Origin of the sequence: Calothrix anomala FACHB-343 (assembly GCF_014696435.1) — a bacterium.
Taxonomy (GTDB): Bacteria; Cyanobacteriota; Cyanobacteriia; order Cyanobacteriales; family Nostocaceae; genus Aulosira; species Aulosira anomala_A.
The window spans coordinates 115,343-173,013 of sequence record NZ_JACJQG010000006.1 but is presented as its reverse complement, the minus strand read 5'-3'; the positions used below and the strand labels follow the sequence as shown (position 1 = coordinate 173,013).

40 protein-coding genes are annotated in these 57,671 nt (G+C 41.2%); 19 read left to right on the top strand and 21 right to left on the bottom strand.

Features of this window, described 5'->3' with window-relative positions:
- Window positions 1-481: 481 nt before the first annotated feature.
- Window positions 482-1,216, bottom strand: a complete 735-nt coding sequence (locus tag H6G08_RS05065; protein ID WP_190539286.1) for an SDR family oxidoreductase — start codon at window positions 1,214-1,216, stop codon at window positions 482-484.
- A gap of 861 nt (window positions 1,217-2,077) precedes the next feature.
- Here H6G08_RS05065 and H6G08_RS05060 point away from each other — a divergent pair.
- Entirely contained in the window at window positions 2,078-4,468 is a 2,391-nt protein-coding gene (locus H6G08_RS05060) for a CHRD domain-containing protein (RefSeq protein WP_190539284.1), read from the top strand.
- Window positions 4,469-4,609: 141 nt separating this feature from the next.
- Here the strand turns inward: H6G08_RS05060 and H6G08_RS38060 are convergent, their stop codons facing one another.
- The 9 genes from H6G08_RS38060 to H6G08_RS05015 all read right to left on the bottom strand — a co-directional run bounded on the left by H6G08_RS38060 (window position 4,610) and on the right by H6G08_RS05015 (window position 22,917).
- Entirely contained in the window at window positions 4,610-6,250 is a 1,641-nt protein-coding gene (locus H6G08_RS38060; protein ID WP_190539283.1) for a DUF4114 domain-containing protein, read from the bottom strand.
- A 766-nt stretch (window positions 6,251-7,016) separates the two neighbouring features.
- Window positions 7,017-8,255 (bottom strand): RNA-guided endonuclease InsQ/TnpB family protein, encoded by a 1,239-nt coding sequence (locus H6G08_RS05050; RefSeq protein ID WP_190539281.1) that lies wholly within the window; start codon window positions 8,253-8,255, stop codon window positions 7,017-7,019.
- A 234-nt stretch (window positions 8,256-8,489) separates the two neighbouring features.
- Complete coding sequence (locus H6G08_RS05045; RefSeq protein WP_190539279.1) at window positions 8,490-12,062, bottom strand: CHAT domain-containing protein; 3,573 nt, start codon at window positions 12,060-12,062, stop codon at window positions 8,490-8,492.
- A 111-nt stretch (window positions 12,063-12,173) separates the two neighbouring features.
- On the bottom strand, window positions 12,174-15,737 hold the full coding sequence (locus H6G08_RS05040; protein WP_190539277.1) for a CHAT domain-containing protein: 3,564 nt from the start codon (window positions 15,735-15,737) through the stop codon (window positions 12,174-12,176).
- Window positions 15,738-15,997: 260 nt separating this feature from the next.
- Window positions 15,998-18,247, bottom strand: a complete 2,250-nt coding sequence (locus H6G08_RS05035) for a CHASE2 domain-containing protein (RefSeq protein ID WP_190539318.1) — start codon at window positions 18,245-18,247, stop codon at window positions 15,998-16,000.
- A gap of 534 nt (window positions 18,248-18,781) precedes the next feature.
- A complete protein-coding gene (locus H6G08_RS05030; protein WP_190539276.1) occupies window positions 18,782-19,582 on the bottom strand; it encodes a DUF928 domain-containing protein in 801 nt (266 codons plus the stop codon).
- Window positions 19,583-20,064: 482 nt separating this feature from the next.
- Window positions 20,065-21,276, bottom strand: a complete 1,212-nt coding sequence (locus H6G08_RS05025; protein ID WP_190539274.1) for a beta-ketoacyl-ACP synthase — start codon at window positions 21,274-21,276, stop codon at window positions 20,065-20,067.
- 41 nt (window positions 21,277-21,317) lie between these two features.
- The gene (locus tag H6G08_RS05020) at window positions 21,318-22,115 is read right to left on the bottom strand and encodes a peptidylprolyl isomerase (protein ID WP_190539272.1); all 798 of its coding nucleotides are present in this window, start codon (window positions 22,113-22,115) and stop codon (window positions 21,318-21,320) included.
- Between the two features lie 208 nt (window positions 22,116-22,323).
- Window positions 22,324-22,917 carry a photosystem I assembly protein Ycf4 gene (locus tag H6G08_RS05015; RefSeq protein WP_190539270.1) on the bottom strand — a complete coding sequence of 198 codons (594 nt, stop codon included), beginning with the start codon at window positions 22,915-22,917 and terminating at the stop codon, window positions 22,324-22,326.
- Between the two features lie 674 nt (window positions 22,918-23,591).
- Here H6G08_RS05015 and psbD point away from each other — a divergent pair.
- From psbD to H6G08_RS05000, 3 genes are all read left to right on the top strand, one after another.
- Window positions 23,592-24,647, top strand: a complete 1,056-nt coding sequence (psbD, locus tag H6G08_RS05010) for a photosystem II reaction center subunit D2 (protein ID WP_096643895.1) — start codon at window positions 23,592-23,594, stop codon at window positions 24,645-24,647.
- Window positions 24,631-26,010 carry a photosystem II reaction center protein CP43 gene (psbC, locus tag H6G08_RS05005; protein ID WP_190539268.1) on the top strand — a complete coding sequence of 460 codons (1,380 nt, stop codon included), beginning with the start codon at window positions 24,631-24,633 and terminating at the stop codon, window positions 26,008-26,010. The genes psbD and psbC overlap by 17 nt, the downstream gene beginning before the upstream one ends.
- A gap of 427 nt (window positions 26,011-26,437) precedes the next feature.
- Window positions 26,438-26,623, top strand: coding sequence for a PCP reductase family protein (locus tag H6G08_RS05000; protein ID WP_096643897.1), 186 nt, complete (start codon window positions 26,438-26,440; stop codon window positions 26,621-26,623).
- A gap of 71 nt (window positions 26,624-26,694) precedes the next feature.
- On the opposite strand, the gene H6G08_RS04995 is transcribed toward H6G08_RS05000, so the two are convergent.
- From H6G08_RS04995 to H6G08_RS04985, 3 genes are all read right to left on the bottom strand, one after another.
- Window positions 26,695-27,051, bottom strand: coding sequence for a CU044_2847 family protein (locus H6G08_RS04995; RefSeq protein ID WP_096643898.1), 357 nt, complete (start codon window positions 27,049-27,051; stop codon window positions 26,695-26,697).
- A gap of 291 nt (window positions 27,052-27,342) precedes the next feature.
- On the bottom strand, window positions 27,343-28,182 hold the full coding sequence (locus H6G08_RS04990) for an SWIM zinc finger family protein (protein ID WP_190539266.1): 840 nt from the start codon (window positions 28,180-28,182) through the stop codon (window positions 27,343-27,345).
- Window positions 28,183-28,265: 83 nt separating this feature from the next.
- On the bottom strand, window positions 28,266-30,476 hold the full coding sequence (locus H6G08_RS04985; RefSeq protein ID WP_190539265.1) for a tetratricopeptide repeat protein: 2,211 nt from the start codon (window positions 30,474-30,476) through the stop codon (window positions 28,266-28,268).
- A 101-nt stretch (window positions 30,477-30,577) separates the two neighbouring features.
- Between H6G08_RS04985 and H6G08_RS04980 the strand changes: the two genes are divergently transcribed.
- Window positions 30,578-30,862, top strand: a complete 285-nt coding sequence (locus H6G08_RS04980; RefSeq protein WP_190539263.1) for a hypothetical protein — start codon at window positions 30,578-30,580, stop codon at window positions 30,860-30,862.
- 272 nt (window positions 30,863-31,134) lie between these two features.
- Here the strand turns inward: H6G08_RS04980 and H6G08_RS04975 are convergent, their stop codons facing one another.
- The gene (locus tag H6G08_RS04975) at window positions 31,135-32,148 is read right to left on the bottom strand and encodes a caspase family protein (protein ID WP_242046066.1); all 1,014 of its coding nucleotides are present in this window, start codon (window positions 32,146-32,148) and stop codon (window positions 31,135-31,137) included.
- An 83-nt stretch (window positions 32,149-32,231) separates the two neighbouring features.
- A complete protein-coding gene (locus H6G08_RS04970; RefSeq protein WP_190539261.1) occupies window positions 32,232-35,126 on the bottom strand; it encodes a sll1366 family intein-prone helicase in 2,895 nt (964 codons plus the stop codon).
- Between the two features lie 313 nt (window positions 35,127-35,439).
- On the opposite strand from H6G08_RS04970, the gene H6G08_RS04965 reads away from it, so the two are divergent.
- From H6G08_RS04965 to H6G08_RS04950, 4 genes are all read left to right on the top strand, one after another.
- On the top strand, window positions 35,440-35,985 hold the full coding sequence (locus H6G08_RS04965; RefSeq protein ID WP_190539259.1) for a GNAT family N-acetyltransferase: 546 nt from the start codon (window positions 35,440-35,442) through the stop codon (window positions 35,983-35,985).
- A gap of 804 nt (window positions 35,986-36,789) precedes the next feature.
- Window positions 36,790-38,946: a polyribonucleotide nucleotidyltransferase gene (locus tag H6G08_RS04960; protein ID WP_190539257.1), complete on the top strand. Its 2,157-nt coding sequence runs from the start codon at window positions 36,790-36,792 to the stop codon at window positions 38,944-38,946.
- 536 nt (window positions 38,947-39,482) lie between these two features.
- Complete coding sequence (clpS, locus tag H6G08_RS04955) at window positions 39,483-39,809, top strand: ATP-dependent Clp protease adapter ClpS (protein ID WP_096647717.1); 327 nt, start codon at window positions 39,483-39,485, stop codon at window positions 39,807-39,809.
- Between the two features lie 5 nt (window positions 39,810-39,814).
- Entirely contained in the window at window positions 39,815-40,108 is a 294-nt protein-coding gene (locus tag H6G08_RS04950) for a DUF2103 domain-containing protein (protein ID WP_096643903.1), read from the top strand.
- Window positions 40,109-40,171: 63 nt separating this feature from the next.
- Here the strand turns inward: H6G08_RS04950 and H6G08_RS04945 are convergent, their stop codons facing one another.
- Window positions 40,172-40,498: a hypothetical protein gene (locus H6G08_RS04945; protein WP_190539255.1), complete on the bottom strand. Its 327-nt coding sequence runs from the start codon at window positions 40,496-40,498 to the stop codon at window positions 40,172-40,174.
- A gap of 714 nt (window positions 40,499-41,212) precedes the next feature.
- Between H6G08_RS04945 and H6G08_RS04940 the strand changes: the two genes are divergently transcribed.
- Window positions 41,213-41,875 carry a glycosyltransferase family 2 protein gene (locus H6G08_RS04940; protein ID WP_190539254.1) on the top strand — a complete coding sequence of 221 codons (663 nt, stop codon included), beginning with the start codon at window positions 41,213-41,215 and terminating at the stop codon, window positions 41,873-41,875.
- A gap of 9 nt (window positions 41,876-41,884) precedes the next feature.
- Window positions 41,885-43,207: an ABC transporter substrate-binding protein gene (locus tag H6G08_RS04935; RefSeq protein ID WP_190539252.1), complete on the top strand. Its 1,323-nt coding sequence runs from the start codon at window positions 41,885-41,887 to the stop codon at window positions 43,205-43,207.
- Window positions 43,208-43,267: 60 nt separating this feature from the next.
- Here the strand turns inward: H6G08_RS04935 and H6G08_RS04930 are convergent, their stop codons facing one another.
- Window positions 43,268-45,337 (bottom strand): S9 family peptidase, encoded by a 2,070-nt coding sequence (locus H6G08_RS04930; protein ID WP_190539250.1) that lies wholly within the window; start codon window positions 45,335-45,337, stop codon window positions 43,268-43,270.
- Window positions 45,338-45,373: 36 nt separating this feature from the next.
- Complete coding sequence (locus H6G08_RS04925) at window positions 45,374-46,129, bottom strand: hypothetical protein (protein WP_190539248.1); 756 nt, start codon at window positions 46,127-46,129, stop codon at window positions 45,374-45,376.
- 212 nt (window positions 46,130-46,341) lie between these two features.
- Between H6G08_RS04925 and hemE the strand changes: the two genes are divergently transcribed.
- The 5 genes from hemE (at window position 46,342) to H6G08_RS04900 (ending at window position 51,039) form a co-directional block, all read left to right on the top strand.
- The gene (hemE, locus tag H6G08_RS04920; protein ID WP_190539246.1) at window positions 46,342-47,394 is read left to right on the top strand and encodes a uroporphyrinogen decarboxylase; all 1,053 of its coding nucleotides are present in this window, start codon (window positions 46,342-46,344) and stop codon (window positions 47,392-47,394) included.
- Between the two features lie 215 nt (window positions 47,395-47,609).
- Window positions 47,610-48,575, top strand: coding sequence for an NAD-dependent epimerase/dehydratase family protein (locus tag H6G08_RS04915; RefSeq protein WP_190539244.1), 966 nt, complete (start codon window positions 47,610-47,612; stop codon window positions 48,573-48,575).
- Between the two features lie 81 nt (window positions 48,576-48,656).
- A complete protein-coding gene (locus H6G08_RS04910; RefSeq protein ID WP_313941224.1) occupies window positions 48,657-48,950 on the top strand; it encodes a BrnT family toxin in 294 nt (97 codons plus the stop codon).
- The gene (locus H6G08_RS04905; protein WP_190539242.1) at window positions 48,934-49,200 is read left to right on the top strand and encodes a BrnA antitoxin family protein; all 267 of its coding nucleotides are present in this window, start codon (window positions 48,934-48,936) and stop codon (window positions 49,198-49,200) included. The genes H6G08_RS04910 and H6G08_RS04905 overlap by 17 nt, the downstream gene beginning before the upstream one ends.
- Window positions 49,201-49,449: 249 nt before the next feature.
- Window positions 49,450-51,039, top strand: coding sequence for a B12-binding domain-containing radical SAM protein (locus H6G08_RS04900; protein WP_190539239.1), 1,590 nt, complete (start codon window positions 49,450-49,452; stop codon window positions 51,037-51,039).
- 355 nt (window positions 51,040-51,394) lie between these two features.
- Here the strand turns inward: H6G08_RS04900 and H6G08_RS04895 are convergent, their stop codons facing one another.
- Window positions 51,395-51,895: a sterol desaturase family protein gene (locus H6G08_RS04895; RefSeq protein WP_190539237.1), complete on the bottom strand. Its 501-nt coding sequence runs from the start codon at window positions 51,893-51,895 to the stop codon at window positions 51,395-51,397.
- A 570-nt stretch (window positions 51,896-52,465) separates the two neighbouring features.
- On the opposite strand from H6G08_RS04895, the gene H6G08_RS04890 reads away from it, so the two are divergent.
- The 3 genes from H6G08_RS04890 (at window position 52,466) to H6G08_RS04880 (ending at window position 54,972) form a co-directional block, all read left to right on the top strand.
- Complete coding sequence (locus tag H6G08_RS04890; protein WP_190539235.1) at window positions 52,466-53,170, top strand: haloacid dehalogenase type II; 705 nt, start codon at window positions 52,466-52,468, stop codon at window positions 53,168-53,170.
- 67 nt (window positions 53,171-53,237) lie between these two features.
- Window positions 53,238-54,356: a DNA-processing protein DprA gene (gene dprA, locus H6G08_RS04885; protein WP_190539233.1), complete on the top strand. Its 1,119-nt coding sequence runs from the start codon at window positions 53,238-53,240 to the stop codon at window positions 54,354-54,356.
- Window positions 54,357-54,633: 277 nt separating this feature from the next.
- Complete coding sequence (locus H6G08_RS04880; protein WP_190539231.1) at window positions 54,634-54,972, top strand: XisI protein; 339 nt, start codon at window positions 54,634-54,636, stop codon at window positions 54,970-54,972.
- Between the two features lie 337 nt (window positions 54,973-55,309).
- Here the strand turns inward: H6G08_RS04880 and psb28 are convergent, their stop codons facing one another.
- Window positions 55,310-55,678 carry a photosystem II reaction center protein Psb28 gene (gene psb28, locus H6G08_RS04875; RefSeq protein WP_096643920.1) on the bottom strand — a complete coding sequence of 123 codons (369 nt, stop codon included), beginning with the start codon at window positions 55,676-55,678 and terminating at the stop codon, window positions 55,310-55,312.
- A gap of 179 nt (window positions 55,679-55,857) precedes the next feature.
- Complete coding sequence (locus tag H6G08_RS04870) at window positions 55,858-57,498, bottom strand: serine hydrolase (RefSeq protein ID WP_190539229.1); 1,641 nt, start codon at window positions 57,496-57,498, stop codon at window positions 55,858-55,860.
- Window positions 57,499-57,671: the final 173 nt, after the last annotated feature.

Genomic DNA, 57,671 nt, shown 5'->3' with positions numbered 1-57,671 from the left:
TAAGTTTCAGGTTTTGGGAGTTGGTTAAGAGCTAATATCTAAGCAACTTACTCCAGTTGAGCAATTGATTATTGTCCATATTCTGGCTGGAGATATGCCACCACAAAACTCAAAAATCCAGACTGTATTCGTTTTTGCAATACTCCGTGGGGTAGCGAACTAATAAACAGCAGAACACAGATGGATAAATCAGGGAACTTCCAACAATAAATTATTCCGCTTCTAGCCAGGGAGATTTGATTGTCTCCTGTCAATAATCAACAGTCAATAGCGAACAATAGCAATGAAATATTTCTTACTTGGAAGCCCCTAATTAACTTGAGTTCAACCAATTCACATTGTCTAGTAGTGGTATACCTTTGAGAACTATTCAAGAAATCTCTAAGATACAGTAACTTTGTTACCTTGCCGCGTTATCAGCAGGTATGCCAAAAGCAAAGTGAAAGATGGTGGCTGTGAATTAGGTTGGAAATTGTGAAAACTACAAAATGCCCCCATTAGCTTGGATGTTTTGTCCTGTCATCCAATGAGCATTATCGCTAACTAAAAAAGCCACTACATCGGCTACATCTTCTGGTTGTCCTAGTCTTCCCAGAGGTGTTTGCTGAATCAGTTGATCTACAGCTTCTTTCGGCATAATCAACCCATCCGTATTTGTCACGCCTGGGGATACTACATTTACCGTTACCTGACGATGCCCAAGTTCCTTGGCAAGGGCAAAGGCGAATCGTTCACCTGCCGCTTTGCTGGCAGCATAAATACCACCAGTAGGTACGGGCATCATTGTACCTCCGGTAGAAAATTGTACTATGCGACCGCCATCTTTAATGCGCTTTGCGGCTTCTTGCAATATATACATTGCACCTTTAGCATTCACTAAAAATACTTTGTCAAAGTCTTCATCGGTCAATTCGATATGAGGTTTAAACACGGATGCGCCCGCAACATTGACAACAATGTCGATGGTACCGAATTTAGACTCTGTTTCGTCAAATAATCGCAGTACGTCTGCTTTATTCGCCACACTACCGGGAATTGCGATCGCTCTTCCGCCTCCATCTACAATTTCTTTGACTACAGTCTCGGCTTTTTCTGGTGAAGAGACATAGTTTACGACAACTGCGGCACCATCTGCTGCTAGACGTTTGGCAACTGCTCTGCCAATACCACGGGATGAAGCTGTTACAAGTGCAACTTTTCCAGTTAATTTTGTCATTGCCTAAATCCTTACTAGAGTCGTTTTACTTTGAAAATCAGAATATCATTTTTAGCCAATTTAAGTAGTAAATGCTGCTGTTGGGTATTCTATATTACTCAATAACTATAAAACTGCATTGTTTATTACAAGATAATTATGTTGTAATATTAATGACTTATAGTTGCTGCTTAATATAAGTGTAAATTACCAAAATGTAGATGTGTTTGCCTGAGTAGCATCTTGATTTGTACGAGCCATCTTGAGATACATCAACTTTCTTCCAAAATCTTGAAAATGGAGATATGATTTCCTCATCAGTCTCAACTTGGATATTTTAGAATCTATCCAAAGGCAATCAAGAGTAGCAGAATGTGACGTTAGATGAAGGACAAGTATTAAATACAGAGAATTGACATAATAATCAAAATACACATTTATCTTACATAGATAAATTCAAAAAACTACAAGATGTAGGGAGCGGCTAAAGCATCATCCAGTATTGCGATCGCCAAGGCTTTTCCAGTTTCTAGAGTTAATCGTGTTTCTAACTGCATACTTGCAGGTCGCTAAACTCAATCTCTATTCATTTTCCATCACTACCCGATCGAGGTGATGCTGTAGAAACTGCCCAGTAATTGAGAATTTCCCAGAATTTTCTTTTATTTTATTGTACTTACTCTTGTATTGACTACCTAGCGTTTAATTACGCCAACACTTAGTTTTTGTTTTGACATCTATTTCTAGAGATGTAAGATATGAGATAACTAATCAAATTTATATGAAGTTAAGCATATTGCCTTTTCAGCTTGCACCCCCTAATTTTTTTGCTCTTCCAGTTTTCTAAGCTATTAGCATTTTTACTATGGGATATTGAATAATATGACACATCCAATAGGGACTTTGCCTGGTAATACATCCAACCCAGGAACAGGTAGTACTGGGTCTAGCGAACCTAAAGATTACTCCGTATTTGATACAAGTGTAGGTAAGTATGTAATTTCACCTCAAGACGATCCTAACCGTCCTGCCATTTATACTTCCGGTGACTTGTATACCTTTTTGGTGACAACCAAAGAGTCTAACTTTGGGATGAATGCTTTTGATTTCTTTGTGCCTACAGGGGGCGGGCCACCACCACATATTCACAACTATGAACACGAAGCATTCTTTGTAGAAGAAGGACAAGTTAACTTTTTTGTCGGAAATGAGGCTGGAGCACTTGATATCCCATCTGGAGATCCTGGCAAAGAAGAATTTATCTTGCAGGGATTACCTCAAGGTACTTTTGTTTTTGGCCCTCGATTGAGACCTCACGGTTTTGCTAACCCCAACTCAACAGAAGCACAATCAGGGCCAAATACCGGAGCTAGGATTCTCTCCATAACCACTCCTGGAGGATTAGATCTACTCTTTGAATTTGCAGGTAAAGCAGTAACTAACAGGAATAATCCCATCCCACCACCGCCTCCAGGAATTGATCCTAAACAATTAGAATTTGGACAAAGAACCGGTGGTGGTGTTGCATTTAATGGTTATAAACCTCCTGCCGGTACTCCTAATTATGTATTGGTGTTACCAGATAATGCACCTCAGACGCTAAAAGATCAAATACAATCCCAGGTGGGTGGAGTTGAGGGTTTTACCATCTCAACTTATAGTCAGCGTCCTAAAGTTACTGGCCCGTTTGGCATCGAATATACCTCTTTGAGTAGCTTTGATGAAACAATAGATAATCTAGGTAACAAACTCTCCTACAATAGTTTTTCCCTAGCGCCACAAGTAACTAATGTTTTTACCCAAGCCTTCTTAAATGGCACTCAAGTATTATCATCTAATGAATCATCAGCCACTGGGATTGCTAATTTAAAACTCAACACTCAAGGCGAGATTGAGTATAGCTTGACCGTAAACGGCTTAGATTTTGGTTCATTCTTACCAGCAGGTACACCTCAGACTGCTGATACTAAGGATGATGTCACCGCTATTCATATCCATTCGGGTAAAAGGGGTAGTAGTGGTGAGCATGTGTTCAATATTTTGGATGCAACCGAACAGGATGAGACAGATTTAAAAATTACCTTAAATCAAGGGGGAAGCGCCACTCTTAGCGGTGTTTGGAATCAGACAGAGCAACCAATTCCATCACTTCTAAATACTTTTCTGAATAATAGTGGCTTACCTGGAGAAGAAAGCGACTTTTATGTTCAGGTTCACACTAAAGGGAATCCTAGTGGCGAAATTAGGGGTCAAATAGCTCGCAGTACTAATGACTTTCCCACTGCGATTAAAGCGGAAAACCATGAAGCTTTTTATGTCAGGGAAGGTACATTATCATTCAAAATCAATGATGAAGTTAGGTTAGCAGAGGCTAACACTTTTGTTTACGTTAGACCAGGAAGCACATACTCATTTGGCAACTTTGGCACTCAACAAGTAGAATCTCTCGCAGTCTCGGTAGACTCACCACAAGTAGTACCAGCAACAGTACCATCGCCTTTAACACCTCAAGGTGGTGTTGTGCCTAACGAAATTAAATTTCTTGGCAGCCAGAGCAATATATTTGGCGATACTAGTGGTAGTCGCCGAAGAATCTACGGTAGCAAAGAGAATGATGAAATTATCGTTAACCAAGACGATCGCGCCTTTGGTAAAGATGGCGATGACCTCCTCGATGCTTCTGGTGGAGCAGGGGGAAATCGTCTTTACGGAGGAAATGGCAATGATGAAATTATCCTCCATCATAACGATCGCGGCTTTGGTGAAGAAGGAGACGATCTGCTTGATGCTTCTGGGGGTGATGGTTACAACCGTCTTGATGGCGGACATGGTAACGATACGCTCATAGCGGGTAAATACGACGAACTGCTTGGTGGAGAAGGAAATGATACTTTAGTCATTAGTAGTGGTGGAGATAATCTTCTGTACGGTGGTTCTGGGGTAGACAGGTTCGAGATTGCCAACGGCGAATTTCCGGATGCGGTGATTGAAGGTAGACAATTAACCTTCTTAGGTCTGCCACAATTAACAGACACAAAGAATACGATTATGGACTTTGAAATCGGTGTTGACAAAATTGCCATTAAAAATATTGCCCATATCGATTCTTTTGATGATTTGAAACTACTACCAGCTTTTGGTGATATCAGAAGTACCAGTGTTGTTGCTAGAGTTAAGGCCCCCGGAGATAGTGATAACTCCGAAATTTCTCTGGTAAATCTCTCAGGTGTCTTGTTCAATGAATTGAAAGCTAGTGACTTTGTGTTTGCTTAACCCAATTAATTGAGCGATCCAATGCCATCAAAGATTAATTCCCCTTTTTAATTAGGGGAATTAATTTGTTATATTTGACTATTGTGTGAAATTATCAGCAAGTTTTCAGTACAGATTAACCAAGAAATTCGGCAACAGATTTTAAGTATTAGTGGAAAAATTAATGTTAATAATGACATCGTTATAGTCTAGATCGCCACCACCTGGTAAATCTTCAAAACCAAAGGTGTTATTTCCTAATAAACGTATGTGGTCAACACCATCCGCATTGACTCCTAAGTAGGGAAAATAAACTTGAGGATCGTTGTTGGTGTTAACGTCTGTCAGTTGCGATAGGCTACCATTAATCACAATTAAGGGAGCTAATATTGAACCTGCTGCAACAGTCGCTTTAGTTGTCTGTGTACCTTGATTGGGGGTAGCTAGTTTAATCAATTCACCTGTGATTTGGTCTTTAATGAGATTGTTAATTGCTGCTTGGAGATAATTTGCTGTAGTGGCATTAGCTGGATCGATATTACCGATCAGACCGTCTGCATTATCAACTTTATAGAAATATACTTCATTGTTGTATGCTGCTTCGCGGAATACAGAGAAATCAGCTTTGACGGTTCCTGCTACGTTGCGCAAATCAATTAATTCTGCAGGGTTACCACCTTGGAGATTGGTACCTAGTGGAACTGACTCATCGGTCAGTGAGAAACTCAGTACCATCTTATCTTGACCCCAAGCGAGATTAAATTGATTATTGCCCAGGTCATTAACTTTGAATTGATCGGAACTACCATTACCAAACTTTGAGCCTAGAGTCACTCGACTTAGAGGTATGCGCCCCTTGACAGCACCATCAGTAGTGCCATTTTCGATAAAATAGAAGACTAAGCGATCGCCTCCTACTTTCTCAATGATGCGGGAAATATCGATATTGTTAAAGCCGTTTGGGCGATTTGTAATTGATGAAAATAAACTTAAAGACTGTTTTAAGGCTACTTGAATGTAAACATCACCATCAGCAGGGGTATAGGATTTACCCGTGCTATCAATAATTGTACCTTTGTTATCTTTGACTACAAAAAAACCTACTTCGTTAACTGAATTAGCTTGGTTACTAATTAATTTTGCTTTGAGTTTAATTTTTGTATTCCTAGTAGCCGATACGGTGAAAATATTATCACTGTCAACTAATAATTTTTTAATATTTTGCGAATTTCCACCATTTAAAATATCATCAACATTTGTATTTTTAACAATAGCTAGTGCTTTACTATTTTTACTAATTAAGGTATCACTACCCTGCTGTTGTAAGGTCAGATCAGCAATTCTAGTAACGCCTTCTAATTCCACCTTTAGGCTATCTGCGGTGGGATCAAAATCCGCAATTATATTTGGTGCTTGTAAATATTCATTATTAGCGATCCAGAAAATATCATTTCCTAAACCTCCTGTTAAAGTACTATCACCAAGACCTGCATAAATGGTGTCATTACCAGCCTCAGCAAAAACTTGATCTTTGAGGTAAGGAAAAATTAGATCGTCGTCATCACCACCATAGAGGATATTCATCCCCTCTATTGACTGTATAGTGTCCTTCCCCGATCCACCTTTAGCTGTATCGTTGGTCTTGGCGAATATCTCATCATCGCCTTCATTTCCTTCTAGGATGTTATTGCCTTCTCCACTGCTACCATCAATGATATCGTTTCCTTGTAAACCATTGAGAGTATTACCACTTCCTGTTGCCAGTAATTCATCAATCCCCGAAGTACCATTAATAATTGCCATTGTTTTTCTGAATTAATTAAATGCTTTACATTAGTGTTGTAGATTATATACGATTCAAACAGCAATAACACGTAGATTTTTGTCAAAAACAACCGGATATAAGCAAGAAATATTTGTAGCATTAATTACTAAATATCTAATTACTAATATATGAGCTAATGACCAACCCTCGCTCACGCTCAGTAATTTATAAAGTAAATATTAAATTTTGACAGTAACTTTCACCGATTGTATTTATAACACCATATTAATTTTTTTAACTACATTTACGAATCTTTACTTTCCGCTTATGGCCGCTAGTTGGACGATTTAGTCAAGGATTAAAGGCTGTACCTTTGCTTACACTATTTTAAATGATTATTGATTTATTTATACCTAATTATTAAATATTCATTGTGTCCGCTCAGATCGCTTAGTTAAAGTTTACGATCTGGCAGTTGAGTTATCACATGATAGGAAAATGCTACTAAAAAATAATAAATACTGTTGGTTTTAACTTTCTCATGTATTTCCATTTTTGTCTTTATTAATACAAGTATTGTCTAGGCGATCGCCTGTCGAGCCTAGATATAAGGAAACAGCTGCTAAACCTGAATAGATGTTGAATAAAGAGGCTATTATGCATTGATTTTTACGCTCTCGTCGTGGGATGTTGTTTTTCTCATCGACAAACAATTAACCTTTTTTCTTCCCTCTGTTTTGAAGATGCATCTGGTAGCTGATGGCCTCTCCTCCCTCTAAATTTCAATAAGGTTAAGTGAACTACCTACACTCCCCTGACGGGTGAGTGTAGGCTTCCCAATTCATTGGGGATTGCCTCGACCTTTGTGGATTTTTTACGTCCCGAAGATTTTGGTCTTACATCCCCTCCAAGGGCAGAAGAGCTAGTTCCTAACTCCAAAAGTCGCAAACCTTCATTTCTAATATTTATTGCAGCATTGATGTCTCTATCATGCTGCTTTTGGCAGTGCGGACAATATACAAACCTAACACCTAATGAATCATAACCGTTTTGCAGCACTGGTATTGGGAGTAGAGTTTCACTACAAAGCTGAGATGATGGGAAGAAACGTCCTATTTCTTGGTAGGTATGACCAAATCTCTCAGCTTTGTACTTAAGCATGGTTAGAAACATTCCCCACCCTTGGTCACTGATAGCTTTTGCCAAGTTGGGATTTTTAACCATGTTCTTAACTGCCAAGTCCTCTACACAAATTACTTGATTTTCGTATGCTATTTTGCGAGATAGCTTGTGTAGAAAGTCTTCACGGACTCTAGGTATTTTGCTAGAGATTTTAGCTACTAAGCGTCTAGCCTTTTGTCGTTTATTAGATGTTTTATCCTTCTTTCTTGCTAATTTTTTCTGTTTACGCTTTCTATTCTTTTCTAGTTTTGCTAATCGCCTCTTAGGTAGATCATATTTTGAACCATCGGAAGTGATTGCAAAATTCTTTAAACCCAGGTCAACACCAATAGCCTTGTTGATTGCGGTTACTGGTTCATCCTCTTGATTAAACACAATAGAAGCATAATATTTACCGTCTGCATTTCTCGATATTGTTACAGTTGTGAATTTAGCATCAGGCAATTGTTTGTGAAACACAGCTTTCATTAATCCCAAACTTCCAGGAAACTTAATCACAGAGTCATCTGGCATCAGTTTCACATTTTGGGGATATTGAATCGATTGCTTACCATGTTTAGATTTAAAGTTAGGGTATTTAGCACGACCTTCAAAGAAGTTGACAAACGCACTTGAAAGATTGAATGTTACTCGTTGCAATACTTGAGAGTATGCAAGTCCTAACCATTCATATTCTTTCTTTAATCCTGGCAACAATTTGTCCATTGCAGCTTTGGAAAGCCCTTTCCCTGTTTCTTTATATGCTGTGGTTGTAGCATTGAGCATATAATTCCACAACCAACGGGTATTACCAAAACATTGAGCTAAATATGATTCTTGCTCGTCAGTGGGATAAATTCTAACTTTAATTGCTCTATACATGGTATCGACCTTACCGTGTTTACTTTTTCATGGTAACAGAACTAGTTAAAAATATCGCAACTTAAACAAATATTTTGTTCGTTTCCTCCATGCCCTCTTCCCTGATTTCGCTGACGCTCAATATTGGTCAGAGGGCTGTCATTAGTCATTGGTAAGGAGTTCAAGCCTATTTACGTTTCGTAATATAGTTTGGTTTATTGACACCAACTTAGGGAACAAAGAGGAAAAACAACCTCACTTCCATTCACCTTGGAGAGTAAAAGCAGCCCAAAAATAGGGTGATTGATATTTGCGATCGCGCCACATTTCTCTTTGTGCTGCTCTGAGTGCGGCAGCAGGATTCATGTTATTTTGTAACATGAATCCATAAAACTTTTTCATTAATTCGGATGTCGCCTCGTCATCAACACTCCACAAACTAACAACTACTCTGGGACTACCTGCATACATAAACCCTCTTGTCAAGCCGATTAAGCCTTCACCTTTGACTTCTTCACCCAAACCAGTTTCACAAGCACTGAGTACCACTAGTTCGGCTGGTAGCTTGAGGTTAAAAATATCATGCAGACGTAAAAAGCCATTTTGGGGTTTACCAGTTTCATCAAACAATGACAACACCACACCCGATAATTCTGGATTTTGGCTATTGAGGATGCCATGTGTAGCAAGATGTATTATTCGATACTGACTTAAATCTATATTCGTAGCTGCTGCTCGATTAGCAGCAAAATCAAAGGCTTGCTTGCGCTCTTTCGCTGGCACTAGAGAGAGAATAGTTTCAGCTTCTTGGCGCGTGAATGGTAACCGCTCAAAACTGATGTTGGCGGCTCGTGCAGAGCGGCTAAGTTGTTGTAAGTCTATGTTGAGATTACTATTTTGAGAATTGTTCCCCCCTTTTTTAACTCGCTCGTCGTTAGGCGAAAATATTGGATCGGCAATTACAGCTAATGTTTTCGGCGCAGTTTTGCGTCCATTGGTTTCTTGGCGGAGTACGGCGACTGTTGAGGCTGATGGGAGGGTAACAATTTCATGGTTGATTACTAACGGCTCATAACTATTAGTATTTTGTTGACTGGGTGTATTTAAGGCAGCAAAGGGTATATATTGCAAAGCTCCATCAGCTACAATAACTAGGCGGCGTTGTCCTAATTGCTGGGCTACTGGTGCCAGTATCATTTTTGTGAGTAGATTAGCGCTAGCACCTGGTTTGCTGCGGGAAATTGGTGAGGTTAAAACTTGGCGGAATCTTTGAACTGCTGCGGCTATTTCTGCACGTTTCGGCAGTTCGTAGCTAGTAATGCTATTTTTAGTCACAGCCCAGAGGTAACTGCGTTCTTCTCCCAAAGCATATTCTAATAGCAGAGTATTATCATCGAGGACAGAGGATTGAATTTGTGTGAGTGAGAGGGTTTGCGGCTGGGTGAGAGCAGCATAACGCGGGCTAGTAGCTCTAATTTTGGCTTGTATTTGCCGATATTGTTCGAGAATGGTGGCGGTTTCTTGTTCTAATTGTTGTACTTGCGCTTTGCTGGATTCCTCACCCAGTAATTTCAGCCGTCGTTTTTCTAAAGCATCTAGTTGTTGTTGCAGGTTGCGTTCGGTGGCGAGTAGCTGAGGATCTACACCCTGACGGATGTCTGCATGAGCCTCAGTTAGCAAATCTAAGAGACTGCGAGCGCGGGCGCGTTCGCTGGCTTGGAGGGCTAGAGCATTGTAACCTTGAGATGGTTGCTGTTTGTGCAACTGCATCAACAGGTCGATGTAGAATTCATAATATTTTTGGACTGAGGCGAAGTAAGAGGTACGTAATTCTTGACTGGTGACTCTGGTACGGATATCTTCGATGATTTTAATTGTAGACTCTATTTGCGTCCGAGCCGCCTCTAGATTCTGGCGATCGCGATCGCTCACAGCAATATTGTAAAGTGTTTCTGCTTCACCAGTGCGATCGCCTAAATTGCGCTGTAATTTGAGTTGTCGATCGTAACTAGCGATCGCTTGTTGGGGTTGGTTTAAGGATTTGTATACTCTAGCAATATTACCCCATACGTTAGCTTCGGCACTGGGAATCTTCAATTGCTGAAATCTCAACACAGCTTGATTCAACATATCTAGAGCTTTTTGCTCGTCACCTGCTGCTAAGTAGACTCTACCTAAGTAAGCTAGGGCGGAAGCTTCGTGGAGTCTGTTTTGTTGTTTGCGTGATAATGATAGTGCTTGGTTAGCAGTCTCCAGAGCTTTGGTATATTCTTTTAATGATTCATAAGTCCTAATCACACCAGTGAGCGTAGTGAATTCAGCAAATAGCGCTCCTTGTTCGCGCCACAGTTGCAGTGCTTGGTTATAGTAATCTAATGCTTGGGGATAATCTTCTAATGTTCGGTAAACATTGCCGATATCATCGAGAGTTTGCGCAACTTTAGTGCGATCGCCAACAGTGCGAAATTTTTCTAGAGCTTGCTTGGCAGTGTCAATACTTAACTGACTATCGCCTAATAAATTATAAAGCTTGGCAATGTAACTTAGGGTTTGTCCTTCACCCAAGCGATCGCCTATTTGACGCTGGATTGTGAGGGCTTGGTTATAAAAATCCAAAGCGGTTTGATATTCGCCGGAGGAAGTGTGAATATCTGCAATACTATTAATTGTCGCCGCAATTCTCGCCGGATCTTTATTTTCCTGCTGTAGCTTGAGTGCTTGGTTTAAAGCATCGAGGGCTGACTGTTTTTGTCCGAGTTCAGATTGCAAAATGCTGATTTGTCCGAGGATTTCTGCTTCTGCAAAACGATTACCTAATTTTTGCATGAGCGATCGCGCTTGGTTTAAATATTCGAGTCCCTTTTGATGTTCACCTACACCCCAGGAACTCATCCCCAGATACATTACAGTGATTGCTTGGTTACCTAAGCTAACTTCTGGTAGCTTGCGTTGTATTTCCCAAGCTTGAGTGAAATATTCTTTAGCTTTTTGATTCTCACCTAAGGAGAAATATACCGTACCAATAGCATTGAGGGTTTCGCTTTCTCCCAGCAAGGATTTTTGTTGACGCTGAATAGCTAATACTTGATTGTATACTTCTAAAGCCTTTTGCGGCTCACCATATTGAGTGTAGACTCTAGCAATAATTTCTAGGGTATAAACTTGTGCTGCTAAATTGTTACTAGCACGCTGAACTTCTAAAGCTTGATTGTAATATTCCAGCGCTTTTTTGGTTTCACCAGTATTAAAATAAACTCTCCCAATACCAATCAAAGTCACAGCCTCAAAAAAAGGTTGTTTCTCAGTGCGAAATATTGGTAAAGCTTGGTTGTAATATTCCAGTGCTGTTTTATTGTCTCGCAAATTCATGTATACATCAGCAATAGCCTGAAGCATCATGGCTTCGCGATATTTATCTTTGAGTTCTCGTCTAATCGCTAATGCTTGATTGTAATATTCCAGGGCTTTTTGAGTTTCGCTTTGTAGATAATAGGCATTCCCGATACTAGCCAGTGTGGCAGCTACTTGAGAGCGATCGCCTATTTCCCGCCAAATTTTTAACGCTTCTAAGTATTTAGCCACAGCCTGTTGTAAAGATGTAGCTGTTCTCTGTTCTAGAAGTTTATCTGCTGCTTGTATGAGTTGCGTTGCTTGATTTTTGGCACTTTCTTGTGCCGGAGTCAAATTTTGAGTTGTATTTGTTGGTTTTTGGGCAATTTCTAGATTTATTGCCTTAGCTGTCATGCCTACAGATTCAGACGCTAAAATCATGCTGACAAAGACAACAATCGTCCGATAGCTCAAATTTGATCTAAGTTGCCTGGGCATGAAGTTTGAGTTCCTTTGCATTAACTAAGCCATTCACGAGAAAATCTCTCTTCAGAGTCAACAGTCAACAGTCAACAGTCAACAGTCAACACTATTTTCACTTTTAAATTCTCACCGCCATTCACCTTGAAGAGTAAAAGCCGCCCAGAAATAAGGTGCGCGATACTTAGGATCTCGCCACATTTCTATCTGTGCAGATCGTAGCGCTGCCGCAGGTTTTAATTTATCCTCTAACATAAATTTATAAAATTTCTTCATTAATTCTGCGGTAGCTTCGTCATCGACATTCCACAAACTAACTACAACTCTGGAACTACCTGCATACATAAACCCTCTTGTCAAGCCAATTAATCCTTCTCCTTTGACTTCTTCACCTAAACCAGTTTCACAAGCGCTAAGTACCACTAGTTCTGCTGGTAGCTTCAGGTTGAAAATATCATGCAGCCGTAAAAAACCATTTTGGGGTTTACCATTTTCATCAAACAACGACAGCACTACCCCTGATAATTCTGGATTTTCACTGTTGAGAATGCCATGAGTGGCAAAATGTACTATACGATATTGACTCAATTCCCCATCGGTAGCTGTAGCTCGATTCGCCGCAAAATCAAAGGCTTGTTTGCGCTCTCGTTCTGGTACTAAAGACAAAATAGTCTCAGCTTCTTGGCGGGTAAATGGTAAGCGCCGGAATTCGATGTTTGCTGTGCGTGCTGACTTGCTCAGTTGTTGTAAGTCGAGGTTTTGATTGTTGTTTTGTTGACTTGGCGTTGTTCCCTTGACTCGTTCGTCGCTAGCTGAAAAAATCGGATCGGCAATTACAGCTAATGTTTTCGGAGCAGTTTGGCTTGTAGTAGTTTCTTGTCTAAGTACGGCGATTGTCGAGGCTGAAGGGAGGGTAACAATCTCATGGTTGACGGCTAATGGTTCATAGCTGTTTTTAGTAGAGTTAGGTGTGTGGAGAGCCGCAAACGGTACATATTGCAAAACCCCATCAGCAACGATAACTAAACGGCGCTGTCCTAATTGCTGGGCGACTGGTGCTAATATCAACTCTGATAGAGCTTTAGCTTCTTTATCTCCTTTTCTGGGAATTCTTACAGTGACAATATTGCGCAATTTTTCCACCGCAGCCGCAATTTCTGCGCGTTTGGGTAGTTCGTAACTGCTAATGCTGTTTTTCGTCACCGCCCAAAGGTAACTGCGTTCTTCACCCAAAGAATACTCTAGTAGTAAGGTATTTTCATCCAGTACAGCAGACTGAATTTGTTGCAATGAGAGGGTTTGCGGTTGTGTAAGAGCTGCATAACGAGGACTCGTAGCCCTAATTTTGGCTTGCAGCTGGCGATACTGTTCGAGAATTGATGCGGTTTCTTGTTCCAAGTTTTGCGCTTGGGTAGGAGTATATTTACCGCTTAGTAATTTTAGCCGCCGTTTTTCTAAAGCATCTAGCTGTTGTTGTAAGTTGCGTTCTGCTGCTAGTAGCTGCGGATCTACACCTTGACGAATATCTGCATTAGCTTCTGTGAGCAACTCTAAGAGGGTGCGAGCGCGAGCTCGTTCGCTAGCTTGTAATGCTAGGGCATGATAGCCTTGAGATGGTTGCTGTTTGTGCAACTGCATCAATAAGTCAATGTATAACTCATAATATCTCTGGACTGAGGCAAAGTATGAGGTGCGTAAGTCTTGGCTGGTAACTTGGGTGCGGATATTTTCCAAAATTGCGATTGCAGCTTCTATTTGACTGCGGGCGGATGCTAATCGATCGCGATCGCGTTCGGTCTGTGCAATTCTATATAATGTATGGGCTTGTCCATTGCGATCGCCTATTTCTTGTCTGATAGTCAGTTCTTGTTTATAAGCGTCTATAGCTTTTTGGTACTCTTTTAAATCCTTATAGGCATCGCCCAAACCATATAAAGCATTCGCTTGCACTTGACGCGCGCCTACTTTTTGCGATTTAGTCACAGCTTCTTGAGCTAAAGAAAGCGCTTTTTGATAATCGCCTAATCTTTGGTAAGCGGTTGCTTGATAACCAAGCATAGTCACCTCAAAAGCAAGATTATTTTTCTCTCTTGCTAAAGACAATCCTTGATTAGCTGCTGACAATGCTTGCTGATAATCCTTTAAATAATCATAGGTTTTAGTGAGGCCAATTAGCGTGAGTATTTCACCATCAATTTGCCCTTGTTGCCGCCATAAAGGTAGCGCTTGGTTATAATATTTCAGCGCATTATCATAATCTTTGGCTGTCAAGTAAGTCAAGCCAATTTCTGTCATAATTTGGGCTATATCTCTATTATTTTCTATTTTTTCAAATATTTTGAGCGCCTGGTTATAGTTATCTAAACTTAATTGATATTCACCTAATAATCTGTAAAGATAAGCTATATTACCCAGAGTTCTAGCTTCCTGGGGTATGTCTTTAATCTGACGTTGTATCTCTAAAGCTTGGTTATAAATATTCAGCGCTGTTTGATATTCACCCTGAGATTGATAAAGCTTGGCAATTGAGTTTAAGGTGCTGGCTTCTGCTGAACGATCGTTAATTTTCTGCTGTAATTTTTGTGCTGCTTTTAAATAAGCCAATGCTTCATCTAGCTGTCCTAATGATTCGTAAATATGTTTGATTTGAGAAAGTACAGTAGCTTCTAAATCTGGTCTGACTATTTTTTGCGATAGCGATCGCGCTTGATTATAGTAATTTAAAGCTTGCTGATAATTACCCTCAAAAACATAAATTACACCTAAGCTCAGGAAAATAGTTACCTGATTTACTAAATTGCTTTGAGAACCTTTTTGATTGAGTTGCAGTGCTTGGTTTAATAATTCTCTGGCTTGGAGATAATCGTCTAAGGAGACATAGATTGTACTCATTTTAGTGAGAATATCAGCTTGACCATCGAGATTATTTCTTTGACGGTGAATCTCTAAAGCTTGATTTAAGCAAGAGAGTGCTTTTTGCTTTTCACCTAGAGAATTGTAAATTCCTGCTAAAATAGAGAAGGTTGTAGTCTGAGCTTGACTATCGTTTTGACTGCGTTGAATAGTTAAAGCTTGATTGACATAATCCAACGCTTTTTTGCTTTCACCTATATTTTCATAAACCATACCCATAGTTAAGAGAGCGATCGCAACCATATCATTAGCTTTCTCGGCTTGAAATATGGATAAAGCTTGGTTGTAATATTCTAGTGCTTTTTGCTTTTGCCATAAATAAGAGTAACTGGTGGCGATTGACCACAGAGTTCTCGCTTGTGGTATGGGTTTTTTCAGTTCTTGAATAATATTTAGGGCTTGCTGATAATATGTCAGCGCTTTCTCGTGTTCGCTGCGCTCAGAATAAGCACTACCTATGAGATAAAGAGTGTTATGTTCTAATAAGCGATCGCCTAATTTACGAGCAATTTGCAATATTTCTTCATACTTTTGCATTGCCCGTTGTAGTGAATCTGGGGTTTGTTGTTTACTGAGTTGTTCTGCTTCCTCAAAGAGTTTTTGAACTCGTTGAGCAGCTTTTTGGTTTTCTGTCTGGGTATTTTGGTTTGCAGGTGTGTTTGTTTGGGCTAGTTGGAGGTTCTTACCACCTGCTGACACTACCGATTCAGACAAAAATATCAAGGTGAGTAATACAGTCAGAGTGCGGCTACTAAAACCCTGCAAAAATCGCCTTTGCATTTACAGGCACTCCATTCCATTCATAGCTAAAACACGTTTACCGGAATATAATACCAGTAAAATCACATATACTAGCTATTGTTTTAATACTTTATCAAGAAAGGCAGAGGGCAGGAGGTGAGCCACTGCGGTGGACGGGTTCCCCGGCATAAAGCAAGTGGCGAACCCGAAGGGCAGAAGGACTTTATGAAACTCCTTAAAAAAGACAGAGAGCAGAAATCAGCGAATTTTTATGCCCAATGCCCAATGCCCCATGCCCATTAATGACTAACTGCCGATTTGCGTATGGTATCAAGTATGGCTGCTACCTTGGGAGGAACAGCTGTAAACCGAATTTGAAAATGCTGTTCATGTTCAGGAGATTTTTTCAGCACCTTGGCATAAATATCGCCATCTCCCGGCGCAATTTCGGGAGCATTTACCAATTTCATTTTCAGATTCATTAAAGGTTCTAATGAATGCTGCGATCGCAATTGTCCGCCATTATCTGACAAGCAAAAAAGCTCGCCTGTAAATATGGTGCCTACAGCATGTTTACCTTCTAAAATGATAAATTCTAGGGGAATTTCCTCTGATAAATGCAAGAAATTTTCTTCAGCTTGCGGTATGTAAAGATTATATTTACCACCAATACCGCCAATATCATAGATAGTAATTGGGGCTTTAATTCCCTTTGGTTCTACTCGCAATTCGCCATCAATTCTTAAGTCAATATTAGCGTCTTTAATGGTTTCTTCAGAAATCAGAATTTGACCGCCCACGGTATAAGATTCAATCCGAGCGGTAAGATTTACATGACTACCAACAACAGAATATTTAGCACGTTTTTGCGAGCCAACATTACCAGCTACCACCTCGCCTGTATGAATCCCAATTCCCATTTCTAACAGTGGTAAATTCATTTGCTGGTTATGTTCGTTTACAGGCTTCATCGCTAATTGCATTGCAATTGCACAAGCGATCGCTCTTTGAGCATCATCTTCGCGGCTAACTGGCGCACCAAACATGACAAAGATCCCATCGCCAATAAATTCATTAATTGTGCCATTGTATTGATTAATTACATCCGCCATTGCGCCTAAATAGACATTAAGAATGGCTACTACTTGTTCTGGGGCTAATCGTTCAGATACGGCGGAAAAACCTCTTAAATCAGACATCAGCACAGTTACTTTCCGTCTTTCTCCTCCTAGCTTCAACCCTGAAGGAGTTTCGAGTAAATTTGACACTACTTCATCTGTTACATAACGCCCAAAGGTACGGCGCATTTCCGCAGCGCTACGGGCGATATACTGAGTAACTGCGATCGCCGATCCTGTTAAAGCTAACAGCGAGGGTACTACAGGAATCCACCAAGAAAAAAGAAACGCCAGGTAACTTCCACCCAGTAAACAGGCGCTGAAAATAAAGATGCTACCAGTACCATTAGCGATAAAAGGTATATGTCTTTTCTCAGTACTACTATGTCTTTGTTGCCAACACCAAGTAGCACCAAAAATTGACCACAATAAAATCCATAACCACTCTAACTCTTCAGGTAAAGTTTTAATTTCTGAGCGTCCTTGTAAAGCTGAACTTAATATTTGACTAATTAAATTAGCATGAATTACTACCCCAGCCATCCGTTCAGGAGAGGAAAATAAATTACTACTATATGGCGTCCAGAATAAATCTTTTAAACTCTCCGCAGTCGAACCAATTAAAACGATTTTACCTTGCATCAAGTTGGGGGGGATGCGGTTCTCTAAAACATCACTTATAGAGAGCTTACGGAACTGATTCATCGTTCCTCTATAGTTTAAAACAATTTGATAACTACTGGCATTAGCACCCATATAACCCCCATCATTGGGTTCAAAAATGGGAAAAGTACCTTTACCAAGTTGTAAGTAATTAGGGTTTCTTTTTGATGGCTTTTCCGTAATTCCTTCTGATTTTAAATATAATAATGCCAGTTTCAAGGCAAAACTTTCTATAATACTGTTATCTTGTAAACCTACGTATAGCAAACCTCGGCGGATTTTGCCATCACTATCTAAAGGTAAATCATTTGCGCCTACTTGTTGGAGTTTTTTCAATTCTGGAGGTGCTGCCACATCAAAGCTATCAGATGTATGCGATATCTTTTGCACTCCAATTAAGTTAGGTGTAGTCTGAAATATTTTCACTAAATCTTGATGTCCAGGATTTACAGGTAAATCTCGATAAATATCCAGACCAATAGCTCGAGGTTTTTGCTGTTTAATATTATTAATAACTTTAGCAAACACAGCATCAGATATGGGAAATTCTCTCAATTTAATAATATCTGGTTCATTAATCTCAACAATAACAATCCGTTCATCAATAGCTTCTCTAGGGCGTAAAATCACAAACTGATCTAGGGTTGCTAACTCTAATAATTGCAGCAATCCTGTAAAGCGCAGCGCAATCACAATAGCTGTGACATTAGGTACTGCTAGCAAAACTCCGCGCCATTGCCATATTAGATGTTTTAGCTTTGCCCCCATCATATTTAATCCTGATTCCTGAGTTTTAATTAGTTAAATATTGCACTGATGAAATTTTTTTCTTACTTAATTTTCTACTAGATAAATACCAATATTATTCAGTTAAGGATAAATTGTCGGTTGGTTTGGACGTAGTGAAACTCAACAAACTCGCGCAAATGTTGGGTTTGGTTCCTCAACCCAACCTACAGATGTGAATTATATATAACACTAGCAAACAATATTTTGCATCATCAAAAATCTAGAGTCACCAGTATCAGTCTTTTATGTTTATTTTCTTTGCAAAGCTTATTATATTTCAACACAGATAAGAAAGGGCACAACATATTGTGCCCTAATGATTTAGGACTTACGCAGTGTCAGATATTTTTCATACTTTTTGTCAATGGTCAATAGTCCATAGTCTAAAAACTTGAATTTTGACCATTGACTTTTGACTTTTGACTACCTTTGTGAGGGTTTTTGTGTTCGGTGCGTAAGTCCTATGATTATCTTTATACCTGACTGCCTAATTCACCAGTAATGTATTAAAAATTATTGCTTACTGCTACAACAATCAAGGATGGGTTCGGATGCAAACTGACTTAAATTAACCGATTGAAAGAATTTTCGCCAATCAGCTGTAACCTTAAAATTATTTGGTTCAGCACAACGTAAGGCAACTAAACTAGTTATTGCTTCATGCCAAATTCCTGCATCTGCATACAGAGTTGGGCGCTTGCGTAAATCCGCTTGTTCTAAAGCTTTTGATAGTTTTGCTTCTGGTTGTACTCGTTCAACCCATCCTTCTAGACTCGGATTTTTCGGGGGATTTTGGCGATCGCAAACTAAAGTCAAATACCAGTGGTAACGCTTACCTACTTTTAAAGGAGGGCTATTCTCTGGCAGGGTAAATTTCATAATCCCTGGTTGAGTTGGCACATTTAAAGTTGTTTCATAAACTACATCATCTTCTATGCTATTCTCATCGCCTTCTACCAAGATGGAAAATTGCGCTGTTTTAACTGTATCTTTAGGCACATGCCAAAAAAAGCTGGGACGTTCTGAAAAAGTTAAGCCGGTATTTTCTTTTGGTAGTAAGTTGGTCAATAACTGATTTTTTTGTACGCAATAAGAGGAGCCACGGGTAGCACCACCAGCACTGGGAGGAGCCGATCCGCGCTGTGGTGGTTTGAATGCTTGACTAATGAGCAAAGACTGTGTTGGCTGTTGAGTCAGCGATCCTGAGTTAACCTGAGCTTGTGCCTGTGTTGCTATAGTAGGAATAGTAGCAAGTTCCAAAAATACTGGTATTGAAAATGCTACTAAACTGATAGATTGCTTGATCCACTTCATTCCGGAATCTCCTCTCAATTAGTTATATAACCATATAATTGCTTTAGTTGTTGCTCAACTAAGAGTCTGGCAGCTATTAACTGAAACAATCAATAAGCTATTCTGCTTTTAAGTTGCACAATCCATTGTGAGATCTGTTGACTGTTGACCGTTGACCGTAGGGGCGAGTTGATTTAGATCTTTGTTGATCGACGCGGATATCCATGAACCCGCCCGTACAACAGTTAACAGCCCTGATAGTAGTTATGCAATTTAAACGCGCATTAGCTTAGACTATAAAAGTACTGAACTATTGGGAAGCTAAATAAAATATAGTATTACCTGAAGACAGATGTTACCTGTGATATCAGTCGAAAACATATGAGTATTGTTCCCGTTAAATACTACACCAGCGAGGAACTCAAGTCCGTTAATGTTCGATAATTGAGAGAGAGCAAAATATCTTACCTACACAAAAATTTAGCCTTGAGGCGAGCAAATATCTAATTTTTGTGTTCATCACAATTTTTACCTAAAGCAATCACAGCATTTTGTCCGCCAAAGCCAAAACTCAAACAAAGGACATACTGAATCTTTTGTTGATTTGCCACTCTTACTAAATTTAAATCAAACTCTGGTTGCTGTAATCCTACACATGGCGGCAAAATCTGCTGTTTTAAAGCTAGCAAGGAAAAAGCTACCCCTAAAGCTCCTGATGCACCAAGAGTATGTCCTGTAGCTCCTTTGGTGGAACTGACTGCAACTTTTTGCGGAAATAGATGCTTAATTACCTTGCTCTCTACAAGGTCGTTGATTTGTGTAGCTGTACCATGAGCATGAATATAATCAATATCACTGGGCGCGAGATAACTACGCTCTAAGCATTGCTTAATGGATGCGATCGCAGTTTTTCCCTCTGGATTGGGTGCATTTGGGTGATAGGCGTCGTTCAGTAAACTAAAACCCAAAACTTCACCATAAATCTTCGCTTGACGCTGCTTGGCTAATTCTGCCGATTCCAGGACAAATACAGCTGCACCTTCCCCTAAAACCAAGCCTTCGCGGTGTAAATCAAAGGGATAAGCGCCAGTTTTTGCCAAAGCACCCATTTGCTGAAATCCTGTCAAAGTTAAGGGTGTAATTGGAGCTTCAATTGCACCCGCGATCGCTCTTTGATATTGTCCAGTTTGAATTAAACTTGTAGCCTGAGCGATCGCCCAAATTCCGGTAGCACAGGCTGTCATAGGTGCTAATACAGTGCTTACCGAGCCAATTTGTCTGGCTGTGGCGATCGCATTCATGTGGGGTAATGTCTCTAACCAGTTCGCCATTTCCCCGTTGGGGAGAGGGGATGACAAGCGATCGCTACTATAAATTTTGCTTGCTAGCATTTCCCACTCAGCTTGATAGCTGCGACTTGAGCCGATAACCACCGCACAATCAGCTAAAGGCGATGATAAACCAGCATCTTTTAAGGCAGCTTTGACTACCAATTCTCTCAGTATTTCTAACGAAGTTGGTTTTTGCCCAATCAACCCTAGAGGCAGAGGTGACAATTCTGGAAATACTTGCTGCAATTTAATTCCAGACTTACCCGCTATCAAATTCTGCCAGCTAGTTGCTAAATTTTCTCCTAAAGCTGAAACTAAACCGATACCAGTGACGACAACCTGAACCAATGGAGAGTTGTGAATTTGGGATTGAGGATTGGTCATGGGTAATAAGCAAATTCTATTACCCATTACCCAATTGCTAACTATTTACCAGGGACTTTTAAGTTTTCTGCGCCTTTGGTGACTTTAGCAGAATCAATGCGATCGCCTTGCTGAATCTTGTTGACTACATCAAAGCCTTCGGTAACTTTGCCAAATACTGCATAGTTACCATCTAAAAAGCTGAGATCTGCTAGTGCAAAGTAAAACTGAGAAGATGCAGAGTCTGGTTGTTGCGATCGCGCCATTGCAATTACACCCTGTTTATGAGGTAAGACAACGGCTTGAGAACTAGCATCAAATGTTTTGTTGTAAAGCGGTTCAGCTGCGCCTTTGGGCTTAATTTCTAAGGGAATATAGCGAACTTTTTTGGTATCAGGGTCAATAAAGCTACCTGTTCCTAATCTATTAGCCGGAACTGCCGGATCTTTACTTTGAGGATCGCCCCCTTGAGCTACAAATGGTTGGGGATCGCGGACTACACGATGAAAAGCTGTGCCATCATATACACCTTTTTGTACCAAATCAACAAAGTTGCCTGCTGTAATTGGGGCATTGGTACCGTCTAACTCGATAGTAATTGGTGAGCCTTTCACCGTCATCACCACTGTAGCCTGACCTTCGAGCCGTGGTAAATCTTTCATTCCTGGAATACTCTCACTAGTAGTTTGTGATACAGACGTTGCCTCAGTGCTTGTACTGCCGCTAGTCTCGGTTGCTGTTGAGCTAGCTGTTGCTGCTGGAGAAGAGGGAGAAACAGCTTGCTGTGTTGAACATCCACCTAAAGCCAAAGCTCCAATAATTACAAGTGCAACCAAAAATTGTGGAAATTTTAACCGCATTACCAATTACTGACTCAACCTGAGTATCTTATCGTTTCCTGACGATTATAGATTTTGAATCTACTGGTTGAGGGCTTGATTAGGCAAAAAGCCAGAAAACTGTAAATAAATTATTGCTTCTTAGCTTTTGGGCAACTGACAACTGACAATTGTACAGACGCGATTAATCGCGTCTCTACCACTGACAATTATCAATTGTTAATATTTTTTACAAACCTTCTAAAGGTACGCCCAAAAACCGAGCTAACTCTGCACCTTGAATTTCTAAATCTTTTAAGGGTAAAGGTTGACCGACTCTGGTTAGGGGAATATCTCTTCTGCCTTTAACACGCAAATAGAGAGCGCGACGGGGATTGAGTCCGTCTTTCACGGTGAGTTGTACCGATTGCACATCTTGAATCCGATTTTCTAGTTCAATGCGGCGATTTTTCCCAGGAAATCCATTACGAAAAATTTTGACTGTGCCGGCTTCTTGGTTAAATTCGTTATACCCGCCGCCTATATCCCATAAAATCGTTAACCATTGGTATAGAGCTAAAAGTAAGCCAGCCGCCCCATATAACCCCATAACCAAACCTTGAGGGACAAATATCAGTTGTGTGGGGTCGGTAACTATGAGTAAATTAACTTTAAGGTAACTAGAGACCGAAGCTAATACAAAGCCTGTAGCTCCAAGGGTAACGACCGTTGCCCACCAGTAGTTGCTCAACCGACGAGAACCTAAAACTTTTTGATTTAGAACACTTGCCTTAGAGCGATCGCCATTAGATGAATCGCCTTTATTAATTGTTGATGCCGTCATAGAACTACCTTGGCCTGTGACATATACCCTTTAAAAGTCTGCCATTGGAGCAGTATCTATTGCAAGTTGATTTTGGGCATTGGGCATTGGGCATTGGGCATTGGGCATTGGGCATTGGGCATTGGGTATAGAAACAATTTTGGATTTTGGATTTTAGATTAGAATCCACGAATCGCAAATCTAGCTTGAAAAATGCAGAGCGCCGGAAGTTGGCGCTCCGACTTTTCGCAAAATTTAAAATTCCTTATCCTCCTTGTCCTCCTTGTCCCCCTTGTCCCCCTTCCCTTGTCTCCCTTGTCTGTTCACCATGCCCCATGCCCAATGCCCCATGCCCAATTTTTAATACCAATTGTTTAGATTTCTGAGAAAACTTGTGTCAGATTGTAAAATTTCTGATATTCATAATATTTAATAGCTTCGTGTGAAATCACCTGATTCACTTGCGTGGATCGGTCAAAAACCCGGAGGAATGTGATAAGTTAAGAATCATTAAGCTACCACAAACTAGATTACTAGCCAATGGTACGGGTAATGGCATAACCCTGAGAAATCCGGACTAAACAGACTGTGAATTCTCAGAATATCAGTGGTTTTTAGGCTGCTGAAAATTGTCAAAAAAAACGTTAATTCCTCAGAAACGCTGAAATTTTAGTAAAAAAGAGGATTCTAGTTCAATGACCATCGCAGTTGGACGCGCCCCCAGTAGAGGGTGGTTTGACGTTCTTGACGACTGGTTGAAGCGCGATCGCTTCGTGTTTGTAGGTTGGTCAGGAATTTTATTATTCCCCTGCGCTTTCCTAGCACTAGGCGGTTGGCTGACAGGTACAACCTTCGTCACGTCATGGTACACCCACGGTTTAGCATCTTCTTATTTAGAAGGCTGTAACTTCATCACCGTAGCCGTATCCACTCCAGCAGACAGTTTGGGACATTCCCTATTATTGCTCTGGGGCCCGGAAGCTCAAGGAAACTTTACCCGGTGGTGTCAACTTGGCGGTTTATGGCCATTCGTAGCGCTACACGGAGCCTTTGGTTTAATCGGCTTCATGTTACGCCAATTTGAAATTGCCCGTCTAGTGGGAATTCGCCCTTATAACGCTTTGGCATTCTCTGCGCCCATCGCAGTATTTGTTAGCGTCTTCTTGATGTACCCCTTGGGACAATCGAGCTGGTTCTTTGCACCCAGCTTTGGTGTAGCCGGAATTTTCCGTTTCATCCTGTTTGTTCAAGGTTTCCATAACTTCACCCTCAACCCCTTCCACATGATGGGTGTAGCAGGTGTATTGGGCGGTGCATTACTTTGTGCGATTCACGGAGCAACAGTAGAAAACACCCTATTTGAAGACGGCGAAGCAGCAAACACCTTCCGCGCCTTCAACCCCACCCAATCAGAAGAAACCTATTCAATGGTGACAGCAAACCGCTTCTGGTCACAGATTTTCGGGATTGCTTTCTCCAACAAACGCTGGTTACACTTCTTTATGTTGTTTGTACCAGTAACTGGACTGTGGATGGCAGCAGTAGGCATCGTTGGGATCGCACTGAACCTGCGGGCTTACGACTTCGTATCCCAAGAATTACGGGCTGCTGAAGACCCAGAATTTGAAACATTCTATACCAAAAACATTTTGCTGAACGAGGGTATCCGTGCTTGGATGGCACCTCAAGATCAGCCCCACGAACAATTTGTATTCCCTGAGGAGGTTCTACCTCGTGGTAACGCTCTCTAATAGATTGGGCAGTGGACGTGACATAGAATCAACAGGTTTTGCCTGGTGGTCTGGTAACGCTCGTTTAATCAACCTTTCTGGCAAACTACTGGGCGCACATGTTGCCCATGCTGGTTTGATTGTCTTCTGGGCTGGAGCAATGACTTTATTTGAAGTTGCTCACTTCATCCCGGAAAAGCCTATGTACGAACAAGGCTTAATTCTACTACCTCACCTCGCTACCTTAGGTTGGGGCGTTGGTACTGGTGGTGAAGTCATCGACACCTTCCCCTACTTTGTAGTTGGTGTACTGCACTTAATTTCCTCAGCTGTGCTGGGTCTTGGCGGTATTTATCACGCTGTTCGCGGCCCAGAAACCTTAGAAGAATACTCTTCCTTCTTTGGTTATGACTGGAAAGACAAGAACAAGATGACCAACATCATCGGCTTCCACCTGATCATCTTAGGATGCGGTGCGCTGTTGTTGGTACTGAAGGCAATGTTCTTTGGTGGTGTCTATGATACTTGGGCACCTGGTGGTGGTGACGTTCGCGTTATTACCAACCCAACATTGAACCCCGCAGTTATCTTTGGTTATCTGATCAAGTCTCCTTTTGGTGGCGACGGCTGGATTGTCAGCGTAGATAACATGGAAGATGTGATCGGCGGTCACATCTGGATTGCCTTCATCTGTATTGCTGGTGGTATTTGGCACATCTTCACCAAGCCTTTTGCTTGGTCTCGTCGTGCTTCCATCTGGTCTGGTGAAGCTTACCTGTCCTACAGCTTGGGCGCTTTGTCCTTAATGGGCTTCATCGCTTCTTGTATGGTTTGGTACAACAACACCGTGTACCCCAGTGAATTCTACGGCCCCACTGGCCCTGAAGCTTCACAAGCACAAGCTTTAACCTTCTTAATTCGTGACCAACGCTTAGGTGCTAACGTTGGTTCTGCTCAAGGCCCCACCGGTCTGGGTAAATACTTGATGCGCTCTCCTACAGGTGAAATCATCTTCGGTGGTGAAACCATGCGCTTCTGGGATTTCCGCGGCCCTTGGTTAGAGCCTCTACGCGGGCCTAACGGTCTTGACTTAGAAAAAATCAAGAACGATATTCAGCCTTGGCAAGCTCGTCGTGCTGCTGAATACATGACACATGCTCCTCTGGGTTCTTTGAACTCTGTAGGTGGTGTGGCTACCGAAATCAACTCTTTCAACTATGTATCTCCTCGTGCATGGTTGGCAACTTCTCACTTCGTACTAGGTTTCTTCTTCCTCATTGGTCACTTGTGGCACGCTGGTCGCGCTAGAGCAGCAGCAGGTGGTTTCGAGAAAGGTATTGACCGTGAGAACGAACCAGCTATGTCTATGACCGAACTCGACTAGTTCGTCAGTCTTCTTTCATCACTGACAATTGATGTCTCTAGCTCTTGTGTAAAAGCAAGAGCTTTTTTATTGCGTTGTACCTGTCAGTAGTAGAGACGCGATTAATCGCGTCTCTACAATTGTCAGTTGTCATCCCATTTCACAAAAAATATGATGTGGATGTAGGTTGGGTTGAGGAACGTAGACGCGGAGCGGCTTCCCGTAGGGTAACCCAACATCCTAAAGTCGTGTAATTGTTGGGTTTCACTCCGTTCAACCCAACCTACATTTGTAGCGATTATTTTTCAAATTGGTATTATTTTTAGAAATTGTTAATAGTTCGTGTTGCTGCAATATGACACAATCAAAATCAGCAACAGATTTCAAAAATTAAGTTAATTAATTTTTATTGCTACAAAAAACAGTAATTAATTAAGGAATATTCAAGATGAGTAACGCTAATTTTTCCGATGCTTTGGGATGGACAGCAGAAGCGAAAGAAAAACTCAAAAATATTCCCTTTTTTGTCCGCACGCAAGCAAAAGCCAGAATCGAGCAATTAGCGCGTCAAGCAAAGCAAGATGTGATTACAGCAGATTTGGTGGAAAAAGCAAGGCTGGAATTTGGACAGTAACTATTAACTGGAAATAATGTTGACGGTTGACGGTTAACGGTTGACTGAAAAAAATGATTTTACACTTAATTTTAGGGAGAATATTTATTGATGGCACTTCCTGCTTGAATTTTGAATTCTCCAGTAGAATGCTGACCCCATTCTAAAGTAATCTCTAAATTTGCTGTGGAAGTACCTTTGACTAGTACAGGCGTTAATTTACCTGATTCTAGGGCAATTTCTACACCAAATTTGACGCTAGCCCTATCTGGCTTGACTTTTTGGATTGCTTCGGCGATTTCTTTAGTTAAAGATTCAATTGCAACGGTTACCTCTCTAAAAGGTCGGGTAGGAGTACTTAATTTGCGTTCGCCAATTAGCGTGGCTTCAACTCTGACATTTGTACCATCGGACAGTTCTACGGAAATAACTTTATTTTGCGCTTCCATGTGGGTTTGAAAGAATTACTATGCATTTATACCATTCAATCACTTGTAATAAAAACAACCATTAATACAAAATTTAGTTGTCGCTTTTGAGGATAAAAATGTTTCATCCTCAATTACCCTACAGGCTACTCAGTAGGCTGGATAAATTTAGGTTGGATTAAAGGTCGTGAAACCCAACAATACCAAAGTTTTCGGGTGTTGGGTTTCGTTCCTCAACCCAACCTACGCCTCTACTCGGTAGGGTGGTATGAGCATAGCAATTAAACCCACTGGCGCTAAAGTCTAAAATTGCTATGAAGCTTCTCCTACATTCATTGCAGCTAATACAGCTTTCTGTCTGACATCTTGGTAAACAGTCTCTAAATACTTCATGACTACATCGCCGGAAGTAATATTTACTACTGTTTCTTCTTCTTTACCTAAGGGTATTGCCCCTAATACATCTAATACTGTCTCGCTGGCGCTAGGTGCAATTACTACTAAGGAAGAATCTAGTGGTTCGGTGTAATGCCAGAATGAGTCAAGTTTAATTGTGTTTTGATTTGTAGTAATTGGCTGTTGAATATCTGATTCTTGGGTTGTAGAAAGGTCAATTTTGGTGCTGCGTAATTGGCGTAAGTCGCTGATAATTTGCTCTTTGGTACGTCCGCGTAATTTGAACAGGACAAAGGGGTCTTCGCTGAATCTATCGCCTAACTGATAATATACTGCACCTACATGTTTACAGGGGTTAGCTTTATCAGGACAGGAACATTTACTGCGGACATCTGACAGGGTAAAGGGAAATAACGACAGTCCATTAGCAGTGAAGACTTCTTCGATATTTTGCGGCATTTCTCCAGCTAGTAATTTAGCAGCAAAAATCGCTTTTTTGGACATGGTTTCAATTACATAACCCCATTCTTCATCAGTGAATGGTTCTAAAGAAAGAGAAACTTTATAAGGTTCTGGTTCGCTACCTTGTACCCTGGCTAATACTTTGGCACCTTTAAATTCAATGCTGAGAACATTTCCCTGGCGCGAATAATTTCTGGCGCGTTCTAAGCGTTTTTTGAAACGATAGGAATCTAATAAATCTAGCCATCTTTGTGACCACCATTCACGGCTTGCTTGTAGGGTGTAGTTAGTCATAATTAATATTCAAGTTGACAATTTGATTTTTTGGTTAAAGGGGAAAAGGCAATAATTACGAATTACGAATTACGAATTACAAATTATTCCCCTGCTTTGTGCCGTAACCGTTCAACCAATTGGCGCGTCCTATCCAAGTCTTGATCGCGTAGACGCTCCCTAATTTCCAGAGCAGCCTGTGCCAAGGGTAGCGCCTCTGTGTAGCGCCCCTCCTCTTCCAGAACTCTCGCCAGCCCCGCTTGAGCATCAGCCACCAAGTCTTGACGTCCCACTTCCTGCGCTAAGGCTAATTCATGCTCGAACCAGGGGCGGGCTGCTGTGGGTTGGTTGCGATCAAGGGCGAGTTCTCCCAAGTTGCCGCAATAAGTTGCTTGTCCTTCTTTATCTCCTAGTTTTGCGTCTACTGCCAGTGCTTGCTTGTAGTAGGATTCTGCGCGATCGTATTGTCCCTGCGATCGCGCAACTCCTCCCAGATCGCTGAGAGCGATCGCCTCATCTTCTTCCTCCCCCAACTCTCGCGAAATTGCTAAGTCCTCCTGATACAGCCGCTCCGCCTCCGCCCAATTCTGGCGTTGCTCTGCAATTAATCCTTGAAACTGAATTGCAGCACCCTGATCCCGACGGCTACCACCCCGTTCCATAGCCTCTGCCATCTGTGCTGCCCAACTTGCTGCCCGTTCTGTCTCTGCGCGATTGTAGTAAATAAAGGCAACATTGTACGCACCCCAACCAGCATCGCTCCACTGATTCAGCGCCTTTCCTGCCTGATATCGCCACTCACTCAAGCGCACCACCTCATCCCAGTAACCGCGAAACCAGAGGAAGTTATACAAAGCACTTTGCAAATCGATGAGCATCTGGGCAGCCTGTTGATCTTTCAGCGTACCAGGGATACCTGCTATTTCCCGTAAGGTTGTTGCCACACTCTCTAGGTTTTGCCATTCGGCTTCCAACTTGTCATAGGTTTTGTAGGTATCTTTGCCGTCACCCCCATACTTTTGAGCGTAGTCCACCCAGTAGCGCAGGACTTTGCGTTGAGCAGCAGAGTCAAAGAAAATTTGACCAAGGGGCTGTGTTCCTATAGTATCTGTGCCACTGATAGCTGCGCGAATATAGGTGCGGGTAAGGGGGTGGAGTCCAAACCGTTCGCCATCCAAGTCATTCACCAAAGATAAAGTAACTAACTGTTCAACAGCAACTTGGATTTCAGTGAGGGCTAAATCTGTAGCATCTGCCAGTGCTGCTTTTGTTGCTGGTGTGCGAAATACAGCTAGGGCAGACAACACTGTGCAGTCATTTTTAGTGAGAGTTTTGGCAGCGTCGGCAAACAGAAAGCCGTAAAGATCGGCGGAATTGGCAGCATTCCGCAATCGTTCTAGGGCAAAATGGATCGAGTAGCCTTTGTGTGCCACCTGTCCGAGAGTCCAGTCCAAAGCTAGGGGGTTACCACCAGCAGCTTCATATAAAGCGGTCAATATTTCTGGTTTGGTTGCGTTTAATTCTTGGGCTAGGCGAGGATATAACCGTCCCTTCTCGCGCATTAATTCTAAAGCCTCTTCTTTCAAGAGACGATCTAAGCGGATGGTGAGGGCGCTTTCTCCTGTACGGCGACGGCTGGTGATAATAGCTTTATTGGGGGTGGGCAGTTTCCGCAGAAACTCGGCAATCATCTCGCGTTCTTCTGTATTTAGTGTTTCCAGGTTGTCCCAAATTAGCAAGACACGCCTTCCCCGCAGGCAATCTAACAGGGCGCGGCGGCGTTCGGTGCTATTAGTGATATTTACAATATCTGTTTGCCCTAAGCCTTTGGCAAATTCTCGGCAGAAGCTATCGAGGGAAGATAGGGCGAGGGTTTCTTGTCTTACTCCCTCAGTTGTCAGCCAGGTAGTCTTGGCAGAAACAAATAGATAAGCATCAAACAGCGCTTGCTTACGGGCTTTGTGGGCTACTTCCAGGGCTAAGGCTGTTTTGCCCATTCCGCCAATACCATCAATCGCTACACCCCAGCCCCGCTCCTCTGGTGAAAGTGCTTCCATGCAACGGGCAATTTCGGCTTTGCGTCCGACAAATACATCGGTGTTGCGGGGAAGGTTATCGGGTACTGTTACGGTGCGCTTTCCCTGTAACTGATTTAATCGCGCTTCTAGGCTAGCTACTTCTTTTTGTTTCTCCTCAAGTTCAATTTGCAAATCTACTGGAACTCGAATGCCATAACCAGCTTTTTCTTCTTCTATTATCTGGAGGGCGCGACGGGCACGGTTGAGAGTGCGCTCTAGTGATTCTCGATTTTCCATAGAGTTATATCAATAATATAAAAATATGCGATTAATTATGATTAAATTAGCTTTTTAGTTTATTTGAGTGGCTGGTTAGGGAAGATTTTTATCTCATTTGATTGTATAAGTTTTTCACGGCATCCCTGGAAGGGGAAAGTTCGTGTAAATTTCTCGGCGTTTGGTGTTTGGAAGGGGAAGGTTGGTGTAAATTTCTCGGCGTTTGGTGTTTGGAAGGCGAAAGTTCGTGTAAATTTCTCGGCGCTTGGTGTTTGGAAGGCGAAAGTTCGTGTAAATTTCTCGGCGCTTGGTGTTTGGAAGGCGAAAGTTCGTGTAAATTTCTCGGCGCTTGGTGTTCGGAAGGCGAAGGTTGGTGTAAATTTCTCGGAAGTCAATATAATTTTTAGGGCATGGGATTGCCTATTTGTGTCAACTTAACGTGAAACCCTTTTGGTTGATGAGATTTTATCCTCACCCCTAATCCCTCGCTTACCCAATAAACCGCCGTCACCCTGGAAGGGTGCGGCTAATTGAACAAAGCCCACCTTTGTGGGCTAGATTTTCTTAGCCCACGGAGGTAAGCTCATGTAGCGTTAGCCCCAGGCTTATAGCCTGTGGGCGTTCTGTTGGGTAAGTCAGAGAAGTTAAATTAAAACCAATGGGCATTGTTGTACTTTAATTAATCTAATCCGGTTGTTTGATGGCGGGATTCTAATTCAATTACTTGGCGGCGTTTTTCTTCCAATTCAATCTGCAAATCTACTGGAATCCTGATTCCATAGGAAGCGGCTTGTTCTTCTAAAATAGCTAATGCTCGTTTTGCTCTTGCGAGTGCAGGTGTGACGACTTCTTGATCCGTCATTATTTTAGACGAGTTTGGGGTTGAGTCTGCTAGTCCTTTTCCGCCGCGCAACATGGCGATGGGGAAATCTTCTGTTGCTGTATCAAAAAATGGCGTTTGTTCTTTTCTACACAGGGTTCTAGCGCTTTCTGGCACAGTTTTCCCTAAATGATTGATGAGGTTTGAGAGCATAACTGTGGTGTCTCCTGGCTTGTTAGCGGCTCCCTGCAATGCTTCGATGAGATGATAAGTGTAGAGGCTCATGGTTTTATCGGGGCGTATCCAAGAACTCTTATTACCTCTGGATGATGTAAATACTGCCCTTCCTTCTCCTTGCTTTAAGTCATCTATCACACCCTTGGGTAAGGCTGTGGCGATAAAATCGGCTGGTAGTTCGCCTTTGGAAGTAGCCATACCTTCTGCATGACAGCTATCAATTACTACCCACAAGCGCTTGGCTTGAATTTGTCGCAAGGCTTGTGTAAATTCTGCGGCAGATAGTGCGGTGTTAGCAATATCTGAGTATTTGAAGTCATGTTGCAGTAAGTAATAACACTGGCTTTTTTGGTCAAAGCATCCATGACCGGAGTAATAAACTACTATTGTCGCATTGCGATCGCTTGCTGCTTTTTCTTGTAACCAGGTTAATCCAGCGATGATTGCGCTACGTGTTGTCTGCTCATTCTGCAATAAGCGAATATTTGCGGAATCATAGGCACACAAGTTTGCATCGGTTAGCACGGTTTTTAGTGCTTGCACATCTTTGACTGTAACGGGTAATGACCATTTTGTTTCGGCTGTTTCACCAACTCCAATTAACAAAGCATAACCGTGGGCAAATTGGTTAGACATAATCGTAGAGTCTAGAGAATAAAGGTATATTATTTTCTATTAAATAGGACTTACGCAGTGTCAGATATTTTTCATGCTTTTTGTCAATGGTCAAAGAGAATCATAATTGGCGGCCCTTGGGGGTCTTGTTGGAAACGGTCGATCATTTCCTCACGTTGTTTTTTGCTAGTGCTACCATACAAGAAAAATATTTCTCGTCCTAGCTGTTTTTCTAGGTGCGGTTTAAGTAATTTACCCCATTCGGCAAATTGGGTGAAGATTAAAGCGCGATCGCCTTCTGCTATTGCTTCTTCTAGCATTTCGTCCAAGCGCTGAAGTTTACCAGAATTATATTTATCTAGCGAGTCTGCTTTTAAATATTGGGCTGGATGATTGCAGACTTGTTTAAGCTTAATTAATAGAGCTAAAATCATTCCCCGACGTTGCAATCCTGTAGCGGTGTCAATCTCAGATAAAGATTCTTCTACCACTTTCTGATAAAGCGTCGCTTGTTCGGGGCTAAGTCCGCAAAATACAGTCATTTCTTGCTTTTCTGGCAAGTCTTGAATAATATCTTTATCTGTTTTCAGTCGCCGCAGAATAAAGGGTTGAACTAGGGAACGCAATTGATTTAAAGAAGCGGAATCGCCATACTTTTCAATCGGCATTGCAAACCGTCTTTGAAAGAATTGCTTATTCCCCAAATAACCGGGATTGAGAAAATCTAAAATAGACCAAAGTTCTTGCAGTCTATTTTCTACTGGCGTACCTGTTAAAGCGATACGAAATGTTGCTTCTAATTGTCTAACTGCTTGGGATTGTTTAGCATCAGAGTTTTTCACATTCTGGGCTTCATCCAATACTATGGCTTGCCAATCAACCGTCTGCAATGATTTGAGGTCGCGGTGAATTAATGAGTAACTGGTGACGACTATATTGTATTTTTTTGCTGTTTCTGTAAATGTCTTACCTTTAGGACGTTTATCACCGTGATATTGTAAAATTTTGATTGTGGGTGCAAATTTTTTCACTTCTCTTTCCCAATTACCTAATACAGAAGTCGGGCAAACTAGTAGGGTGGGTTTTTCTAGTGCATCCTGTTCTTTGAGGTGTAGTAGAAAGGCGATGAACTGAATGGTTTTACCTAAACCCATGTCGTCTGCGAGACATGCGCCTAAACCCCAACGTTCGAGGAAGGCTAGCCAAGCTGCACCGCGTTGTTGATAAGGTCGCAATTCTCCTTTAAAGTTAGCAGGTGTGGGTAAAGGTGCGATCGCTTGATTATTAGTTAGCGCCCCAATTAATTCTTGTAATGCACCAGAGGCTTCAAAGCTAACTACTGGTAATTTTTCGATGGCTTGGGTATCCCCTGTACTTAAACGCAAAGCATCTTCTAAGGACAAGGACATTTTTTCCTTACGGGAAGCAAAAAAGGACTGGGCGGTTTTAATATCTTGGGGACGTAACTCTACCCACTCGCCGTTGATTTCTACAAGGGGGCTATTTAAGGCTACCAGCCTGTCAAATTGGGCTTTAGAAATTGTTTGTCCGCCAATCGCTAATTTCCATTGAAAATTGAGTAAGCTTTGTAAGCCTAATCGCCCTTGCTGTTGATTTGGGGTTTCGGCGGTAATTTTTAAGCCTAAACGGTTTGCCCAGCCTTCCCGGTTTGCTAAACTCGCTGGTAAAACCACGCCTAAACCGCTATCTTCTAAGCGCCAAGCTACAGATTTAATAAAATCGTAAGCCTGTATGGGGTTGAGACTCAAAGATTCGGGATATTCTGTTTCTAAACTGGGCGCGATCGCGGGATATAATCGCGAAGCTAACCCCAAACCGCGCATAAAAGTTTCCTGGGGTTGTTCGATGGTGCGATTTTGATAAACTAATTGCTCAACAGGATGTTGCCAAATTGTTGCTGCATCGACTAGAAACGCTGGATCGTCCGCAGCTTGGAGATAATATATTAATTTCCATGCCGATTCTCCCGCTTCAGGCGATCGCAATTCAAAACAAGTCCGAAATAAAGCTTTATGAGTTAATTGATATTGTAGCGGCAAAGTCCAAGCTGTTAATGCGGCTTGCAGTCTTTCTACACCAATTGCATCTGCATTAATTGTTGGCGATTCAGTCGTTAAACCTTGCAACCACTGACGCACTCCAGCAGGTAACGCCGCCATCATTCTCGGTTCAATTATTGCTTGAGAACCTAACATTTCTCGCACTTGTACATCAATTGTACTGTTGAGAAATCCTAAAATTAATTCCTGCGGCGGTAAAGGTAAGTCTACATATAATTGAGATGGGGTAAATTCTTCAGACTCAATTGCTGTTTGATATGTCCGACAACCTAAAGGCATTAACTGAGAGAATTTTTCTAATCTTGTACCATCTACCGCACTATCTAAAAGTACTTGCCAGCTAGCAATTAATTTATCAGTTTCTCGTTGAATTATAGGCAAGAACTTAGAACGAGAAATTAAATCTAAACTCCATCTAGCTACCTGCGACCAAAAGCGTAAATCTCCACTTATAAATGCATCCTTGCCGCTAATATTACTTAATGGAAGAGAAGCTAAAAATTTGATAGCAACACTAGGCTGAAGACAAAAACCCTCGACTTTCCAAGGATGTAGATATGGTTGGGAATCTATTGACTCAACAGCAGAATGTATAGGCGAAATACTATTTACTGATATTTGAGTTGGTAAAGCAATAATTTGCGCTTGGCTGGGTAAAGGTACTTCTTTGACTGCTGTACTTTGACGTTTGCGTCCCGCAGTAACAGCTACTTGCGGCTGTTGGATAAAGTTAGCAATTTTCAGGTTACGGGAACTTAACCATTCACTTAACTCCTGTGCTGTCATCGCCAAGGGATGTGATGGTATCTCAGCGTCACTAATATCAGCATTTACCTGTGCAGAACGCCAAGTTTCTCCCCAAATAAATAAACAGTTATTTTGTTTTTTATTTAACCAAATCCCGTGTAAAATTGCCATTTTCCAACTACCGATACGCTACTAATTTGTTTACAGCCAACAATAATTAATTCGTAAATATATGTCTTTTCGTAACAATAAGTTTATGATTTTATGAGAAATCACTATATATTTACATATTTTGCTTTCTAAATCTCTTAAAAACTCCTATTTCATTAACTGACTCATCTAATAAATCTTGGCGTCCTTGGCGTCCTTGGCGGTTCAATCCATTAAAATTATTGGGCATTTTGCACATCTATATACAATTTTATCCTTACAAAATATAATAATATTTACTATTATGAATAGTCATAAATTAAATTCTTGATAAATGCAACTTCCCATAACTCAACAAACAAAAAATGGCATAAAAGTAGAACTAGATTACATGCATCCGCAAGAACAGGAGGTAGTCAGGGCATTACTCAATCTAGTCATTCTTGAAGGGAAAACCTATCAGCAAAAGCAACCCTTGTCACCAGCAGAATTTGCAGCTTACTGGTTGAATCAGGACGCCTTTGTTGTTAGGGCTGTTGAGCCGGGTACTACACACAAACCCAAAGATATATTAGGGGCATTTTATTTAAAACCCAACTTTCCCGGTCGGTGTAGCCATATTTGCAACGCTGGTTTTATTGTACAACCAGCCGCGCGGGGTCAAGGCATAGGACGGTTGATGGGAGAGTCGATGTTAGCGATCGCAGCTCAATTAGGCTACGAAGCAGTCATGTTTAATTTGGTCTTTGAAACTAATATACCGTCAATTAACCTGTGGCAAACATTGGGTTTTGAGATTATCGGCCGCATTCCCCAAGCCGCCAAACTAGCCGACGGGCAAACGGTCGGGGCATTAATGATGTATCGTGCCTTAAGTTGACAAGGTTGTTTATAAAACTTTCCGATATGCACTATATCCCTGTGTCTTTAGACCGGGGATATAGTGCCAACGGCAATTTTAATTGCGGTCAATCTTTGGCTTTGGCAGTTTAGAAATATACTTTCTGAGCAAATCAGCCATAGAAGATCCCTGCTTCTGTGCCTCCTGCTGTAGTTGCATCAGTTCGTATTGAGATAAGCGAATTTCGAGTCTTTTAGTCCTTGAAATATACGGCGGATTGTACGTACTATTTAAATATAGAGTACAGGCTGAAAAACCGCTAGCACGTGACTATACAAACCTGGGGTGTCTCCACACGACTGGCTAGAAAGTAGTAATGCTCGGTGGGTAGGGAAAGTCCACCTGAAAAACCCAGTCGTAACCTAACAAGTTGCGCGTGAACCTAGAAAAGAAAACAACTTCAAACACAATGTATCCTGGGGCACAGGAGAACATAGGGAAAAGAGAGAAACAGACTCTTAAGACACTCTCGGTAAAGTACCTGAAAGCTTGGGGACAGATGCCCTCTAGGTCTTTTGTGAATTGGCTCGGCATTTCGTACAGTAGTAGCGGATGCTTGGTTAAGTACTGCCCGTGTACTAACAGCGTTGGGAATAGGGACACAAAGGTTTACGGCTTGCTGGACGAACCAAGAATCCCCTGCCTTTCCGATTAAATGAGCATAGCGAAATTTAATCAGGTAGAGGAATGTCAACTTTGTATGTACCTGAAGCCAGCTAGAGGGCATAAATGTTAGGATTGCCACAGAGAGAGAATAGCGTGCATAGAAGGAAAAAAAACTGAATGACAGAAGTTGATAAGTCAATATCCTTTGACGGACGGGATATTCGACTGAAGGTAGGCCTGCTAGCACCCCAAGCTGGTGGGTCAGTTTTGATACAATCGGGGGATACAGCTGTTTTGGTGACGGCTACGCGATCGCAAGCCAGAGAAGGCATTGATTTTCTTCCCCTCACAGTAGATTACGAAGAAAGACTGTATGCTGCGGGTAGGATTCCCGGCGGGATCATGCGGCGTGAAGGTCGTCCCCCAGAAAAAACAATTCTTACTAGCCGTCTGATAGACCGTCCCCTGCGTCCTTTGTTCCCTTCATGGTTGCGGGATGACTTGCAAGTTGTCGCTTTGACGTTGTCAATGGATGAGCAAGTACCGCCCGATGTGCTCGCTGTTACAGGTGCTTCAATTGCTACCTTGATTGCCCAAATTCCTTTTAACGGCCCAATGGCAGCAGTTAGAGTAGGCTTAGTAGGTGATGATTTTGTCATTAACCCTACCTACGCAGAAATTGAAGCCGGCGATTTGGATCTGGTGGTTGCGGGTTCGCCAGATGGGGTAATTATGGTGGAAGCGGGAGCCAATCAGTTGCCAGAACGCGATATTATCGAGGCGATTGATTTTGGCTACGAAGCTGTTAGGGATTTAATCCAGGCGCAACTAGATTTAGTTCAAGAACTCGGTCTAGAAATTGTCAAAGGCGAACCGCCAGAAGTAGACCCAACTTTAGACCAGTTTATTAGCGATCGCGCTAGTGCAGAAATTAAGAAAATTCTCGCGCAGTTTGAATTAACTAAGCCAGAGCGAGATGCAGCTTTGGATGTCGTTAAGGAAAGTATAGCGAATGCGATCGCGGAACTTCCCGAAGAAGATCCCATCCGCCTAGCCACAACCGCTAACAGCAAAGCCCTTGGTAACACCTTTAAAGAAATTACCAAGCACTTCATGCGCCGTCAAATCGTCGAAGACAACGTTCGGGTTGATGGGCGGAAACTTGACGAAGTGCGTCCTGTTTCTTGTTTAGTTGATGTTCTACCTAAGCGAGTTCACGGAAGTGGCTTGTTTAATCGGGGACTCACCCAAGTATTATCTGCCTGTACCTTGGGTACACCTGGCGACGCCCAAAACCTCAATGATGACCTGCAAACAGACCAATCCAAACGCTATTTGCACCATTACAACTTCCCACCCTTCTCCGTTGGCGAAACTAAGCCCATGCGCGCCCCCGGTAGACGGGAAATTGGTCACGGTGCTTTAGCAGAGCGGGCACTGTTACCAGTGCTACCACCGAAAGAACAATTCCCTTACGTAATTCGCGTAGTATCGGAAGTACTTTCTTCCAACGGTTCCACTTCAATGGGTTCCGTATGTGGTTCCACCCTCGCCTTAATGGATGCTGGCGTACCGATTATCAAGCCTGTTAGCGGTGCAGCGATGGGTCTGATTAAAGAAGGCGATGAAGTCCGGGTTCTCACGGATATTCAAGGTATCGAAGACTTTTTAGGCGACATGGACTTTAAAGTCGCGGGTACAGATTCGGGGATTACAGCCTTACAAATGGATATGAAAATCTCCGGTTTGTCCTTGGATATTATCGCCCAAGCTATCCATCAAGCGAAATCGGCAAGGTTGCACATTTTAGATAAAATGCTGCAAACCATCGACCAACCCCGCACGGAAACCTCACCTTATGCCCCACGCTTGCTCACCATTAAGATCGATCCTGACATGATTGGTCTAGTGATTGGCCCTGGCGGTAAGACAATTAAAGGCATCACCGAAGAAACTGGTGCCAAAATTGACATCGAAGATGATGGCACCGTCACGATTTCTGCTGTGGATGAAAGCAAGGCCAAGAGAGCGAGAAATATCGTCCAAGGCATGACCCGTAAATTACACGAAGGTGATGTTTACGTGGGTCGCGTGACTCGAATTATACCCATAGGCGCGTTCGTGGAATTTTTGCCTGGTAAAGAAGGTATGATTCACATCTCTCAACTCGCAGACTACCGTGTAGGCAAAGTTGAGGATGAAGTAGCTGTTGGTGATGAAGTGATTGTCAAAGTGCGCGAGATTGACAACAAAGGTCGAATTAATCTCACACGTTTAGGTATCCATCCTGACCAAGCAGCTGCAGCGCGGGAAGCAGCAGCAGTTAATCGTTAAAACGATTGAGGATTTTAGATTGAATCTAAAATCCGCGATGCCTTAGGGCAAGGCATCGCTGTGTGCTTCTCTCATTCAGTCGTAGGATTAAAATTGCGGCGACATATCATTCACGACAGGTTAAGACTCAATTAGTTTTGTCATTTAGTAGTGACGCGATTAAGGCGATTAGGGGTTAGGTAAAAATTAAATATTTTTGGACGGTCTCAGTGAGAATGAGTGATGCTTTTTTAGTTAGGTGTAGAAGTAGAGTGACTTTTAGCCTTTAGCAGCACAAAAACGAAAAATTCTGTTTACTGTCCCCGATTTCGTTAATAATTTCAGCAATATTACTGATTGACAAATTGCCGATAATCTTAACCTGTCAAGAATGCATCTCAGCGAGCGAGCATAGTTGAGAGATGAGGTGTTAACTGACCTTGTTGGGGAAAATTCCCTGTACAAAAAGTTAACAGAGCAAATCTGGACTCCAGAAGATAGACTAAACTAGTTATTTGTGAATGTAGTTTTGTAAAATCTTGATGGTTAACTGTTTTATGCTAACCAGACTTTCAGCAGATGTTTATAGGATGAGCGCCACACCGACTGTAGCACCAACAAAGTCTACTCAAGTTGTGCGCAAGCAGTATCCCAATTACAAAGTGATTGTGCTAAATGATGACTTTAATACATTTCAGCATGTAGCTGAGTGTCTGATGAAGTATATCCCCGGAATGACTAGCGACCATGCTTGGGATTTAACTAACCAAGTACATTTTGAAGGTCAAGCGATTGTCTGGGTAGGGCCCCAAGAACCAGCAGAACTATATCACCAACAACTACGACGGGCGGGTTTGACAATGGCTCCTCTAGAGGCAGCTTAACTATAATGGGCAAACCCAATGATGGTAGACTAGTCTGGAATCACTCGACCCACATCGATGGACTCATCCCAATTTTAGAGCGCCTGTGTCAGCAACCAGGAATTCAAACTGTGACACCAGGCGTAATTGGCCGAGTTAAAGGTCATGCTCCCAAAATGCAATTGCGTGTGTCTGTACCGATTCGTGGCGGTTATAAAGTAATCGCCCGACAAGGTAAGACAGTGCAAGAAGTTTTTATTTTGACCACTTTAGATCAAAATAGTCTGTTAGAAGCGATCGCGATCGCCATGAAACTTTGATCGTGCCAACGGTTAATAGTCCATAGTCTATAGTCCATCGGTCATCGACTATGCACTGTTTATCTAGTCTTCGACTTGATGTACTGCAAATCTGTTTAAAGGCAAACTGAGAATACAAGAAAACGTTAAAAAATATGACAAAGCTGTAGTAATTTTCAAAGTCATGAGCATCGGTTCCCAGCTAGGTAGCATGACTTTTTCTACGCCAAAAGCAACACAGTAAACTAGCCAGTAAGAAAAGCTCATTCTCAATAAAATCTCTTCTGTTTCTTCTAATTCATTTTTTTGTGTTTGCTGCTTACTGTCCCATAGTAACAACAGACCAACAATACAAGCCACAAAGGAAACAGCAACTACAAATTCGTGACAAAATATATTTACCGAATGCATTTGTCTCGATCCCAATCTTTCTGCAATTGAGATTCAGTCTAAAGGAATAGTCCTTGGGGTTGCACAAAATAGTTACAAACTGCAATAGTGTAGGAAATCTTTTGTAAAAAAACTCAACAATTATCGCGATCGTCTGGGACTTTGTGATGTCAAGTACCATCACTCAAGCATCTTACGCCGTGTAGACGATTGATATCTTTAAGTCATTTCTCAATAAAAATTTATGGATAAAAATTTAATTATTGACGTTGGTATCCCTAGAGGTCAGGATACAGAATTTTACCTAAAAAAGGTTTTAAAGTTGTTAGTGTTGAGGCGAATTCTGAAGTTTATCAATCTACCAAGCAAGGATTAAATTCATATTGTTTATGGTAATCTCATAACTGCGATCGCTATTTATCTAGGACTTACGCACCGAACAACAAAACCCTCACAAGGATGGTCAAAAGTCAAAAGTCAATGGTCAAAATTCATGTTTTTGGACTATGGACTATTGACCATTGACAAAAAGCATGAAAAATATCTGACACTGCGTAAGTCCTATTATTATAGAATCGTAGTTGAAAAGCTGACGACAGAATAACTAGATGCTTTTCATGCAGACTATTCCGTAGCTACTTGTCTTATAGCTGAAAAATTAAGCTAAATCTTCTGTAAAATAATGGTAGATTTTCCCTCTCAATCTTCTGATTCAAACCCGGAGCAATCCTCATTATGAGTCCTATTAATTTTGACATAAATCCAGAAATATCTGTGATTTTATGTACATACAATCGCGCCCAGTATTTAAACAACGCTATTAATAGCGTCATTAACCAAAGCTTTACAGATTGGGAATTGATTATAGTTGATGATGGCAGTCAAGATAGTAGTTTTGAAATTGTCAATTCCTACCTAGAAAAATTTAATAATATTCGGTATCTAAAACATAAAAATAAAAAACTAGGTTATTCCAAAAATGCTGGAATTCAGGCATCTTTTGGTAAATATATTACGTTTATTGATAGCGATGATGTTTATAAAACTAATCATCTAGAATCAAGAATAGCATATATGAAAGCCAACCCAGAACTTGACTTAATTGAAGGTGGGTTTGTCGCTGATGACAACATTTTTTTTGAAGATTATTTTCAACCAGGAAAAATAATTAATCTGCGAGACTGCATTTTAGGTCCAACTTTTTTTGGCAAGCGATACGTCTATTTTGAGTTACAAGGATTTAAGAATCTTCACTTTGCAGAGGATACAGAATTTTGGGACAGAGCAGAAAAAATTTTTAAAACTCAAAAACTAGAAGAACCGCAAACTTATATTTATACAAGAGCAGAAGATAGCATTACTAAGACCGTTTATAAAGATATTTCCCCATCTAGTTAACTACTGGACATGATAATTAATATTATTTCCTCAATCAGGAGTTTCTTGGGCGAATTTATTGCTTCTCCTCGACGGCTTTCAATTATCGCCTTTGCCTTTTGTTTATGTCTAGTATTTTTATCTAGTTGTCAAAGTCCAGTCAAGAAAGATAATAATGTAATTCATGTGACACTTTGGCAAGGAATCAATCCACCAGTAAATCGGGAAGTATTTCAAAAACTGGTAGCTAAATTTAATCAGACTCATACTGATGTTCAGGTAGATTCTATTTTTGCTGGCGGATATGAACAACAATTACCAAAAATATTAGCAGCATTTGTTGGTAATTCATCTCCAGATATTTTGGCGTTTTATCCGCAAATTACGGGACAATTAGTAGAATTAGGGGCTGTGAAATCTTTAGATGATTGGTTGGAAAAATTGCCCATCAAATCAGAAATTAATCCTAATTCCCTGGAAGAATTGAAATTAGACGGTCACCTGTGGTCAGCCCCACTTTATACTAGCAATATTGGCATTTTTTACCGTCCTAAGCTGTTTAAAGCTGGGGGAATTACAGAAACTCCTAAGACTTGGGAAGAATTACGAAAAGTTGCCAAAAAATTGACAATAGATAGCAATGGTGACAAGCGACCAGAACAGTACGGGATGTTATTACCCTTAGGTAAAGCAGAATGGACTGTTTTTAGTTGGTTTCCCTTCTTATTGAGTGCTGGGGGAGAAGTTGTCACAAATAACCGACCCAATTTAACCAATCCTGGAGCTATTAAGGCTTTAAAATTTTGGCAAGATTTGATGAAAGATGGTTCTGCTACTCTTTCTCCACCAGAACGAGGTTATGAAGAGGATGCTTTTATTACCGGTCGTGTAGCGATGCAAATTACAGGCCCCTGGACTTTTATTACTAAATCAAATGTTGATTATAGTGTATTTCCCATCCCGGCAAATGTGAATCAAGCTACAGTGATTGGCGCGGCGAATTTGTTTGTGATGAAGACTACACCAGAAAGAGAAAAAGCTGCACTCAAGTTTTTAGAGTATGTTGTAGGTGAAGAATTTCAAAGAGAATTTAGTATTGGTACAGGTTTTTTACCTGTGAACATGAAAGCATCTGAAAGTGAAGTTTATCAGCAATATCTCAAACAAAAACCTTGGTTAAAAGTGTTTTTTGAGCAGATGCAGACAGCATCTATGCGGCCTACTATTGCTGGTTATAGTCGTCTTTCTGATAGTTTAGGTAGAGCAATTGAGTCTACATTAATGGGTAAATCAACTGCGGAAGTCGCCCTAAAAAAGGAGCAAGAGCGGTTAGATTTAATTTGGGGTAATTAGTCAGTTGTTAGAGACGCGATTAATCGCGTCTGTACAATTGTCAACCGTCAACAAAAAACTTTACTCTGTTATACCTAACCTATCTAAAATAAAGGCGTATTCAAAAGCTAGTTCGCGTAAGCTTTCATAACGTCCAGATGCGCCGCTATGTCCTGCACCCATGTTGGTTTTTAATAGGAGAATATTGTTATCTGTTTTGAGTTCTCTGAGTTTAGCTGTCCATTTTGCTGGCTCCCAATATTTAACGCGAGAATCATTTAAACCGGCGGTAATTAACATATCTGGGTAATCTTTCGCCTCAACGTTATCGTAGGGCGAATAAGATTTCATGTATTCGTAATACACTGGATCGTTGGGATTACCCCATTCTTCCCATTCCATTGCTGATAGGGGTAAGGAAGTGTCTAGAATTGTCGTGACTATATCGACAAAGGGAACGTGAGCAACTACTGCTTTGAATAATTCAGGACGCAGATTCACAACGGCTCCCATTAATAAACCACCAGCACTACCGCCTGTAATAATTAGGCGATCGCTCGCTGTCCAATTTTCTTGGATTAAATACTCAGCACAGGCGATAAAATCTGTAAAGGTGTTCTTTTTCTGTAAAAATTTCCCGTCTTCATACCATTGTCGTCCCATTTCCTCGCCACCCCGGATATGCGCAATGGCAAAAATTACACCTCTGTCTAACAATGTCAGACGATTTGAGGAAAAGGTAGCCGGGTAAGAAGAACCGTAAGCACCGTAACCTGTTAGTAGCAGGGGATTTGTACTGTCTTTTTTAATTCCTCGTTTATAAACAATGGAAATGGGAACTTTTGTACCATCTTCAGCAGTAGCCATTAGCCATTCGCTTTGATATTGGGTTCTGTCGTAACCTCCCAATACTTCGGTTTCTTTTTGCAACTCCCGCTCATGTGTTTCCATGTTGTAGTCGAAAACAGATTGGGGGGTAATAAATGAGGTGTAATGGAAACGTAAAATATTTGTCTTAAATTCTGGGTTACTACCTTCGTAAAATTCATAGGTAGGTTCAGGAAAAGTAATATTACTTTCTTTACCCGTCGCTAGGTTTCTGATTCTGGCAGTTTCTAAACCACCTTTTCGTTCATAAATTACTAAATGATTGGCAAATAAACTAATTCCCGATAATAATACATCTGCTTGATGAGGAATTACAGTTTGCCAATTTTCTTTACTGGGTGCAGTTACTAATGTTTTGACTAATTTAAAATTGGTAGCTTCATCGTTAGTTACAATATAAAAGTAATCGCTGTGATGATCGACTTCATATTCCATCCCTGTAGTGCGGGGATGAATTAACTGCCAATCGCCGTCAGGATGATTTGCATCTAAATAATGTACTTCTGTGGTGATGCTGCTTCTTAACAGCATGAAAATATAAGCTTGACTGCGGGTTTTATCTACATATAAATGGTAAATATCATCAAGTTCTTCATAAATTAATACATCGTCTTCGACATCAGTTCCTAAAGTATGGCGTAATAGCTGATAAGGACGATTAGCATCATCAAGTGTAGTATAAAATATTGTTTGATTATCGTTAGCCCAAGCCACAGAAAAATAAGTATCTGGAATAGTTTCGGCGGCTAATTCACGAGTATTTAAATCTAAAAAATACAGCGTATATTGCTCAGAGCCACAGGTATCAACTGAGTAAGCTAAAATTTGATGATTGGGACTAATCTCAAATACACCTAAGCTAAAAAACTCATGTCCTTTGGCGAGTTCATTTTCATCTAACAGTACTTCTTCTGCGGCTTCTAAACTACCGTATTTGCGGCAATAAATCGGATAATCTTTACCTTCTTCTGTACGGATATAATAGTAGTATTCATCTTTGCGGTATGGCACTGAAAGGTCAGTTTCTTTAATCCGTGCCAACATTTCCTGATAAAGTTTAGTTTGCAGCGATCGCGTGTGTTGCATCATCGCTGCGGTATAAGTATTTTCGGCTTCTAAATAAGCAATAACTTGGGGATTTTCATCATCCCGCAGCCAAAAGTAGTTGTCAATGCGGCGATCGCCATGTAACTCCAACTCCTCTGGCTGTTTGTTGGCAACTGGTGGTTTAGTAATATTGGGTACAAAATTATCCTGAGACATGATCGATGATCGGCAGCAATTGACTGCTTAGTAAGCTTAAGATGAGCTAGAATTTACAGATTTGGGGTTTTGCTTTCTTTTTAAAGTACACAAGCCAATTGCGGGAATAAATCCCAGAATAAAAGCTGTAAATCCTTGCCCATTCCAATACAATATCGAAGTCCGGCTAGCTTCGGGAATAAAATTTTGCAATAAAGAAAGCAGCCAAATTAAAGTACTGATGAAGAAGAAGCAAACGGCTGGAAGAAAATTCCACCACCAACAGTTGAGGGTATAGCGCCGCAACACTAGCCACTGACAAAATCCCAGCCAAACGCCAGAAATAATATAAGCCAGTGTAGATAAACCACCGACAATCACCACAGCTTCCGGAGGGAAATTTTCGTTAAAGGATGCAGCAATAGAGTTGATATAGTTAATCCAGCCTGTAGAGACGCTGCTCGCAATTTGCCAACCGATGGTGGTAGCTAGTAACCACCACCAACCGGGGATATAGGTACGAATTACCAGCGCTTGATCGGCGGCGAAAATTAAAGCAAAGACGATGCTGCTGACAAAGCTGACTAAAAAATTCCAGATTTGCGGATCTGGAAGAAAATCTGGTGATAATTGATTGAGCAGATTTTCCGCAGCTATACTAGCAAAGCCACCTACAACCCATCCCAAACAGGTGATGCAGGTAAACTTAATCAGGAAATTTTGAGTTTGAGAACGCGGGATCAAAAACTTTCCAAGTTTGGTAGCGTTCTGATTTGCTGGAGCAGGAGCGGAAGTTGGGGAATCAGCTGACATATAACTGATATATAAAGTTAAGTTAAGCAGAGACTAATACCGCTTGAGAAAAATTAAAAGTCAAAAGACTTTGATTTTCGGCTGTTGCAGGTTCTCAATGATGGAATGATTGAGTTGGCATCTCTTAGGTGAGATAGCTTCCTGAAAAAGCGTAATCTCGGAATGATAAGCTAAACAGTGGCATAAAAAAGTGACTTAGGATGAAGTGTTAAATGGGTGTTTCCTCAACAGCTCCTAGACTCCTCATGGCAGCTCGCGGTGAAATAGTAGACCGTCCTCCTGTATGGATGATGCGGCAAGCGGGAAGATACATGAAAGCATATCGAGATTTAAGGGAGAAGTATCCTTCTTTCCGCGATCGCTCAGAAATTCCCGAAGTAGCAATTGAGGTATCCCTACAGCCTTGGAGAGCCTTTCAACCAGACGGGGTAATTTTATTCTCCGACATTGTAACGCCATTGCCTGGTTTAGGCATTGACATGGACATTGCTGAAGGTAAAGGGCCAATTATTCACTCGCCCATTCGCACTCAAGAACAAGTTGATAACCTGCGTCCCTTCGAGCCTGAAGCATCCCTGCCGTTTATCAAAACCATATTGCAGGCATTGCGTCAAGAGGTAGGGAATGAATCAACGGTATTAGGCTTTGTCGGTGCGCCTTGGACATTAGCTGCTTACGCAGTCGAGGGTAAAGGTTCTAAAACCTACTCGATTATCAAGAATATGGCGTTTTCTGACCCGACAATTCTGCATCAGTTTTTAGCAAAACTCGCAGATGCGATCGCTGTTTACGCCCGCTACCAAATTGACTGTGGCGCTCAAGTTGTGCAAATGTTTGACTCTTGGGCTGGTCAATTAAGTCCTCAAGATTATGACACCTTTGCCCTTCCCTATCAAAAACGGGTGTTTGAACAAGTCAAACAAACCCATCCCGATACACCGTTAATTTTGCTGGTTAGCGGTAGTGCTGGTGTATTAGAGAGAATGGCAAAATCTGGTGCAGATGTTGTGACTGTAGACTGGGCTGTAGATATGGCAGATGCTAGAGCCAGATTGGGTAAACACGTGAAAGTACAGGGAAATCTTGACCCTGGTGTATTATTTGGTTCTAAAGCGTTTATCCGCGATCGCATTCTCGATACCGTTCGCAAAGCTGGTAATTGGGGTCATATTCTTAACCTCGGTCATGGTGTACTACCAGAAACTCCAGAAGAAAATGTCGCTTTCTTCTTTGAAACCGCAAAGCAACTGAATGTATTGGTTTAGTCAGTTGTTAGAGACGCGATTAATCGCGTCTGTACAATCTGCGGTTAATCGCGTACAGTCGTCAGTTGTCAGTTGTTAGTTGATAATTAACAACTGATGATTGACGTATTTATGCTTTTCATTCACTCCTTAATTAATAACTCCATTGGGAACTAAAAATTCATTAGCAGCAACTAATATAAATAAACTTAAATAAATAAAACTTAAAATTATCTATGACCCAGAAACGGATTTTAGTGACTGGTGCAAGTGGTTGTATCGGTCACTACATAGCTGAAGCCTTAATTCAAGAAACAGATTACGAATTATATTTACTAGTTAGGAATCCAAACAAGCTAACAGTTAATACTCAGGGGCGTTCTGGTATCACCGTATTGCAAGGTGATATGTTGCAAATTAACCAGTTTGCTGACTTGCTATCAACAATTGATACTGCGGTGCTAACAGCGACAGCTTGGGGCGGTGAGGAAACATTTAATATTAATGTTAATAAAACACTAGAATTGCTGAAGCTGCTAGATCCAGAAAAATGCCAGCAAGTAATATATTTTTCTACCGCCAGTGTTTTAGATCGCCACAATCAACCCCTCAAAGAAGCTGGGGAAATTGGCACAGATTACGTCAGTTCTAAATATCAGTGTTTACAGCAACTACCAAAATTAGCGATCGCACCAAAAATTACCACTGTTTTTCCTACTGTAGTATTAGGCGGCGATGCTAACAAGCCCTATTCTGCTGTAACATCTGGGATTCCTGAAGTTACAAAATATGTAAATTTAATTAAGTTTTTGCAAGCTGATGGCAGTTTTCACTTTATTCACGGAAAAGATATAGCCACCACAATCCGCTATTTAATAGATAATCCTCCCACAGAACGGGAACCTCGCAGATTTGTATTAGGTCAAGAACAATTAACAGTCAACCAAGCAGTAGAACAAGTCTGTACTTATCTAGGTAAAAAGATATATTTTCGCATTCCTCTATCCCTATCATTAGCAAATTTGATTATTGCTGTCTTCCGCATTCAGATGGCTGCTTGGGATAGATTCTGCATGAATTATCGACATTTCACTTACGATAAAGTTATCAATCCCGCCAGTTTTGGACTACCAAATTACTGTGTAACAATGAGTGATGTGTTGAAAATTAGCGGCGTGAAAAGTGCTGGAGTTCAATCTTAAAAGAGTCATGAGCATTCAAATTTTATTCATTTGCAAGTAATTAAAAAAGGTTAGAAAACTCTATTTTTTGGCTGTATATTTTTGGTATATACTGAAAATATGCGCTTTGAATGGGATGCGAACAAAAAACGTCGCAATGAACAAAAACACAAAGTTTCTTTTGAAGAAGCTGCCACTGTTTGGACTGATCCTTTGGCTTTAATTGCTCCCGATCCGCAACATTCTCTTGAAGAAGAGAGAGAATGGATTATTGGAGAGTCTCACCAAGGTCGGTTATTAGTTGTTGTTTATACCATGAGAGAAGAGACGATTAGAATTATTAGTACCAGACTTGCAACAAAACGGGAGCGTCAACAATATGCCGAAGAGAGTTGAATTTCCTTTTGCTCATGCTAGAAGAATTAGCCCAGAAGAAGTACTAGCTGCGGAACAAGCTATTCAAGAACAATTTGGCATAAATTCAACTCGGCGTGGAAGACCAATTAAAAACGAAACAGAAAAATATCAATCTGTTTCAATTAGGCTACATCCAAAAGTGATTGCTTGGGCAAAATCCGAAGCAGAAAAACAGGGAGTTGGCTATCAAACTATTATTAATGAGGCACTCCTAAAATTATCTACTTGAAGCGATCGCCTTTTTAGTTAATTAATCTCAAGCTCAATTTAATGGACTGACACACCAAGGGGGTTTTCATTTTTTGTGACACTTGCGTCAGTCCTATTTAAAAATAAATTCCTGCATTATTCTTTGCGCCTTGGCATCGTTGCATAAGAAAAATTTTATTCAACAGATGAACCCGCTAAGATAAAAAGTCAAGAAGTCTTAATTTTCGTTAAAGTGGGATAACAATCAAAGTGTGAGGGTTGATACTGTATGCGAGTCCTGCTGGTGTATCCAATATTTCCAAAAACCTTTTGGTCTTACGAAAAAATTTTGGACTTAGTCGATCGCAAGGTTTTGTTACCACCTTTGGGTTTAGTCACAGTGGCGGCGATTCTCCCTCAAGAATGGGAATATAAACTCGTGGATCGCAATATTCGCCCAGCTACCGAAGCAGAATGGGCTTGGGCTGATATAGTCATTTTCTCCGCCATGATTGTCCAGAAACAGGACTTACTCGACCAAATTCAAGAAGCAAAGCGGCGTGGTAAGTTAGTAGCTGTGGGCGGCCCCTATCCCACCTCTACACCCCATGAATTGCAAAATGTCGGCGCAGATTTTCTTATCCTCGATGAAGGGGAAATTACCTTACCGATGTTTGTCGAAGCAGTGCAACGGGGCGAGACTTCGGGAACTTTCCGCACCAGCGAAAAACCAGATGTCACTACCACACCAGTACCCCGCTTTGATTTATTAGAACTTAATGCTTACGATATGATGTCCGTGCAGTTTTCGCGCGGTTGTCCGTTCCAATGCGAATTCTGTGACATTATTGTTCTCTATGGTCGCAAACCGCGTACCAAAACACCAGCCCAATTGTTAGCTGAATTAGATTACCTTTATGAATTGGGTTGGCGACGGGGCGTGTTTATGGTTGACGATAACTTTATCGGTAACAAGCGCAATGTGAAATTGTTGCTGAAAGAGTTAAAAGTCTGGATGGAAGAACATCAATATCCCTTCCGCTTTGATACTGAAGCTTCGGTAGATCTAGCCCAAGATCCCGAATTATTGGAGTTGATGGTTGATTCTGGTTTCTCTGCGGTATTTTTGGGAATTGAAACCCCGGATGAAGATAGCTTACAACTGACAAAAAAGTTTCAAAATACCCGTAGTTCCCTGACTGATGCGGTGCAAACTATCGTCAAAGCTGGATTGCGCCCAATGGCTGGGTTTATCATCGGTTTTGATGGGGAAAAAGCAGGTGCAGGCGATCGCATTGTCCGGTTTGCGGAACAAGCAGCCATTCCTTCTACTACCTTCGCTATGTTACAAGCGCTACCTAATACAGCCTTGTGGCATCGCCTGAAAAAAGAAGGTAGATTACGGGAAAACAGAGACGGGAACATCAACCAAACTACTTTGATGAACTTTGTACCTACCCGTCCTCTAGAAGATATTGCCAGAGAATATATTGAAGCTTTCTGTGCTTTATACGACCCCGTGAAATATTTAGATCGGACTTATCGCTGCTTTTTAATGATGGGTGCGCCACGTTGGAAAGCACCATTTAAATGGCCAGAATTGGTAGTAATCAAAGCACTATTGATTGTAATTTGGCGACAAGGTATTAAACGCGAAACCCGTTGGAAATTCTGGCATCACTTGTTTAGCATTATCAAGCATAACCCAGGAGTAGCCGAGCATTATATTTCTGCTTGTGCCCATAACGAACATTTTCTCGAATATCGCCAAATTGTCCGCGATCAAATTGAAAGCCAGCTAGCAGAATATCTCGCACAAGGTGCAGAAACACCCTATGTAGTACCTGTGAAAGAAAAAGCTGAAGTTGTCGCTAGTTAATTATCCAGAAAAGCAGAGGGCATAAAGCAAAAGCCTGTCCTCTGCCTTTAACACCCCAGCGTTCATTACTAGGAATTACGCACAAAATTTCTCAATCTCTTATTCCTCTGCGGTTTATTCATACCAATTTAAAAAGAATACGACAGATTGTAGGGACATGGCACTGCCATGTCCTTCTTCAATATTTGCTATGTCGCCAATATTATTTGCCAATACAGTTCAGTTAGCGCCAAAAACCTTAAGCTGCGTAGGTTGGGTTGAGGAACGAAACCCAACATTTTCATCGGTTTGTTGGGTTTCACTTCGTTCAACCAAACCTACAATTATCCTTAACTGAACCGTATTGTATTATTTGCTAGATACGCGAGTAACGAAAATGCAGCCTGAGTAGACGTAACCAACGCATCCAAACAAGTGAAGGTTGTTCAAAAAATGTGAAGATATCTCCGAAACCTTGGTTTGTTTTTTGATGGTGTAACCAATGTCTTTCAGGAGTAGTAATAAAGAGAACTTGGCACAAAATAGTGACAAATTTGGGGGTTTTCCAATCCAGAACACTAATATGTCTCCACCATACATGCAATTGACCTAAAATCAGCCCAGAAATCACGCCAATTGGAGAAAACGACCACAAAATCAAAGCCATTAATAAATAAGGTAAAGCACCCAAAATACCATCTAATAAAACTTGGGTATTTAAAGTCAAAATTGCATAATGGCGAAAGTCTTTCTTCCAACAATGATGGGTTTTTAGGTGGAGGCTACCAAAAACATGCTCGGGAACGTGGTAAACAAAAGTTGATAATAAATCACCAAAAAACAATAATAACCAAGCAACTGCGATCGCCTCTAACATTTGTACTCCTCACATCAAATTAAGAAAACTCCAAAACGAAAATGCAGATGTCATACTGAAAATGTAGACACTGCTCACATCAATTCGTAATTACGAAACTTTTAGAAAGTTGGTAGAACAGTAGCTATAGCAAAATGCTACTCACTAAAACCAGAGAAGCATCGATTCTGAAATTTATTCACACAGCATTATTCAGGGAATTCTGCAACACAATTTCCTCTAATTTCTGCTATCTATCGCTATCCGATTTGATTTTTTCAAAAACTCTAATTTTGATTTTGTCTCTGGGGTGATGGGACAAATACATCTTAACTCCAATCGGAATACCGTATCTTAGCATATTAACATCACAATCTTCTTATTAAGACTGACAGTATTAGCAAAGATTGAGTTAAAATTGGTAAAAATTTAGGTTAAGATATTTTGTGAAAGTGTTGAGACTTAATATTAGTTGCTAAAGGCGATCGCCTAAATATTATAACTATAAATATTACCAAACCATAATCAGATTTTTACCAAATCTTACTATGTCAAATCTAAAACCCCATTAAATAGTAGGGAGTAGAGAAATTGATTGACTTTAACCAAATCCAAGTTTTAACATTCGATTGTTACGGTACGCTAATTGACTGGGAAAGTGGTATTTTATCAGCAATCAAGCCAATTTTCTCTGCTAAAGGGCATAACTTAGGTGAGGAAAATATTTTGCAATTATTCGCCAAATTTGAGGCGGAAATTCAGCAAGGAGAATATTTAACTTATCGGGAAGTTCTGAAAAGAGTAATTCAGAAATTTGGCGAACATTTTAACTTTGTTGTTTCTACTGAAGAATTATATGCGCTGGCTGATTCGATTCGGTATTGGCTACCGTTTCCCGATACAGTTAAGGCGTTGAAAGTGCTGAAGCAGAAATATAAACTGGCAATTATTTCTAATGTCGATGATCATCTCTTTGCTTTTTCTGCAGAATATTTAGAAGTAGAATTTGACTGGATTATTACCGCAGAGCAGGTAAAAAGCTACAAACCATCGCTGAATAATTTTACAGTGGCGATAGAGAGAATTAATCTACCTAAAGAACAGATATTACATGTAGCTGGCAGTATTTATCATGATATTGTGCCAGCAAAATCTTTAGGAATATCAACAGTTTGGGTAAATCGCAGAGCAGGTAAAGAAGGTGCTGGTGCTAGTTTACCAGTAGTTGCTCAGGCTGATTTAGAAGTAGCAGATTTGCAGACTCTCGCCATTTTAAGTACAGGTTCTGAGGATTAATTACTGCTGTGGGTAAAATCTTCATGTCTGATTGGGAATACTCAATCAAGGCGTGTGAGGATGAATAATGGCAGAAGAACGGGCGTATTGGTTAGCTTGGGCGGAAATTTCCGGGATTGGCCCTGTATTACTCAGGCGCTTGCAACAGCATTTTGGTACGCTGGCGACAGCTTGGAAAGCTACGGCGGCGGAATTGGCTCAGGTAGAGGGTTTTGGGACGCAGACATTAGAAAAGGTAGTAAAACAGCGATCGCGTCTCAATCCAGAGCAACTACTGCTCAAGCACGAAGCAGAAAACCCCCATTTTTGGACGCCAGCAGACGCAGATTATCCCCGCTTGCTTTTAGAAACACCCAGTCCCCCTGCAAGTTTGTACTATCGCGGGGAAGTAGAATTACAAGAAAATCTGGGAAACATACCTTTAGTCGGGATTGTGGGGACTCGTCAACCTTCAGATTATGGTATCCGTTGGACTCGCCAAATTAGCACAGCTTTAGCCAAAAACGGCTTCACAGTAGTTTCGGGAATGGCTGAGGGAATTGACACCGAAAGTCACCTAGCCACGATGAAAGCCGGTGGAAGAACGATCGCAGTTTTAGGTACAGGTGTTGATGTCATCTATCCACCAAAAAATCGAGATTTGTACAAACAGATTTTGACTTCAGGATTAGTAATAAGTGAATATCCCGCGAAAACGCCACCAGATCGCAGTCATTTTCCTCGCCGCAATCGCATTATTGCAGGTTTGAGTCGGGCGATTTTAGTCATAGAAGCACCTTTAAAATCAGGCGCATTAATTACTGCTACCTACGCTAACGATTTTGGTAGAGATGTTTATGCATTACCTGGAAGATTAGACGATATACCATCTCAAGGATGTTTAAAATTAATTAGTCAAGGCGCTTCCATAATTCTTAAAGAACTTGATGAACTGTTAAAAATGCTGGGAGCAATACCAAAATTAGATGTAATTACAGAATCATCCGCACCGCAGCAATTAACTTTGCCAAATTTAGCGCCAGAATTGCAACAGGTAATAGATACTTTAGCCTGTGATGCCTTACCTTTTGATTTTATTGTGCAAAAAACTGGCTTGAATACAGGCTCAGTTTCTAGCGCTTTATTACAGTTAGAATTAATGGGTTTGGTTACTCAGCTTCCAGGAATGCGATATCAGAAAACATAATATCTCCCTGAACAAGCGATCGCTTTTATTGTAGAGTAGGGAATCTTTCTTGAAGCGAGATCTGCGATCGCGTTGCAGCGTTTAACTAAGTCGGTGCAATAAAACCAAACTATGTGAAGAAAAGTAAATAAGGCTCAAACTCTTTCTCCCCCTGCTCCCTGCCCCCTCTCCCCCTATCCCCAAAGGGGGCCCCGAGTCCCCCTGCCTTATTCCAACAATAATTATTTACGCCGACCTACTTGGTTACCTTCGATACATTAAAGGAGGAAATTATCCAATGGATTCACTAAAAGCTCAGTACAGAAACATTATTGAAAAAGTCCTGCAAGATTATGCTGATTTTTTAGGTAGTGATGAGGATGTTGAAATAGAATTAGTTTTCGATAGAGAGCGCGATCGCTATCTTTTAGTAGAAGCTGGCTGGCAAAATGGTTATCGTATATACGGAAATTTGCAACACATTAACATGGTTGATTGTAAACTTTGGATTCAGCATGATGGTACAGAAGATGGTGTTGCTGTAGATTTAGTGGCGGCGGGAATTCCTAAAGAGCAGATTGTGTTAGGTTTTAGAACCCTAGAACAAAGGAAACTTACAGAGTTTGCAGTTTCGTAAGTCAAATAAATATTAATTCGTAATTCATCATTAACAATTCAATAATTAATCCTGAATGATGCATCAATTAATTTTAGGTACAAGCCCCTTAATTTATGATTCAATCCTGGGGATTTATCTCTGAGGTGATAATTACGAATTACGAATTTTTGTGACAAGTGTCTGCTAATAGCGTTTGAGTGTGATTATGCGATCGCAACTGACAGCAGTTTTCACCTATTTGAACCACATCTATCGTAGGGAACATCAGTAAAATTATTGTATGTACCAAAAGATTGTCGGTGCCGTGCCCCTACAGCATGGTCTATTTACCTGAAAATAGCTGTAACTACAAAATTTAACGTTCGCCATATTCCATCCCATTAGCATCAGCATAGCGATACATAAACCGCATAAATCTTTCCCAACTATCGTCTTGCTCAATTTCAAATTTACATTCAACTTTCTTTAGTTCATCGCCTTCATCACCACCAAAAATGAAGCGCGTAGAAGAAGGTGTCACATTAATTTCGCCTTCTTCATCAGTTAATCGTAAGGAATTTAAAGACGGTTTAGTAAAGCTATTAAACCCTTCTAAGGCTTGTAATTTTTCAAAAAACATCACAACAATACGCTTCCCGGTGCGGACTTCCCGCCGCAAACTGACATTACTTAGTTCTTCACTAAGTCCAGCAAAAAATTCGATTGTGGGTGTAGTTGGTTCCATGTTAAATGAAGGATGAAATGTAAAGTATTGAAAATAAAATGGAAAATCAAGCTTTCCATTCTCATTTTCAACCTTGAGGGTAATTACTTATCCTTTTTTTCATACTTCATTATCTTTCTGTTAACCTACAGTCAACAGTGAATAGTCAATGGTCAATAGTCAATGGTCAATAGTCAACATTACCTGGGTGGATAATATGTGGGGTTCATCATTGGTGATGATGGGTAAACAGTGTTAGGCATAGGGTTGACCATACCGTTAGGATAAGGAGTCATCACTGGGGGTGGGTAACTATTCATAGGTACAGTCGGAGCCATCATCGGTGACTGATAACCTGTTGCGGGCATAGTATTTACCGGCATAGTATTTGTGGGTATATTGCTTGTCGGTATGTTGTTTGTGGGTATATTGCTTGTGGGTATATTGGGTGCTGTGTTATTGGGTGCGAGATTATTTTGGCTAAATTGTTGATAAGCTGTGCGAGAAATGGCACTAATTAATTTTTGCGCACGGGAGTCGTTGTTAGGTCTTTGGATCATCACTGCGGCTATGTAGCGTTTGCCTGTTGGGATATCAACTAAACCTGCATCTGCTAGCATTGTGCCGATGTCGCCTGTTTTGTGAGCAATGGTAGCACCTGCTCCTAAACCAGATGGTAACAACTCATCTCTTTGGGTTTGGCGCATAATATCCAGCAAGCGATCGCGCGATCGCATACTCACCAAATTCCCTTGATGTACCATCGCCATTAATGTGGCTAATTCCTTGGGACTAGTTGTATTTGTTCCTTGTAAATCTGGAAGTGGATTGCGAATAGCTGTAGTTGTTAAACCCCAACTGCGGAACCGTTGATTCAGCGATTCTATACCTCCCAGTCGCGCAATCAATATATTTGTAGCTGTATTGTCGCTGATGGTAATCATCTTGCTGACGACTTCTAAAGCATTAAATTTAGTTCCGGCTGGCTTGTATTGCATATTACCAGAACCACCTGCGATCGCTTGCTGCTCCATCGTCAGCATTTCATCAAGGCGGATTTTCCCTGCATCCAAATCTTGGAAAAAAGCTACTAAAATGGGAATTTTAATGGTACTAGCTGCGGGAAAGCTGGCGTTGCTATTGATATCTACATAACTACCTGTATCCAAATCTACTAACATCACTCCTGGTGTGAGATTTGGATTGGCTGCTACAAGATTTTGTACAGCGCTTTTTAACTGGAAATTTTCCTGAGATAAATTTAATCCTGCAGGCGTTCCCCCATTGGGAGTATTTTGGTTTTGGGATTGTCCGACATTGGTATTAGCTGGTGCTGATGGATTAGGAGCCATGCGCGTAGCGGGGTCTAACACCGACAGCAGCGTCCCCATAATTGCGCCGATACCAACTCCCACAATTAACAACCGCATGGTGTACAACAAAGTTCTGGCCATTGGCTTTAAACGTGTTTTACGCGATCGCACTGTAGTTCTACTACCTCTAGGCGATCGCGGATCTACCCGTACTGTCTTCATCTTCACAGTACCAGATTGTACTTGAGGATCTGCTACCCTTGTTCTCGGTATGGGTTTGACCGCCGCCGGCATTACCAGTCCAGTTTTTGACGCATTTTTTGACCTGGATACCCCAGTCGCCATTGGGGAAGAATTAACAGGCTTGGTTATATATGTAATTTGCGTTTCTTTCGCAACGCCACGCTTTTGATTAGGCGCTTTGACTTTCTTTGCTTCCTCTTTTTGCACTTTACGCCTTGGACGTTGGCTGCGGTTTCCGGTTGGACGCCGCGAGAAAGCTCTGAGTTTGTCACTTGATTCTGACACCGCTACTCCTTGTGACCCACTTGATGGTTTTCCTGCTGACTCCCGACCCAAAACTCACTCCTCAAGTACTTTAATACTTTTATATTGAATTCACTTTTTGCCAGTAAGTAGCATTTTTGTGTTTAGTTTAAGCTATATTATCTATTTTGGGAGGGTGAATGGGTACATATTAA

Coding starts and splice junctions, on each gene's coding strand:
- H6G08_RS05065 (WP_190539286.1), bottom strand. CDS start 1,216: ATGACAAAATTAACTGGAAAAGTTGCACTTGTAACAGCTTCATCCCGT.
- H6G08_RS05060 (WP_190539284.1), top strand. CDS start 2,078: ATGACACATCCAATAGGGACTTTGCCTGGTAATACATCCAACCCAGGA.
- H6G08_RS38060 (WP_190539283.1), bottom strand. CDS start 6,250: ATGGCAATTATTAATGGTACTTCGGGGATTGATGAATTACTGGCAACA.
- H6G08_RS05050 (WP_190539281.1), bottom strand. CDS start 8,255: ATGTATAGAGCAATTAAAGTTAGAATTTATCCCACTGACGAGCAAGAA.
- H6G08_RS05045 (WP_190539279.1), bottom strand. CDS start 12,062: ATGCCCAGGCAACTTAGATCAAATTTGAGCTATCGGACGATTGTTGTC.
- H6G08_RS05040 (WP_190539277.1), bottom strand. CDS start 15,737: ATGCAAAGGCGATTTTTGCAGGGTTTTAGTAGCCGCACTCTGACTGTA.
- H6G08_RS05035 (WP_190539318.1), bottom strand. CDS start 18,247: ATGGGGGCAAAGCTAAAACATCTAATATGGCAATGGCGCGGAGTTTTG.
- H6G08_RS05030 (WP_190539276.1), bottom strand. CDS start 19,582: ATGAAGTGGATCAAGCAATCTATCAGTTTAGTAGCATTTTCAATACCA.
- H6G08_RS05025 (WP_190539274.1), bottom strand. CDS start 21,276: ATGACCAATCCTCAATCCCAAATTCACAACTCTCCATTGGTTCAGGTT.
- H6G08_RS05020 (WP_190539272.1), bottom strand. CDS start 22,115: ATGCGGTTAAAATTTCCACAATTTTTGGTTGCACTTGTAATTATTGGA.
- H6G08_RS05015 (WP_190539270.1), bottom strand. CDS start 22,917: ATGACGGCATCAACAATTAATAAAGGCGATTCATCTAATGGCGATCGC.
- psbD (WP_096643895.1), top strand. CDS start 23,592: ATGACCATCGCAGTTGGACGCGCCCCCAGTAGAGGGTGGTTTGACGTT.
- H6G08_RS05000 (WP_096643897.1), top strand. CDS start 26,438: ATGAGTAACGCTAATTTTTCCGATGCTTTGGGATGGACAGCAGAAGCG.
- H6G08_RS04995 (WP_096643898.1), bottom strand. CDS start 27,051: ATGGAAGCGCAAAATAAAGTTATTTCCGTAGAACTGTCCGATGGTACA.
- H6G08_RS04990 (WP_190539266.1), bottom strand. CDS start 28,182: ATGACTAACTACACCCTACAAGCAAGCCGTGAATGGTGGTCACAAAGA.
- H6G08_RS04985 (WP_190539265.1), bottom strand. CDS start 30,476: ATGGAAAATCGAGAATCACTAGAGCGCACTCTCAACCGTGCCCGTCGC.
- H6G08_RS04975 (WP_242046066.1), bottom strand. CDS start 32,148: ATGTCTAACCAATTTGCCCACGGTTATGCTTTGTTAATTGGAGTTGGT.
- H6G08_RS04970 (WP_190539261.1), bottom strand. CDS start 35,126: ATGGCAATTTTACACGGGATTTGGTTAAATAAAAAACAAAATAACTGT.
- H6G08_RS04965 (WP_190539259.1), top strand. CDS start 35,440: ATGCAACTTCCCATAACTCAACAAACAAAAAATGGCATAAAAGTAGAA.
- H6G08_RS04960 (WP_190539257.1), top strand. CDS start 36,790: ATGACAGAAGTTGATAAGTCAATATCCTTTGACGGACGGGATATTCGA.
- clpS (WP_096647717.1), top strand. CDS start 39,483: ATGCTAACCAGACTTTCAGCAGATGTTTATAGGATGAGCGCCACACCG.
- H6G08_RS04950 (WP_096643903.1), top strand. CDS start 39,815: ATGGGCAAACCCAATGATGGTAGACTAGTCTGGAATCACTCGACCCAC.
- H6G08_RS04945 (WP_190539255.1), bottom strand. CDS start 40,498: ATGCATTCGGTAAATATATTTTGTCACGAATTTGTAGTTGCTGTTTCC.
- H6G08_RS04940 (WP_190539254.1), top strand. CDS start 41,213: ATGAGTCCTATTAATTTTGACATAAATCCAGAAATATCTGTGATTTTA.
- H6G08_RS04935 (WP_190539252.1), top strand. CDS start 41,885: ATGATAATTAATATTATTTCCTCAATCAGGAGTTTCTTGGGCGAATTT.
- H6G08_RS04930 (WP_190539250.1), bottom strand. CDS start 45,337: ATGTCTCAGGATAATTTTGTACCCAATATTACTAAACCACCAGTTGCC.
- H6G08_RS04925 (WP_190539248.1), bottom strand. CDS start 46,129: ATGTCAGCTGATTCCCCAACTTCCGCTCCTGCTCCAGCAAATCAGAAC.
- hemE (WP_190539246.1), top strand. CDS start 46,342: ATGGGTGTTTCCTCAACAGCTCCTAGACTCCTCATGGCAGCTCGCGGT.
- H6G08_RS04915 (WP_190539244.1), top strand. CDS start 47,610: ATGACCCAGAAACGGATTTTAGTGACTGGTGCAAGTGGTTGTATCGGT.
- H6G08_RS04905 (WP_190539242.1), top strand. CDS start 48,934: ATGCCGAAGAGAGTTGAATTTCCTTTTGCTCATGCTAGAAGAATTAGC.
- H6G08_RS04900 (WP_190539239.1), top strand. CDS start 49,450: ATGCGAGTCCTGCTGGTGTATCCAATATTTCCAAAAACCTTTTGGTCT.
- H6G08_RS04895 (WP_190539237.1), bottom strand. CDS start 51,895: ATGTTAGAGGCGATCGCAGTTGCTTGGTTATTATTGTTTTTTGGTGAT.
- dprA (WP_190539233.1), top strand. CDS start 53,238: ATGGCAGAAGAACGGGCGTATTGGTTAGCTTGGGCGGAAATTTCCGGG.
- H6G08_RS04880 (WP_190539231.1), top strand. CDS start 54,634: ATGGATTCACTAAAAGCTCAGTACAGAAACATTATTGAAAAAGTCCTG.
- psb28 (WP_096643920.1), bottom strand. CDS start 55,678: ATGGAACCAACTACACCCACAATCGAATTTTTTGCTGGACTTAGTGAA.